General features: G+C 55.3%; 56 protein-coding genes (2 of these 56 cut by a window edge). 39 read left to right on the forward strand and 17 right to left on the reverse strand.

Going from position 1 to position 57,671, the window contains the following annotated elements:
- The 4 genes in view from pcnB to panB are tightly spaced (at most 48 nt apart) and all read left to right on the forward strand, a layout consistent with a single transcriptional unit that may run on beyond the window.
- Nucleotides 1-569 carry the 3' end of a polynucleotide adenylyltransferase PcnB gene (pcnB, locus tag SBL51_RS14880; RefSeq protein ID WP_317931837.1) on the forward strand. Its footprint begins 808 nt before the window's first position, so the window shows 569 of its 1,377 coding nt (coding positions 809-1,377); the start codon falls outside the window, past its left edge; the stop codon is at nt 567-569.
- A 9-nt stretch (nt 570-578) separates the two neighbouring features.
- Nucleotides 579-1,073, forward strand: a complete 495-nt coding sequence (gene folK, locus SBL51_RS14885; protein ID WP_317931838.1) for a 2-amino-4-hydroxy-6-hydroxymethyldihydropteridine diphosphokinase — start codon at nt 579-581, stop codon at nt 1,071-1,073.
- A 23-nt stretch (nt 1,074-1,096) separates the two neighbouring features.
- Nucleotides 1,097-1,777 carry a deoxynucleoside kinase gene (locus tag SBL51_RS14890; protein ID WP_317931839.1) on the forward strand — a complete coding sequence of 227 codons (681 nt, stop codon included), beginning with the start codon at nt 1,097-1,099 and terminating at the stop codon, nt 1,775-1,777.
- Nucleotides 1,778-1,825: 48 nt separating this feature from the next.
- The gene (gene panB / locus SBL51_RS14895) at nt 1,826-2,653 is read left to right on the forward strand and encodes a 3-methyl-2-oxobutanoate hydroxymethyltransferase (protein WP_411860488.1); all 828 of its coding nucleotides are present in this window, start codon (nt 1,826-1,828) and stop codon (nt 2,651-2,653) included.
- A gap of 10 nt (nt 2,654-2,663) precedes the next feature.
- Here the strand turns inward: panB and SBL51_RS14900 are convergent, their stop codons facing one another.
- The 3 genes from SBL51_RS14900 to SBL51_RS14910 form a co-directional block, all read right to left on the reverse strand.
- A complete protein-coding gene (locus SBL51_RS14900) occupies nt 2,664-3,683 on the reverse strand; it encodes a S1C family serine protease (protein ID WP_317931840.1) in 1,020 nt (339 codons plus the stop codon).
- A 47-nt stretch (nt 3,684-3,730) separates the two neighbouring features.
- Nucleotides 3,731-4,627 (reverse strand): protease HtpX, encoded by an 897-nt coding sequence (gene htpX / locus SBL51_RS14905; RefSeq protein WP_317931841.1) that lies wholly within the window; start codon nt 4,625-4,627, stop codon nt 3,731-3,733.
- 340 nt (nt 4,628-4,967) lie between these two features.
- On the reverse strand, nt 4,968-5,276 hold the full coding sequence (locus tag SBL51_RS14910; RefSeq protein WP_317931842.1) for a TfoX/Sxy family protein: 309 nt from the start codon (nt 5,274-5,276) through the stop codon (nt 4,968-4,970).
- Nucleotides 5,277-5,573: 297 nt separating this feature from the next.
- Here SBL51_RS14910 and SBL51_RS14915 point away from each other — a divergent pair, with 297 nt between their 5' ends.
- The 7 genes from SBL51_RS14915 (at nt 5,574) to tsaA (ending at nt 11,955) form a co-directional block, all read left to right on the forward strand.
- Nucleotides 5,574-6,185 (forward strand): M15 family metallopeptidase, encoded by a 612-nt coding sequence (locus SBL51_RS14915; protein WP_317931843.1) that lies wholly within the window; start codon nt 5,574-5,576, stop codon nt 6,183-6,185.
- Nucleotides 6,186-6,270: 85 nt separating this feature from the next.
- Nucleotides 6,271-7,083 (forward strand): serine O-acetyltransferase, encoded by an 813-nt coding sequence (cysE, locus tag SBL51_RS14920; RefSeq protein ID WP_317931845.1) that lies wholly within the window; start codon nt 6,271-6,273, stop codon nt 7,081-7,083.
- 134 nt (nt 7,084-7,217) lie between these two features.
- A complete protein-coding gene (locus SBL51_RS14925; RefSeq protein ID WP_411860489.1) occupies nt 7,218-7,874 on the forward strand; it encodes a protein-L-isoaspartate(D-aspartate) O-methyltransferase in 657 nt (218 codons plus the stop codon).
- 43 nt (nt 7,875-7,917) lie between these two features.
- Nucleotides 7,918-8,865 (forward strand): DUF368 domain-containing protein, encoded by a 948-nt coding sequence (locus SBL51_RS14930; RefSeq protein WP_317931847.1) that lies wholly within the window; start codon nt 7,918-7,920, stop codon nt 8,863-8,865.
- 239 nt (nt 8,866-9,104) lie between these two features.
- A complete protein-coding gene (locus SBL51_RS14935) occupies nt 9,105-9,896 on the forward strand; it encodes a peptidoglycan DD-metalloendopeptidase family protein (protein WP_317931849.1) in 792 nt (263 codons plus the stop codon).
- Between the two features lie 151 nt (nt 9,897-10,047).
- On the forward strand, nt 10,048-11,055 hold the full coding sequence (rpoS, locus tag SBL51_RS14940) for an RNA polymerase sigma factor RpoS (RefSeq protein WP_411860490.1): 1,008 nt from the start codon (nt 10,048-10,050) through the stop codon (nt 11,053-11,055).
- Between the two features lie 156 nt (nt 11,056-11,211).
- Complete coding sequence (gene tsaA, locus SBL51_RS14945; protein WP_317931850.1) at nt 11,212-11,955, forward strand: tRNA (N6-threonylcarbamoyladenosine(37)-N6)-methyltransferase TrmO; 744 nt, start codon at nt 11,212-11,214, stop codon at nt 11,953-11,955.
- Nucleotides 11,956-12,015: 60 nt separating this feature from the next.
- Here the strand turns inward: tsaA and fdxA are convergent, their stop codons facing one another.
- Both fdxA and mutS read right to left on the reverse strand, forming a co-directional pair.
- Nucleotides 12,016-12,339: a ferredoxin FdxA gene (gene fdxA / locus SBL51_RS14950; RefSeq protein ID WP_317931851.1), complete on the reverse strand. Its 324-nt coding sequence runs from the start codon at nt 12,337-12,339 to the stop codon at nt 12,016-12,018.
- A gap of 93 nt (nt 12,340-12,432) precedes the next feature.
- Complete coding sequence (gene mutS, locus SBL51_RS14955) at nt 12,433-15,018, reverse strand: DNA mismatch repair protein MutS (RefSeq protein ID WP_317931853.1); 2,586 nt, start codon at nt 15,016-15,018, stop codon at nt 12,433-12,435.
- 426 nt (nt 15,019-15,444) lie between these two features.
- Here mutS and SBL51_RS14960 point away from each other — a divergent pair, with 426 nt between their 5' ends.
- From SBL51_RS14960 to SBL51_RS15000, 9 genes are all read left to right on the forward strand, one after another.
- Nucleotides 15,445-15,933, forward strand: coding sequence for a nicotinamide-nucleotide amidohydrolase family protein (locus SBL51_RS14960; protein WP_317931854.1), 489 nt, complete (start codon nt 15,445-15,447; stop codon nt 15,931-15,933).
- A 115-nt stretch (nt 15,934-16,048) separates the two neighbouring features.
- Nucleotides 16,049-17,086, forward strand: coding sequence for a recombinase RecA (gene recA / locus SBL51_RS14965; protein WP_317931855.1), 1,038 nt, complete (start codon nt 16,049-16,051; stop codon nt 17,084-17,086).
- Between the two features lie 179 nt (nt 17,087-17,265).
- Entirely contained in the window at nt 17,266-17,787 is a 522-nt protein-coding gene (locus SBL51_RS14970; RefSeq protein ID WP_317931856.1) for a regulatory protein RecX, read from the forward strand.
- Between the two features lie 642 nt (nt 17,788-18,429).
- The gene (locus tag SBL51_RS14975) at nt 18,430-19,080 is read left to right on the forward strand and encodes a TetR/AcrR family transcriptional regulator (protein WP_317931857.1); all 651 of its coding nucleotides are present in this window, start codon (nt 18,430-18,432) and stop codon (nt 19,078-19,080) included.
- Nucleotides 19,081-19,333: 253 nt separating this feature from the next.
- The gene (locus SBL51_RS14980) at nt 19,334-20,092 is read left to right on the forward strand and encodes an SDR family NAD(P)-dependent oxidoreductase (RefSeq protein WP_317931858.1); all 759 of its coding nucleotides are present in this window, start codon (nt 19,334-19,336) and stop codon (nt 20,090-20,092) included.
- Between the two features lie 82 nt (nt 20,093-20,174).
- Nucleotides 20,175-20,498 (forward strand): 2Fe-2S iron-sulfur cluster-binding protein, encoded by a 324-nt coding sequence (locus SBL51_RS14985; protein WP_317931859.1) that lies wholly within the window; start codon nt 20,175-20,177, stop codon nt 20,496-20,498.
- 232 nt (nt 20,499-20,730) lie between these two features.
- On the forward strand, nt 20,731-20,991 hold the full coding sequence (locus SBL51_RS14990; RefSeq protein ID WP_317931860.1) for a hypothetical protein: 261 nt from the start codon (nt 20,731-20,733) through the stop codon (nt 20,989-20,991).
- A 135-nt stretch (nt 20,992-21,126) separates the two neighbouring features.
- Nucleotides 21,127-21,450, forward strand: a complete 324-nt coding sequence (locus SBL51_RS14995) for an SDR family oxidoreductase (RefSeq protein WP_317932075.1) — start codon at nt 21,127-21,129, stop codon at nt 21,448-21,450.
- A 145-nt stretch (nt 21,451-21,595) separates the two neighbouring features.
- On the forward strand, nt 21,596-22,072 hold the full coding sequence (locus SBL51_RS15000; protein WP_317931861.1) for a flavin reductase family protein: 477 nt from the start codon (nt 21,596-21,598) through the stop codon (nt 22,070-22,072).
- A gap of 64 nt (nt 22,073-22,136) precedes the next feature.
- Here SBL51_RS15000 and SBL51_RS15005 read toward each other — a convergent pair whose 3' ends face one another.
- The 11 genes from SBL51_RS15005 to map form a co-directional block, all read right to left on the reverse strand.
- Nucleotides 22,137-22,586: a CBS domain-containing protein gene (locus tag SBL51_RS15005; RefSeq protein WP_317931862.1), complete on the reverse strand. Its 450-nt coding sequence runs from the start codon at nt 22,584-22,586 to the stop codon at nt 22,137-22,139.
- 149 nt (nt 22,587-22,735) lie between these two features.
- Nucleotides 22,736-23,146, reverse strand: coding sequence for a group II truncated hemoglobin (locus tag SBL51_RS15010; RefSeq protein WP_317931864.1), 411 nt, complete (start codon nt 23,144-23,146; stop codon nt 22,736-22,738).
- Between the two features lie 15 nt (nt 23,147-23,161).
- Complete coding sequence (locus tag SBL51_RS15015; protein ID WP_317931865.1) at nt 23,162-23,533, reverse strand: hypothetical protein; 372 nt, start codon at nt 23,531-23,533, stop codon at nt 23,162-23,164.
- Nucleotides 23,521-23,988, reverse strand: a complete 468-nt coding sequence (locus SBL51_RS15020) for a PaaI family thioesterase (protein WP_317931866.1) — start codon at nt 23,986-23,988, stop codon at nt 23,521-23,523. Before SBL51_RS15020 ends, SBL51_RS15015 begins: the two co-directional genes overlap by 13 nt.
- Nucleotides 23,989-24,187: 199 nt before the next feature.
- Nucleotides 24,188-25,339, reverse strand: coding sequence for a succinyl-diaminopimelate desuccinylase (gene dapE / locus SBL51_RS15025; RefSeq protein WP_317931868.1), 1,152 nt, complete (start codon nt 25,337-25,339; stop codon nt 24,188-24,190).
- 17 nt (nt 25,340-25,356) lie between these two features.
- Nucleotides 25,357-26,388, reverse strand: coding sequence for a 2,3,4,5-tetrahydropyridine-2,6-dicarboxylate N-succinyltransferase (gene dapD, locus SBL51_RS15030; RefSeq protein WP_317931869.1), 1,032 nt, complete (start codon nt 26,386-26,388; stop codon nt 25,357-25,359).
- 81 nt (nt 26,389-26,469) lie between these two features.
- Entirely contained in the window at nt 26,470-26,814 is a 345-nt protein-coding gene (locus SBL51_RS15035) for an ArsC family reductase (RefSeq protein WP_317931870.1), read from the reverse strand.
- Between the two features lie 116 nt (nt 26,815-26,930).
- Entirely contained in the window at nt 26,931-27,623 is a 693-nt protein-coding gene (gene nth / locus SBL51_RS15040; protein WP_317931871.1) for an endonuclease III, read from the reverse strand.
- Nucleotides 27,620-28,807 carry a succinyldiaminopimelate transaminase gene (dapC, locus tag SBL51_RS15045; RefSeq protein ID WP_317931872.1) on the reverse strand — a complete coding sequence of 396 codons (1,188 nt, stop codon included), beginning with the start codon at nt 28,805-28,807 and terminating at the stop codon, nt 27,620-27,622. Before dapC ends, nth begins: the two co-directional genes overlap by 4 nt.
- Before the next feature lie 16 nt (nt 28,808-28,823).
- Nucleotides 28,824-31,523 carry a [protein-PII] uridylyltransferase gene (locus tag SBL51_RS15050; protein WP_317931873.1) on the reverse strand — a complete coding sequence of 900 codons (2,700 nt, stop codon included), beginning with the start codon at nt 31,521-31,523 and terminating at the stop codon, nt 28,824-28,826.
- Entirely contained in the window at nt 31,523-32,296 is a 774-nt protein-coding gene (gene map / locus SBL51_RS15055) for a type I methionyl aminopeptidase (RefSeq protein ID WP_317931874.1), read from the reverse strand. Before map ends, SBL51_RS15050 begins: the two co-directional genes overlap by 1 nt.
- A gap of 474 nt (nt 32,297-32,770) precedes the next feature.
- Here map and rpsB point away from each other — a divergent pair, with 474 nt between their 5' ends.
- From rpsB to rnhB, 15 genes are all read left to right on the forward strand, one after another.
- A complete protein-coding gene (gene rpsB / locus SBL51_RS15060; protein ID WP_317931875.1) occupies nt 32,771-33,520 on the forward strand; it encodes a 30S ribosomal protein S2 in 750 nt (249 codons plus the stop codon).
- 140 nt (nt 33,521-33,660) lie between these two features.
- A complete protein-coding gene (tsf, locus tag SBL51_RS15065) occupies nt 33,661-34,536 on the forward strand; it encodes a translation elongation factor Ts (protein ID WP_317931876.1) in 876 nt (291 codons plus the stop codon).
- A gap of 239 nt (nt 34,537-34,775) precedes the next feature.
- On the forward strand, nt 34,776-35,516 hold the full coding sequence (gene pyrH, locus SBL51_RS15070; RefSeq protein ID WP_317931878.1) for a UMP kinase: 741 nt from the start codon (nt 34,776-34,778) through the stop codon (nt 35,514-35,516).
- Nucleotides 35,517-35,550: 34 nt separating this feature from the next.
- Nucleotides 35,551-36,108, forward strand: a complete 558-nt coding sequence (frr, locus tag SBL51_RS15075) for a ribosome recycling factor (protein WP_317931879.1) — start codon at nt 35,551-35,553, stop codon at nt 36,106-36,108.
- 35 nt (nt 36,109-36,143) lie between these two features.
- Complete coding sequence (uppS, locus tag SBL51_RS15080) at nt 36,144-36,881, forward strand: polyprenyl diphosphate synthase (RefSeq protein ID WP_317931880.1); 738 nt, start codon at nt 36,144-36,146, stop codon at nt 36,879-36,881.
- Between the two features lie 10 nt (nt 36,882-36,891).
- Nucleotides 36,892-37,713, forward strand: a complete 822-nt coding sequence (locus tag SBL51_RS15085) for a phosphatidate cytidylyltransferase (protein WP_317931882.1) — start codon at nt 36,892-36,894, stop codon at nt 37,711-37,713.
- Nucleotides 37,714-37,758: 45 nt separating this feature from the next.
- Nucleotides 37,759-38,976 (forward strand): 1-deoxy-D-xylulose-5-phosphate reductoisomerase, encoded by a 1,218-nt coding sequence (ispC, locus tag SBL51_RS15090; RefSeq protein ID WP_317931883.1) that lies wholly within the window; start codon nt 37,759-37,761, stop codon nt 38,974-38,976.
- A gap of 19 nt (nt 38,977-38,995) precedes the next feature.
- On the forward strand, nt 38,996-40,369 hold the full coding sequence (rseP, locus tag SBL51_RS15095) for an RIP metalloprotease RseP (protein ID WP_317931884.1): 1,374 nt from the start codon (nt 38,996-38,998) through the stop codon (nt 40,367-40,369).
- A gap of 270 nt (nt 40,370-40,639) precedes the next feature.
- On the forward strand, nt 40,640-43,345 hold the full coding sequence (gene bamA / locus SBL51_RS15100) for an outer membrane protein assembly factor BamA (RefSeq protein ID WP_317931885.1): 2,706 nt from the start codon (nt 40,640-40,642) through the stop codon (nt 43,343-43,345).
- 171 nt (nt 43,346-43,516) lie between these two features.
- Complete coding sequence (locus SBL51_RS15105) at nt 43,517-44,029, forward strand: OmpH family outer membrane protein (RefSeq protein ID WP_317931886.1); 513 nt, start codon at nt 43,517-43,519, stop codon at nt 44,027-44,029.
- A 39-nt stretch (nt 44,030-44,068) separates the two neighbouring features.
- Complete coding sequence (lpxD, locus tag SBL51_RS15110; protein ID WP_317931887.1) at nt 44,069-45,091, forward strand: UDP-3-O-(3-hydroxymyristoyl)glucosamine N-acyltransferase; 1,023 nt, start codon at nt 44,069-44,071, stop codon at nt 45,089-45,091.
- A 171-nt stretch (nt 45,092-45,262) separates the two neighbouring features.
- Entirely contained in the window at nt 45,263-45,700 is a 438-nt protein-coding gene (fabZ, locus tag SBL51_RS15115) for a 3-hydroxyacyl-ACP dehydratase FabZ (protein ID WP_317931889.1), read from the forward strand.
- Nucleotides 45,701-45,727: 27 nt separating this feature from the next.
- Entirely contained in the window at nt 45,728-46,504 is a 777-nt protein-coding gene (gene lpxA / locus SBL51_RS15120; protein WP_317931890.1) for an acyl-ACP--UDP-N-acetylglucosamine O-acyltransferase, read from the forward strand.
- A gap of 2 nt (nt 46,505-46,506) precedes the next feature.
- On the forward strand, nt 46,507-47,649 hold the full coding sequence (gene lpxB / locus SBL51_RS15125) for a lipid-A-disaccharide synthase (RefSeq protein WP_317931891.1): 1,143 nt from the start codon (nt 46,507-46,509) through the stop codon (nt 47,647-47,649).
- 46 nt (nt 47,650-47,695) lie between these two features.
- Nucleotides 47,696-48,310: a ribonuclease HII gene (rnhB, locus tag SBL51_RS15130; protein ID WP_317931893.1), complete on the forward strand. Its 615-nt coding sequence runs from the start codon at nt 47,696-47,698 to the stop codon at nt 48,308-48,310.
- 4 nt (nt 48,311-48,314) lie between these two features.
- On the opposite strand, the gene pabC is transcribed toward rnhB, so the two are convergent.
- Nucleotides 48,315-49,163: an aminodeoxychorismate lyase gene (pabC, locus tag SBL51_RS15135; protein WP_317931895.1), complete on the reverse strand. Its 849-nt coding sequence runs from the start codon at nt 49,161-49,163 to the stop codon at nt 48,315-48,317.
- A gap of 138 nt (nt 49,164-49,301) precedes the next feature.
- Between pabC and SBL51_RS15140 the strand changes: the two genes are divergently transcribed.
- The 4 genes from SBL51_RS15140 to SBL51_RS15155 all read left to right on the forward strand — a co-directional run.
- Nucleotides 49,302-50,699: a DUF4397 domain-containing protein gene (locus SBL51_RS15140; protein ID WP_317931896.1), complete on the forward strand. Its 1,398-nt coding sequence runs from the start codon at nt 49,302-49,304 to the stop codon at nt 50,697-50,699.
- A gap of 292 nt (nt 50,700-50,991) precedes the next feature.
- A complete protein-coding gene (locus tag SBL51_RS15145; RefSeq protein ID WP_317931897.1) occupies nt 50,992-51,816 on the forward strand; it encodes an alpha/beta hydrolase in 825 nt (274 codons plus the stop codon).
- A gap of 604 nt (nt 51,817-52,420) precedes the next feature.
- Complete coding sequence (locus SBL51_RS15150; RefSeq protein ID WP_317931898.1) at nt 52,421-56,836, forward strand: S8 family serine peptidase; 4,416 nt, start codon at nt 52,421-52,423, stop codon at nt 56,834-56,836.
- 628 nt (nt 56,837-57,464) lie between these two features.
- A protein-coding gene (locus SBL51_RS15155; protein WP_317931900.1) for an SDR family NAD(P)-dependent oxidoreductase crosses the window boundary here: on the forward strand, nt 57,465-57,671 show its beginning. It continues 564 nt past the right edge of the window; the window shows 207 of its 771 coding nt (coding positions 1-207); its start codon is at nt 57,465-57,467; its stop codon lies beyond the right edge, outside the window.

Here is a 57,671-nt window from a genome sequence, read left to right on the forward strand (position 1 = left end):
AACAGATCGCTAAAAACGACCAGGTGGTGGTGCTTATTGAGAATGCCATGGCCAACACCGACAAGCGGATTCGGGCGGATAAGCGGGTGACGCCTGCCTTTATCTTTGCCGTGATGCTGTGGCCAGAGATTGTTGAGCGTCAGCAGAAATTGGTCGATAGTGGCGTAAATTTCAGCCAGGCCGCTATCCAGGCCCAGCAGCAGGTACTGCAGAAGCAGCTCAATCGTGTTGCCATTCCCAAGCGATTCACCAGCACCATGCGCGAGATTTGGGATCTGCAGTCACAGCTGCCCCGGCGCTCGGGTATGCGTGCCTACCGCACCTTGGAACACCCCCGTTTTCGGGCTGCCTACGACTTCCTGTTGCTGCGTGAACAGTCTGGTGAGAATCATCAGGGGCTGGGTCTCTGGTGGACTGAGTTCCAATTCGCCGACGCCGACACCCGCGAAGCCATGATCAAAGCCTTGCCTGCAGCCGGCAAGGGGCGCTCCGGGCGCTCCCGCCCAAGACGGCGCAAACCCGCCAACAGTAATCGCTCTACCACAGCGACTCCCGACCAATCTGAATAAGAGTTAGCAATGTCTGCTTCCCCCGTTTTAGCCTACGTCGCACTGGGCTCGAACTTAGATGACCCTTTGCACCAGGTGGAGATGGGCTGCCGCGCGCTAGCGGGCCTTGAGTCGACCCAGATTGTTGAGCAATCACCTTGGTATGTGACCAAAGCGATCGGCCCAGGTGAACAGCCCGATTTCATCAATGGCGTGGTGGCTCTGCAGACCGAGCTGGAGGCCGAAGCTTTATTGCGGGCAATGCAGGCCATCGAGCAGGCTCAGGGTCGGCAACGGCTGGTGCGTTGGGGGGCTCGAACTCTGGATCTGGACCTGTTACTTTACGGTACATTGACGATGCATAGCGAAACACTAACGTTACCGCATCCGCATTTGCACGAGAGAAACTTTGTGGTTTACCCTTTGGCGGACATAGCGCCAACGCTCACGCTACCCACCGGCCACCGGCTCGAGGAGCTGCGAGCGACGCTCGGCAGCGCGGGTGTTCGGCGGCTTGAGCCATAGTAATTGCAATTGAGGGGTAACCTTTGGATTACGGCTTTGGATTAAATTGGGATTTCAGAGGGGTGGAGCGGCCGAGATACATCGCCGTGGAAGGACCTATTGGTGTGGGCAAAACGACTTTGGCCCGTCACCTTGCTGAAACCTTCGGTTACCAGGTGCTTCTCGAGGAGACCGATAAAAATCCGTTTTTAGAAGGCTTCTATACCCAGCCGGGGCAATCCGCGCTCCCGACACAACTCTTTTTCCTCTTCCAGCGTATTCAGCAGCTGCAGGATGTCCATCAGGACGACCTGTTTGAGTCTGCCTATGTGGCCGATTTTCTGCTGGCCAAAGATCGTCTCTTTGCGGAAGCGACTTTAGATAAAGACGAGTTTCTGCTCTATTCCCAGATCGCCGACAAATTAAACAGTGATCCAGTGGCACCGGACCTGGTGCTCTATCTGCAGGCGCCGACCTCCATACTTATGGATCGTATTCATAAGCGTGGCGTTGGCTTTGAGCGGGCGATCAACCCCGATTATCTCGATCGTCTCAACGATGCCTACACACGCTTCTTTCTGCACTATGACCAATCCCCGCTGTTAATCGTGAACGCCAAGGATTTGGATCTGGCCAACAATGTTAAGGACTATAAGGCTTTGGTGGAGTACCTGCTGACCATTAAAAACGGCAGGCACTTCTATAATCCTGCGCCGTTGCTCTGAGTGTCTATGCGCTCCTTGCGGGCGGCCAATATAAAGAGAGTAAGCAACATGCCCTATGCGACCCCAACCACTGAGTCTGCGTTGAGTAAGCCCATCACTGTAAACAGCTTGCGCAAGTTTAAGCGAGAAGGGCAGAAGTTTGTTTGCGTCGCCCTCTACGATGCCCCCATGTCCGCCATGGCGCAAAAGATGGGGATTGAAGTTCTGCTGGTGGGCGACAGCCTGGGTATGACCGTGCTGGGCTACGACAGCACTATCCCTGTCACCATGGAACAGATGATCTACCACGTGGAGGCGGTTAAGCGTGGCAACTCCAAATCGTTGATCATGGGTGATATGCCCTTTATGACTTACGCCACGCCGGAGCAGGCGATGCAAAACGCGACCCGTATCATGCGCGCGGGTGCTCATATGGTGAAGTTGGAAGGCGGCGCCTGGGTGGCGGAGACGGTGCGTATGCTGTCGGACCGCGGTATTCCCGTCTGTGCCCACCTGGGGTTAACACCGCAGTCGGTCAATAAGTTTGGTGGTTTCCGGGTACAGGGGCGCAATGAGGATCAGGCGGCGACCATACTCAATGATGCCAAACTGCTGGATGAGGCGGGGGCCGATCTGCTGGTATTGGAGTGCGTTCCAACCGGCTTAGCCGAAGCCATTACCGGTGCCGTAGCCATGCCCACCATTGGTATTGGTGCGGGCCAGGGTACGGATGCTCAGGTGTTGGTGATTAACGATATTTTGGGGTTGACCGAGAAGCCGCCCAAATTCTCGAAGAACTTCCTGGTGGAGACGGCTTCCATTCCCGGCGCTCTGAAAAAGTACGCCGACGACACCCGTTCGGGCGTTTTCCCTGGTACTGAGCACACTTTCGGTTAGTAAGTAGCTGCTAATCTGACGGCGCAGTCAAAGTAAGGCTGCGCTTTATCTCCTCGCCCCTGCGAAAGAGTGTGACGGTAACGCTGTCGCCCGGCTTGTGGTTCTCCAGTAGCGCGAGCAGGTCATCGTGACTTTGTACCGGCTGGTCATCAATAGCCAATATCACATCGCCCAATATGGTTGCCCCCCAGCGACTGGTGGTGATGCCCTCAATGCCGGCGGCATCGGCTGGTCCATCGGGGAAGACCCTTAAAATGGGGATGCCAGGGATTTTGTTGTCTCGGGCCCAAGCGATAGGGGCGGCCTCGACACCCATCACGGGCCGGATGGAGTGCCCGTACTGGATGAGCTCCGGCACAATCTTGCTGACGGTGTTGACGGGAATGGCGAAGCCGATACCGATACTGGCGCCGTTGGGGCTGTAGATGGCGGCGTTCACACCAATCAGCTCTCCGGCGGAGTTGAGCAGTGGCCCGCCTGAGTTGCCTGGGTTAATGGCCGCATCGGTTTGAATTACGTTGCGGATGGTTCTCTGATTTGGCGCTTGAATTTCCCTGCCCAGGGCACTCACCACGCCCACCGTTAAAGTGGTATCCAGGCCAAACGGGTTGCCAATTGCCAGCACTTTGCGTCCCACCTCCAGGTCGTCGGAATCGCCCCGCATAAGCGGCTGCAGCTGATCCGCTGGCGCTTCAATTTTTAAGACCGCAATATCCTTTTCCGGCGCTAGGCCAACAATCGTGGCATCCCAGGAGCTTTGATCGGCGAGGGTGATCGTGATCTGGCGAGCGCCGTCAATCACATGGTAGTTGGTAACGATATGGCCGCGGCTATCCCAGACGAAGCCAGTGCCCGAGCCCTGCGGGCGACTCATAATATTGAAGGAGTAGGGGTCGCGCACCAGGGTGTTGTTGGTGACGAATACCACCGAGGCGCTGGCGTTTTTATAAACCGCAATATTGTTGCTTTCGTCAGTATCGAGGGCTTGCGCGGGGGCGGCTGCCAGCCCAATCCAAGCTGGTAGCAGCATTGCGGCAAGCCATGCGATGGGAGCAAACTTCATAGTATAAGCGGGAGTTAGTAGTCGGAGCGTTGCAAGGCGGCAATACGGTCGGCCAGCGGTGGATGGCTGGAGAGTAGCGAGGTGAAGCGCTCCTTAAACCCGCCACTGATGCCAAAGGCGTACATCGTATCGGGTAGGTCACTGGGAACCTTGGCTTGGGTTTCAGCCTGCAGACGGGCTAGGGCGTTAATCATTGACTGTTTGCCGGCTAATTTGGCGCCTGCGTTGTCTGCCCGATATTCGCGAAAGCGGGAGAAGGCCATCACGACCATTGAGGCAAGAATGCCCAGTACGATTTCGGCGACAATGGTGACCGCGTAGAAGCCGAGGCCATGTCCGCGCTCGGTTTTAAAGACTGCGCGATCTACCGCGTAGCCAATGATACGGGCAAAGAACATAACAAACGTGTTAACCACGCCCTGTATCAGAGCCAAGGTAACCATATCGCCGTTGGCCACATGGCCAATTTCGTGGGCGAGAACGGCTCGAATCTCATCTTTCTGAAAACGGTGCAGTAAGCCTTCACTTACCGCCACCAGCGCGCCGTTTTTGTTCCATCCGGTGGCGAAGGCATTGGAGGCTGGGGAGGGGAAGATCCCAACCTCCGGCATTTTAATGTCGGCGCGATTGGCTAAATCCTGCACGGTTTCAATCAACCAGCGCTCGTCGGCGCTGCGGGGTGATTCGATTAGCCGTGTGCGGGTGCTGAATTTGGCGATGGTTTTGGAGAGAAAAAGCGAGATCAAGGCGCCGCTGAAGCCGAACACGGCGCAAAAAATAAGTAGGCTGGTAAGGTTTAAGCCCGTGCCATTGGCTTCCAGATAATGGCCAACTCCAAGCAGGTTGAGAGTGATACTGGCTACGACCAAAACGGCAATGTTGGTCAGCAAAAATAAGCCAATTCTCATCATTTGTGTGTGCACTCCAATAGCAGTCTGGTTAACGCCCCGGTTGATGCCGGCGGCAGGAGAATCAAAACTGATAATAAGATGGGTGCGCGTTGAAAAAATTCAATAAAAAAAGCCACCTCGGGAAGAGGTGGCCTAAAACCGTGATTAGCCTGATTAAGGAGAAGAGACCACAGAAATGGCTCCTCACATCAGCTGTTGTGGGCAGCTGATTTTCAAATAATAACAAATCTCATTCGCATGTAAACTGTTTTTTGACAACAGTACTCAATTGCGAGTCGAGCCGCAGCAGGGTAACTGGATGATTGGCAATGTTATACGGACGGGCCGCTCTGCCAACGGGTTACATTGCCTGTCGCACACCCACTGAAACAGGTGGCTGCACCACATTTTGTGTTTTGGCGGCTTCAATCAGTTCTGCTTTTTCCTGAGGAGACAGGTCGTTCCAGTGCGTATCTTCCAGTGCGCCTTGTAAGGCGTACAGCATCACCTTAGAGACGTTGATACCCCGGTGTTTAATACGCAGGTAGGTTTCAACCGCGCCCACTTTTTTCAAGTCATTAACACTGTGGATACCGACGGCGTGGAGGATATTGACGGAGGCTGCACCAATATTTTTAAGGTGGATAAGATCGGATTCGTAGACGTTCATTAGTCTTTGCCTTTAATCGTTATTATTATTGGACTGTTTTTTCTGCTTTTAAATAAAGTACAAGCGATGCTAGTTTGATATAGCAAAGCCTCATAATACACTTGTTGACAATTAGCGGTAAAGCCACTCTGTAAAGGGATTGAGCAATGCTGCAGTTGCGTTACCTTAGGTATCAATGTGTCCGGGTTCTCCACGAAATCGATACAAGCTCTCTCCTTCGAAAACCTAAGTGGCCAAACTAATGGCCACATTACCGCTTTTCAATATGGTGCAGCCAAGGCCGGTATTCTCCCGCAGGTGGCGCCGGCACTAAAAATTCTGGCAGATGCGGCAAAAGAAAGCGGATTTGAACTGGCCGTGGTAAGTGCCTTTCGCAGTTTTGATCAGCAGTTAGCAATCTGGAATGCCAAGGCTTGCGGTAAACGAGCGGTGTTGGATGTCAGTGAGTACCCGATTCCGCCGGGAACTCTGAACGGCTGGCCGTTGGTTGAGGCTATCCTGCGCTGGAGTGCTTTGCCAGGAGCCTCAAGGCACCATTGGGGGACGGATATGGATGTCTATGATCGTGCTGCGATGCCTGCCGGCTATCAGGTACAGTTAACCCAGGCCGAAGCCGAGCCAAACGGGGTTTTTGGTGCTTTCCATCAGTGGCTAAGTCGTTGGTTGGATAACAACCCCGATGTTGGTTTTTATCGCCCGTATGTAAAGCGCCTTGATGGGGATTGCCGGCCGTTTGGTATTGCCCCGGAACCGTGGCACCTGAGTTTTCGGCCGTTATCACAGCAATTAGAGGCCGAGTATGATCTGACGCAGCTGGCCCGCTTGCTAGAGACCAGTGACATCCAGCTGAAAGCACCGATTCTCGAGCACCTGGAAGAAATCTATCAGCGTTTCATAAAAGTCTGTTAATCTGCGCTGCAGTACCCATTCGACTGCCCTCTCCCTCTGGTTGAGAGGGGGAAAACCAAAGTGCCGGCGATAAATAGAGTAAAAGATGAACTCCTTCTCTCCTACCATCCAGGCTCCAAACCACCTGCTGGCAATCTGGCCGGGTATCCGTGCCGAGGCTCGGCAGGCAAGTATTGCCGAGCCTGGATTGGCGAGTTTTTACTACTGCACTATCCTCAATCACGCCAGCTTCCAAGATGCCATTACCTATACACTGGCCAGCCTGCTGGCGGGCCCCGACCTCTCTGCCATGCTGGTACGTGAAGTTTGCCAGGAGGCATTAGCGGAGCAACCTGGCCTCGAAGTACAGATGTTGCGCGATATTTATGCCTGGTATGACCGTGATGCGGCGTGTGACCAGTATATGGTGCCGCTGCTGCACTTTAAGGGGTTCCATGCTCTGCAGTCGCATCGCATAAGTCATTGGCTTTGGCAGCAGGGTCGTGAAGCCTTGGCGCTGTTCTTCCAAAACCGCATATCAGAGCGGTTTGGTGTTGATATTCATCCAGCCGCTCAGATGGGTTCCGGCATCATGATTGACCATGCTACGGGTGTGGTTATCGGAGAGACGGCTATCGTTCACGACGATGTCTCCATGCTGCATTCGATTACATTGGGGGGCTCTGGTTGCCAATCGGTCAAACGCCACCCAACCATCCACAAAGGTGTGTTGATGGGGGCCGGGTGTAAAATCCTGGGCAATGTTGACGTGGGTGAAAATGCCAAAGTGGCTGCCGGCAGCGTGGTGATTGAAGCGGTCCCTTCCGGGGTCACGGTAGCCGGTGTACCCGCGAAAATTGTAGGCAGGGGGCGCACCACTAAACCTGCCGAATCCATGGATCAATGCTTGCCAGACTGATAGCCCTATCGCGTAGTTGGAACTGGTTTTACTCAACAGGCCTGGATGTTTAGGTGTAAAATTCGCGCTTCTAACCAATTTAATCGGCTGACTCAGCACAATATTTTTTAGTTTTAGGCAGAAATCCTATCCAAATGCAATTCGACGGTATCGGAATGACCTCTCAGCGCACCCGTTTGCGCCTGATTGAGCGGTTGCGGCAGCAAGGTATTAAAAACACGCGGGTGCTATCTATCATGGAGTCCACCCCGCGCCATATATTCCTGGATGAAGCGCTCAGTCATCGAGCCTATGAAGACACTGCACTGCCGATAGGTCATGGACAAACACTGTCGCAGCCCTACATTGTGGCCAGGATGACGGAGCTGCTGTTGGAGGCTGTGCCCACTGCCCAGTCGGTGTTGGAGATAGGTGCCGGCTCGGGTTATCAAACCGCCATTCTGGCGCAGCTGTTCCCCCAGGTGTACAGCGTTGAACGGATCAAACCGCTGTTGGATAAGGCACGGGGGCGCCTCTCGCAGTTGCGGTTACGCAATGTCATCCTGCGGCACTCAGATGGAATTCTGGGCTGGCCTCAGGAGCGGCAATTTGATGCCATTCTTAGTGCCGCAGCACCCGCGGCTATTCCTGAAAGCCTGCTGGCGCAACTTGCGCCGGGAGGCGCTTTAATTATTCCTGTTGGTGATCGAGATCAGCAATTAACGCTGGTACGCCGGATTGAAGACACTTTTGAATCTGTCGTGCTCGAGCCCGTCAAATTTGTTCCCCTTTTATCCGGAATCACTCGCTAGGTTGCAGGCGACCTGCTGTTCTCTATTGGTCAAGGACGAAACTATGTCTCGAAATCTTAAAGATTACCTGCTTCTATTCGCGCGCGGCGTGGCCATGGGCGCGGCTGATGTTGTGCCGGGTGTCTCGGGTGGTACTGTTGCCTTTATTACGGGTATCTATGAAGAGTTGATCGATTCTCTGCGTAGTATCGGCTTGGTGACGGTGGTTACCCTCGTCAAGCGAGGGCCATTGGCTGCCTGGCAGGAGATCAATGGTAATTTTCTATTGGCTGTGTTTGGTGGTGTGTTACTCAGCCTGTTCTCCCTGGCCAACGTAATTGAATATGCATTGGCCACCTTCCCAATACTGGTCTGGTCCTTTTTTTGGGGTTTGGTGCTTGCTTCAGTTTGGCACCTGTCTCGGCAGTTGCGGCCGTTTACCGCTGGTGCGCTGCTCTGGTTCGGTGTGGGGGTTGCCTGTGCCCTGGCTATCTCACTGTTACGGCCAGTGGCGTTGCCAGGTTATTGGTATGTGATGACTCTGGGCGGTGCCATTGCTATCTGTGCCATGATTCTACCGGGTATTTCTGGGAGCTTCCTGCTGTTGCTGCTCGGCTTGTACCCCATCTTTATTGCGGCGTTGAGCGATCTGCAGTGGCTGCTGTTGTGCAGTTTTGCTATTGGTGCCGCCTGTGGGCTGTTGCTCTTTTCCCGAGTGCTATCCTGGTTGTTGCACCATTACCATCGGGCGACATTGTCTGTGCTGACTGGATTCCTTCTGGGATCTTTGAACGTGATCTGGCCTTGGAAACAGGTGGTTGAGACGCGAATTGATCGCCACGGAGAGGCTGTTCCTGTCCTTCAAGAGAATCTATGGCCTTGGCACTACAGTGAATTGGTTGGAGAGCCTTCCTATATAGCAGGAGCAATGCTAGCTGCTCTGTTCGGTTTAGTGCTGGTCATTGGTATAGAACTACTCGCCGTCACTTTATCTGACAAAACGGCTCGCTAAACAGAAATTTTGTCCTATTTTTAAGGGGTCCATTCTGGCTTATCGTCATCCCTGGCCGGTTTTGGGGAGTAAACTCGTACTAAAGTTTGAAGATTTCGTACTTTTTTACAGTTATTTTTAGAATCAATGCGCATACAACCTTGTCCAAATTGGAAAATTAGAAATAAAAAATATAACCAACTACTGAAGCAAGGCTGTCCGGTAGACTGTTATATGCTTTTCCAAAGGGGAGTGGTTTGGTGATAAGGCTGTTCAAGATCTTGATCGCCTCGGTTTTTTTGACCTCTTGCAGCTCAATTAAAAAGCCCGCTCCGATTGTAGATTTGCGACAACCACCCACCCGAGATATCACCACCCACACGGTTGCCAAGGGTGAAACCTTATACTCAATTGCTTGGCGCTATGGCCTGGACTACAGAATTTTAGCGAGAGCTAATAATATTGGCGCGGATTTCCGTATAGTTCCCGGGCAAATTCTATTTTTGCGAAGTGATCACCGTGCTGTATCGGTGACCCCGACAGTCGCAACCAAGCCTCAGCCGAAGGTTACCTCTCCTCCTCCAACGCCCGTCTCAAGTGTCAAAAAGACGTCAGTTTCTCGTTCAAAACCGTTGACGACAACAAAAACAACCAGTGAGAACGATTCTCATACCAGCGACAGCATCCGCTGGTCCTGGCCGTCTCCAGGCCCCTTGGTTAGCGGTTATGTGCCTGGAAACCCCGCCGCGGAGGGTATTGATATTGGGGTTAAAAAAGGGGAATCTGTCACTGCCGCAGCAGATGGAGTTGTTGTTTACGCCGGTGAAGGATTACGGGGATACGGCAAACTTCTTATCATCAAACATAACAGGCAGTTCTTGAGTGCTTACGCCCACGCCGATGAAATATTGGTTGAAGAGGGCCACCGAGTTCAAGCGGGTCAGAAGGTTGCCGAAATAGGTTCCAGCGGGACTGAAAAAACGAAGCTCTATTTTGAAATTCGCAAAGATGGCAAACCAGTTGATCCGATGCGATACCTACCCAAAAGGTAGCCTACTCAAAATAGTAGCTGGGTAATCGCTCGAAAAGACTTGTAGTAACAACAAAGAGCATTTAGTCCACGATGGTGAGAGTGTGCGGGCAAGTTGAAGTTGGGTTCATCATCACACTTTTTTTAGATCCGATACTGGAAGGGCTAGGACAATGGCAGTGACAGCGCAAAATTCTAAATACCAGGCTAAAGAAGAGAATTTGTCGGTTGTTCAAGGGTTGAACGACGACAACGACGAGTTTTTCGCCGAAGACGATATCAGCGAAGAATCGGAATCCGAAGAAGTGTTATCCTCGGCCTACAGTGAAGCCGAAGATGTTGGCAAGAATCTGGATGCCACTCAGCTCTACCTAAATGAAATTGGTTTCTCCCCCCTGCTCTCGGCTGAAGAAGAGGTCTATTTCGCCCGTAAAGCCTTAAAGGGTTGCCAGCCATCCCGCCAGCGCATGATCGAAAGCAACCTGCGCCTGGTGGTAAAGATCTCCCGCCGTTACGTCAATCGGGGCCTGGCTCTGCTGGATCTGATCGAAGAGGGTAACCTGGGCTTGATCCGCGCGGTTGAGAAGTTTGATCCAGAGCGCGGTTTCCGCTTCTCTACCTACGCGACCTGGTGGATTCGTCAGACGATTGAACGGGCCATCATGAACCAGACCCGTACCATTCGCCTGCCCATCCATGTGGTTAAAGAGCTGAATGTCTACCTGCGCGCGGCGCGAGAACTCTCACAAAAGCTTGATCACGAGCCGACGGCAGACGAGATTGCGCAACTGTTGGGTAAACCCGTTGAAGATGTTGAGCGTATGCTCAAGCTCAACGAGCGTGTTACTTCAATGGATGTGCCAATTGGCAACAGTTCCGAGAAAACTCTGGCCGATACAGTGCCGGATCAAAATCACACTGATCCATCCTCCCTGCTGCAAGACAGCGATCTCTGCCACAGCATTGATAACTGGTTGGGTGAATTGACCGAGAAGCAGCGCGAAGTGATTTCACGTCGCTTTGGCCTGCGCGGCTTCGAAATGAGCACTCTGGAAGAGGTTGGTCGTGAGATTGGCCTTACCCGTGAGCGAGTTCGTCAAATTCAGGTGGAGGCGCTTAAGCGTCTGCGTGACATTATGGAATCCCAAGGTTTGGACGGTGAGTGCCTGTTCAGTGCCTAATCGCTAGATTCTCCAGCAGCACCTTAAAACCGCGCCCAGGCGCGGTTTTTTTATGTTGTCTGCCCGCACCAGGCGACTTTGGCCGCCGCTAAGGTGATAATCCCTGCAACCGTTAGCACGGCTCTATTTGCCTCTATTCAGTGTCAGTTAAAGCGCATGTCCAGTTCCGATCAGCCCCAGTATTGTTTTACCCCCGTGGCCGTGCTGCGCTCGGTATTTAAAGAGAAGTTCGCGGTACCTAGGCAGAGCGGTCTGGCTCCCCACGCCACAGCTACCGTTGAGTTGCTGCCGCCCTTTGATCAACCGGACTACATCGTCGGAATTGATGGCTGCAGCCATTTATGGCTGCAGTTCGTGTTTCACCTGCACAGCGACACCACCCCGCGTGCCAAGGTGCGGCCGCCGCGTTTGGGGGGTAATAAACGAGTGGGGGTATTTGCCACCCGGGCACCGGTTCGGCCCAACCCCATCGGGTTGTCAGTGGTGCAGCTGTTGTCGGTGGAGCGAAGCTCCGGTGGTTGTAAGTTGCATGTAGCGGGGGTCGACCTGGTTGATGGTACGCCCATTTTGGACATTAAGCCCTACGTTCCTTACGCCGATAGCATCAGCACCGCCTGTAACGAGCTCGCCGGACAGCCACCAGCCACGCTTGAGGTGGTGTTCAATTCGGCTGTTAACGAGCTCTTGGGCCAAGTAGAGGCCGGCTACCGCAGCCTGTTGCTGGAGGCCTTGGCGCAGGATCCGCGACCGCAGTACACAGTGCCGGACCCGGATCGGATATTTGGAGCCCTGATTGGGGAGTACAACGTGCGTTGGCGCTACCAGAGGGTGGCTGAGGGGCTGGAGGAGCGGTGGCAAATAGAAGTGATTGAGCTGGAGCCTGCTGCGGGCCAACACTAGAGTTGGGCTTTGGGCAGGAAATTTGGGCAACAAAAATGCGGCTGAAGCCGCATTTTTTAATTAACGCTCGAGGTACTGAAGCTTGCCTTCAACACCATCCCACTCGGCGTGGTCGGCTGGGGGATCTTTCTTCTCGGTAATATTGGGCCAAACTTCGGCGAGCTCGGCGTTGAGTTCCAGAAATACCTGTTGGTCTGACGGGAGTTCGTCTTCCGAGAAGATGGCTTCCACGGGGCACTCAGGCTCACACAGGGCGCAGTCGATGCACTCGTCGGGGTGGATTACCAAAAAGTTAGGGCCTTCGTAAAAACAATCGACCGGACACACTTCCACACAATCTGTGTGTTTGCATTTAATACAGTTATCGCCAACGACGAAGGTCATGCTTTGCTCCCATGAACTGGCGGGTGGATTTGCGAGCGCCGCATTTTAGCAAGAGTTGGCAAAAAAATGCACACTCTTTTTCACCCCTGCCGTTTAGGCTGAATCGGCCTGCTGCCGAAGTTTGTAGAGCCACTCCAACGCCTGTCGTGGGGTGAGATCGTCCATTTCCAACGCCTGCAGCGTCTCCACCACCGGGTTGGGCTCGGCGGCGGCGAAGAAGTCGGCCTGAAGTGGATTCTCCTTGCCGGCACCGACGCTGAGTGAGTGGCTGCCCGGGCTGCCGCTCTCCAATCGCTTCAGCTGGATTTTGGCCTCTACCAACACCTCGGCCGGAATGCCCGCCAGTTTGGCCACCTGCAGGCCGAAGCTCTTGCTGGCCGCACCCATTTGAATGTGGTGCAGAAACACAATGTTGTCGCGGTGCTCAGTGGCATCCAGGTGGACGTTGATTACCCCGGTAATCAGCTCCGGCAGCTGGGTTAGCTCAAAGTAGTGAGTGGCAAACAGGGTGAAAGCCTTCACCTTGCTGGCCAGGTGCTGGGCGGTGGCCCAGGCCAGGGAGAGGCCATCAAAGGTACTGGTACCACGCCCCACCTCATCCATCAGCACCAGGCTGCGGTCGGTGGCGTTGTGCAGAATATTAGCGGTTTCGGTCATCTCCACCATAAAGGTGGAGCGGCCGCCGGCCAGATCGTCGGAGGAGCCGATGCGAGTGAAGATGCGGTCGATCAAGCCGATACGGGCGCTGCTGGCGGGAATGTAGCTGCCGACGTGGGCCAACAGTGTGATCAGGGCGCATTGGCGCATGTAGGTGCTCTTACCGCCCATGTTGGGGCCGGTGATAATCAGCATACGCTGGTTGTCGTCGAGGCTGATGTCGTTGGCGACAAAGGGGGTGTCGATCACCTGTTCAACCACAGGATGGCGGCCGCCAACCACGTCGAGACCCGGTTCGGTGGTCAGTTCCGGGCGGCACAGGTTCAGGTTTTGCGCCCGCTCTGCCAGGCAGACGATGACGTCGAGTTCCGCCACGGCCGCTGCCGATGTCATCAGCGCGGTTAAATCCTCATTGAGCCGTTCAACGAGCTCCTCGTAGAGCGCCTTCTCCCGAGTCAGAGCCCGGCTTTTGGCGGATAATGCCTTGTCTTCAAAGGTTTTCAGCTCGGGAGTGATGTAGCGTTCGGCGTTTTTCAGAGTCTGCCGGCGTTGGTAATCCATGGGCGCGGCTTGTGACTGTCCACGGCTGATCTCAATGTAGTAGCCGTGAATACGGTTATAGCCCACCTTGAGGGTGGATATGCCCGTCCGTTCCCGCTCGCGGCTCTCCAGGTCTACCAGAAACTGGCCGGCGTTGCTGCTTAAGCCTCTCAGTTCATCCAGCTCGGCATCGTAGCCGGCAGCAATAACGCCGCCATCGCGAATAACCACTGGTGGATTCTCTTCAATAGCCTGGCTGAGCAGCGCTACCCAGGTGGGGAATTCACTGATGTTCGCCGCCAGTTGGGTGAGGTGCGGTGTGCTATGGCTGGCCAGCAGCTGCTGGATCTCCGGATAGAGCGCCAGCGAGTGACCCAGCCTCCACAGATCCCGGGGACGGGCAGAGCGCAGGGCGACGCGGCCCAAAATGCGCTCCAGGTCGCCAATATCTTTTAACAGCTCATGTAAGGGTTCGTAGGCGTAGTTATCGAGCAGGCTGGCGATCGCCTCCTGCCGCTCCACCAGTGTGGCCAGCTGGCGGATGGGGCGGTTTAACCAGCGCCGCAGCAGCCGGCCACCCATGGCGGTGGAGCAGTGGTTCAGTACTGCCAACAATGTGTGTTCTTCGGAGCCGCTTAAATTGCTGTCGATCTCCAAATTGCGGCGGGTGGCGGCATCCATGGCGACCGCCTGATCCCGGTCTTCCCGGATAAGGGCTGTGATGTGAGGTAGGGCGGTGCGTTGCGTCTCCTGGGCATAGGCGAGCAGGCAGCCGGCCGCACCAATCGCCAGGGGCAGCTCCTGGCAGCCAAAGCCGGCCAGGTCCTGGGTGCCAAACTGCTGGCAGAGCAGGCGGGTGGCGGTTTCGGTATCGAACTCCCAGGGCGCGCGCAGGCGTACGCCGCGCTGGCCCTCGGCCAGCGGGTTACCGGCAGTACTGTCGGGTAATAGCATTTCGGCTGGCTTTAACCGTTGCAACTCACCGAGTGCGGCTTCCAACCCGTTAACCTCGAGCACCTGAAAGCGTCCGCTGCCGATATCCAGGCTGGCGATGCCGAATTGGTCATTATGCTGATTGACCGCCACCAGCAGGTTGTCGCGGGACTCATCCAGTAGCGCTTCGTCGCTGATGGTACCTGGGGTTACCACCCGCACCACCTTGCGCTCTACTGGCCCTTTGGACTCGGCTGGATCGCCAATCTGTTCGGCAATGGCGACGGAGACCCCAAGCCGAACCAGTTTCGCCAGGTAGCCTTCGGCGGCGTGGTAGGGTACTCCCGCCATGGGGATGGGTTGGCCGGCAGATTTGCCGCGGGCGGTAAGGGTGACATCCAGCAGTTGCGATGCCTTTTTGGCATCGTCGAAAAAGAGTTCGTAGAAATCCCCCATGCGGTAGAACACCAGTTCGTTCGGGTGTTCGGCCTTGATGCGCAGGTACTGTTGCATCATGGGCGTATGCTGGGAGTGATCGGCATTCGACATGGTTTGTAATTCTAAAATTGGCTAAGGACAAAGGGCTGGAGTCTAACGCAAACTGGTGAGGCTGGCATCTGGGGGGGCGGTATTGCGCTGGGTAAACTCGGCTGCGAGTGACGGGCATTGCCCGTGATCGTGTGCAATAGCCGTCATTACCGCCGATTAACACGCCATGCATAGGTGGCGGCTGGGACAATCTTGCTGATATTTGTGTTGGCATCACCGCTGTTTGCGATTGTTGTGGCCGGGCTGCGCCGCAGACATTATTATCGATCAATGCTGGCGGCAGGCTGGGTGCAGTAACCCATCCTCCTGCTTTTTGATCAGGATTTGCCGCCAAGGGTGAGCTGTGCGGATTGGCCAGGTAGCATCGTATCTGGTATCAATGCAACCGTGCCTGCCTTAGTTGTAGACTTTTTTATTTTATTGAAGATGAAAACAACCTCTGAAACACTGGCTCTGCAGCTGGGTAAGCTGCTGTTGGCCAAGCAATTGAAAGTGACCACCGTTGAGTCCTGTACCGGCGGTGGTGTTGCCACTGCCATTACCGGTATTTCCGGTTCCTCTGACTGGTTTGAAATGGGCCTGGTGACCTACTCCAATTCTGCCAAGCAGAAGTTGGTGGGGGTGAGCCCGGCGAGTTTGATGGCCCACGGCGCGGTTAGTGAAGCGGTGGTGAGAGAGATGGCGGAAGGCGCACTGGCGGTATCCGGCGCTAACCTAGCCGTAGCCATTAGCGGTATCGCCGGTCCAAATGGTGGCACCGATGAAAAACCGGTGGGTACGGTCTGGTTTGCCTGGGCGACCGACTTCTCCCCTGAGGTGGTGGTAGAGCATCATCTGTTTCATGGTGGCAGAGCGGAGGTGCGCTCGCAGGCGGTGATGGCCGGGCTGCGCGGGCTGATTGAGCTGCTCAATTAAACGACTGGATAACACAAATAAACTACTGGATAAAAACACACGTACTGTTTTCATATACAGTATTGTGTGTTAGCCTACGCGGCATCATCCAAGATCCCAACACTCGAGGTGTGTAATGGACCCCAATAAAGAGAAGGCATTGTCGGCGGCGCTGTCGCAAATTGAGCGTCAATTCGGTAAGGGCACAGTAATGCGCATGGGCGACCGAGAACAGATTAAGGTCCCTACCGTTTCCACCGGCTCCATTGGTCTAGATGCCGCTTTGGGGGTGGGAGGCTTGCCGCGTGGGCGTATCGTTGAGATCTACGGTCCTGAGTCCTCCGGTAAAACCACACTAACCTTACAGGTTATCGCTGAGGCGCAGAAGCAAGGTGGTACCTGTGCCTTTATCGATGCGGAACACGCTCTGGATCCAATCTACGCCGAGAAGTTGGGTGTTAACGTTGACGATTTGATTGTTTCGCAGCCCGATACCGGCGAACAGGCCCTGGAGGTCGCTGATATGTTGGTGCGTTCTGGCGCCATTGATGTGCTGGTGGTCGACTCAGTTGCCGCACTCACGCCCAAAGCGGAAATTGAGGGCGAGATGGGTGATCACCACGTGGGTTTACAGGCCCGCTTAATGTCCCAGGCGCTTCGTAAAATCACCGGCAATATCAAGAATGCCGGCTGCTTGGCGATTTTCATCAACCAGATTCGGATGAAAATTGGTGTGATGTTTGGCTCCCCGGAAACCACCACCGGCGGTAATGCGCTCAAGTTTTACGCTTCTGTCCGTTTGGATATTCGCCGTATCGGTTCCATCAAAGAGGGTGAAGAGGTTATCGGTAACGAGACCCGGGTGAAGGTTGTTAAAAACAAGGTTGCCCCCCCCTTCAAGCAGGCGGAATTCCAAATTCTCTATGGCGAAGGTATTAATCTCCTGGGTGAAATTATCGACTATGGTGTCAAGCTGGGGCTGATCGAGAAATCCGGTGCTTGGTATAGTTATCAGGGCGACAAGATTGGTCAGGGCAAGAACAACGCCATGCGCTTCCTGAGAGAGAACCCAGAGATCACCAAGGTTATCGAAAGCCAAATTCGGGAACAGCTGCTTCCGGAGAGCTCCAATAACTCTGAAACCGAAGAGGATGTCGAGCCAATTGAAGCCTGATCAATCAGGTAATTCCAGCCACTGGAGTTTGCCGGTGGCTGTGACTGAGTCTCCTCGAGTGAGGCCCGGGTAGTAAGCGTAGCCCCGGGTTTTGTCATTTAGCCTAAACGCACTTTTTAAAACCCCGCCAGTGGGGGAAGCCGATGCAAGGGTTTCGATGATGCAGGGGTTTCAATAAAGTGAGCAATAAATTCTCTACCTCCCTCTCTGAGTCATCCGATTTAAGAAGTCGGCTGCGCAATTACGCGCTAACGCTGCTCGCCCGTCGCGATTACCCCTCAACAGAATTGGCCGGCAAACTGACAGTAAAGTTTGGCCAACAATTATCCGCTTCCGAAAATGTATTGATAACCGAAACCTGTGCTTGGTTGGAGGAGCTGGGTTACGTCAATAACGTGAATTACTGTCGAATGTTTATTGAGGCGAGCCAGGCCAAGGGGCGGGGGCGGCTGCGTATTGTGCAGGACTTAAAAGCTAAAAAATTGCCAAACAGCTTAATTGAGTCGGTTATGCAGGAGGCAGAAGCCGATTGGCAGGCGTCGGCACTCGCAGTTGCCCGTCGAAAGTTTCGACAGCCGCCAGAGAGCCCTGCTGAGCGGGCGAAGGTCTTCCGCTTCCTGCAGTATCGTGGTTTTAACTCCAGTGAAATTACAGAGGCTCTAAATCGATGGCGGGCTGACGATGATTTGGATTGGCAATAACTGAATTGGCGATAGATAGTGCGCCGGGCTGGCTGTTGTGCAGGTGCAGGGATTAACGCTGGTAGCAACCACCCATAGCGGCTGGTTGCGGTGAATGGAAAAGCAGGTGGTGATTGGGCCGCGTGGGTGGTAACCAGCTTCGAGACTCCTTCCACTGCTGCCATATCCCTGTGAGCCCTGTGTGGCTAATTACTCCTCTTATTTCGCCCGTGTAGCGGCCTCCAAGGGCAGAAACTTTTTGTCTGCGGGAGTACGACAATGGTCGATATTTGGCTTTTTAACCGGGCTAACTATGGAAAAAATCGACTATTGGGATAATAATCAGCAGCGTTGATCACATCTGGCTACAATTCTGACTGGATTGATACTCTTTAATTTTGAAAAGTATCAGCACGTAACTGTGTGTTCGTTCCACTGGATCGAGATTTACTCGTCGAGCTCTACTAGTCGAGATCTACTAATAGACCCGGCTCATAGTTCGATGTGGTCCACACCTGGTTGGCACCGTATCGTTTAGTTGACCGGTTATCGTTGTGCTCAAGAGTCTATCTACAGAAAGTTCCTGTGGCTATAGAAGACTCAACTAGCCACAGAGCGCAACAGACCGTAAATCGCTCCACTGAAAAGAACAAGGGAATCGCTTTGCGCAAAAGCACCAAACAAGCAACCCGCGAAGCCATTTTGGCTGCAGCTCGTACCGTATTGGCTTCGGACGGACCAGAGGCTTTGAGTCTCTCGAAAGTGGCTAACCTTGCCGGTATCAACCGCGGCACGGCCTACCAACATTTTGAAACTCGGGAAGATCTGATTAAGGCGACTGTTGCCTGGGTCAGTGAGCATCTCTCCACCAAGGTGTTTGGCAGTTACGTGGATCAGGATGGTAATTTGGAGGCCATCAAGCAGCGGCCGGTGTATGAGGTGATCGCTGGTTTGGTGGATTTCGCAGTGGAAAACCCCACTTTGGGCCGAATCTGGCTGTACGACGTGCTGTCGTCGGATAACCCCAGTGAAGACCTCTTCTTTCGCCAGTTCAAACAAACCACCGCCCAGTTGGCCCAGAGCAAATACAGCCAGGACAATATCGATGTTGAGGTGTTGTCGGTGATCATGTTGGCCGGCTATTTCCTTTGGCCCGAGTGGGTTACTGCCCATGCCAAAACCGATGACGAGCGCCAGAATATGACGGCTCGTATGCGCCGTGAGGTACTGCGGCTGTTCCTTCATGGTGTGCTGCGTGCCGACGAGTTCCCGCAGTTGGAGTCCCTTCTGGCGAGCGAATTCGAAAAGGGCTAGACGCCTATCCCCATCTACTTTTGCTAAGAGTGGCCAACCCTGGCCACTAATTGGCGGGATGCTCCTGTTGGCTCGCCCCGGTGCTGTCACCTATCCATTATCCTCCCAGCCCTGCCTCTGGCCGTTTTTGTAACGGCTAATGGCTGGGCATGGCTCCTCGGCTGTTATATAGTGATCAACAGTGGTGTACATAAACTGGTGCGCCTCAATAAATAGAACGCCAGTTGGCAGTGGTTTGAGAGGAGTTGGTGGTATGACTGATATTGTTAAAGTGGCGGTAGTGACTGGCGGCGCGTCGGGTATTGGTGCGGAGATTTGCCGCTATCTGGCCAAAAGTGGTAGTGATATCGCGATTTGGGATCTAAACGAAGCGGCTATGGCCTCAATGGCGGCCGAAATCACCGCCATGGGTCGCCGGGCAACTACCTGTGTTGTCGATATCTCCAATCAGGAGTCGATTGCTGCGGGAATCGCCAAGACTCACGAGGATCTGGGCTTGGTAACCATTATGGTCAATAGCGCCGGTATTCACGCGACCGGACCAATCATGGAGATCGACGAGGCAACCTGGGACAAGGTAATGGCGGTCAATTTGAAGGGGGCTTTCCTGGTTACCAAGGCAGTAGTACCCGATATGGAAGCCGCGGGCTGGGGTCGTATTATCTACATCTCCTCCTCCAGCGCGCAGACGGGATCACCTGACATGTGCCATTATGTGGCCTCCAAAGGGGGGGTGATTGCGCTCACCAAAGCGTTGGCGGTGGAGCTTGGGCCAAAAGGGATTACCGTTAACAATGTGCCGCCCGGCATGGTTGTAACGCCAATGCTGCGTAACCTGGAAGGCAATGGTGGTATTCCCGGTGGAGTAGAGGCTATGGCCTCCAGGTTGCCGGTGCGCAAGGCTGGTCAGCCGGAAAATATGGCAGCGGCCGTCGCCTTTTTGGCCTCGGAAGAGGCGGGATACATCACAGGCCACACGTTGAGCGTCAACGGCGGTCGTTATTTCAACTAATCCGGCGTCGTCACTGTGCAGCCATCAGCGGTAACGCTGGCGGCTGTGAGTTCGGACCCATCAGCGCAGATCTGTACAGTCAATGAGTGAAGAGAGTAGTTTACAACAACCTGAAGCCAACCCTGGGCAGCCAATAGTGATCACCGTGGTAAGAGGTGATGATCGCTATGAATTTGATCGGGAGGAGGGGGAAAGCCTGATGGCCGCCGCCGACCGGGCGCAAATTCATCTGCCTTCATCTTGTCGCAGTGGCTATTGTGGCACCTGCATGGCCCGAATTACCGAGGGCGAGGTAACCTTTGACGAAAACCACGCCCTGGCCGGTAAGGTAATGTCCGAGGGTTATATTCTGGTGTGCCAGGCAATCCCATTGACTGAGCGGGTAACCATCGAATACGAATTTTGATGCAGCTCAATCAGATTTCTTACCAGCCCGGTTTGAATCCGGGTATACAACGGGCTGATAAAGAGCCGAAACGAGATGCCACTCATTTGCTAAAACGATAAGAGATAAAATCAGACAAGTGGCAGTGTTATTACACCGGTGCCGGTAGCAGCCTAGGTTTTGCAACCGCAGTAGAGTTGGTGGCTGCTGTTTACAAGGTGCGGGCGTTGGCCGTGATACCGGTAAGCTGGAGGTGTTGGCGATAGAGGTTGGCGGCCCGAGCAAGGTTGTCACCCTGCCGGTCGATATCGCCAATGACGATGCCTCTGAATGGATTGTCGGTAGCGGTATGGTGCTTTTGGGGTGGAGCGGTTTGGAAAAGGCACCCTTCAGTCATGCCGCTATCAGCCCGCCCAAGGCCCTGTGCGACACCGACCACGATTTCCTCGATTTTCAATGCCGGCTTGATGCTGTGCGCCGTATCGTTTGGCGCGTGATGCAATCACCCTTATGAAACCAGGTTCGGTCACCATTAAGTCAACTCAGTCTTCTTGTTGATGGGTGGCCGTTACCGCGGCTCCTGGTCCAGGTGCAAGGCTGGTATGAACGGCTTAACTTAGCAATCGCCTGCCGCTAGGCTCCGCAGGGTATTCGCGGTAACGCGGTGGCACCTGGAGTAACCGTCACGCCTATGACCAAAGGCCGTTATGGCAACCCCATCTCTCAGTCGATGAACCAGCAGATGATCCCCAGTCCGCGCCTGGGTGCCGTGGTGGATATTGCCGCTACCATTGCCTGTTGGTATTCACCGGGCGGTGAATTCATCAATGGCCAGGTGATTGTGGTCGATGATGGTTGGTCAGCCACCAAGTATCTCTCTGGCTTCGGTTTGAACTCCGCTAGGGTGATGCCCAAAGGTCACTTGCCAGCCGAGGTTTGCAATTGCGCCACTGGCACTGTAAAAGCCGGGTAAAGCTTGGTAGGCTACCCGGCTTTTTTACGTCTATGGATTAGTGGTGGGTTCTGCCGACAACGGAACCTGCGCAGGGCTTTAGCCCAAAAATAGCGTAGTCGCGCCGTGTGCAGCACGGCCTGTATGACTAGGAATGGAGTTTTTAATGTTGAACACAAAAGAATTTCGCGATGCGCTCGGCTGTTTCGCCACTGGTGTCTGTGTCGTGACGACTACTCTGGAAGATGGTACTGCCATTGGCATGACCATCAACTCCTTCTCGTCGGTTTCGCTGGAGCCTGCACTGGTTTTGTGGAGTATTCAGCTCTCTTCGGAGTGTTACGAGACGTTTAACCAGTGTGACAAGTTCGCCATCAATATCTTGTCTGCGCCGCAGCAATCACTCTCCAACCTTTACGCCAAAAAGGGCGGCCATCTGCTGGAGACAGGGCAGTTCACCCTGGGCAGCTCTGGTAGTCCACTACTGGAGGACGTAATGGCCACCTTCGAATGCCGCACCTGGGCAAAATACCCCGGTGGCGACCACACCATTATTATTGGTGAAGTGGATAACTTTGTTGTGGGCGATACTAGTTCGCCACTGCTGTTCTACAAAGGAAAATACGGCCAGTTGTCCGAATAAAACGGAGTCACCGGTGATTTGTAGCTACTAGTCCGGCTACAAATCGCCAGCGATCTTAATAAACCTAGCCTAAGTGGGCTTCGTGAGGCTGCTTGATCGGGCTTTCAGCGCTGATCGCCAGCAGTTGTTTGTCGATGGCGCGTAGGATTAACCGCCGGCTGATAATCCCTATCACCCGCCCGTCATCATCCAATACTGGATAGGCTTTGGGTTTCTGTTTGAGCATCTGCTGAGCAAGGCTGAGCAGGTCGTCGTCTTCAAGGACAGTCAGCACCTCGGTTTTCATTACGTCGGCCACCTGCGCTACCCTCTGGTTGTAGTAAAGCACCTGCAGGGCAGAGCTCATACAATCCTGCTCGGAGATCCAGCCAACCAACTCCCCACTGGCAGAGATCACCGGCCCGCCAATCGCCTCGTGTTTCAGCAGGTCTCTAACAGCTTCCACCACCAGCGCGTTAGGGTTGAACTTTACAAATTCGGTGGTCATGTAATCTGCAACTTTCATGGATTCCATAAGCGTGTCCCTTTTAATTTCTTTCGTTGTTCAGGTCTGATTGCTTGTGTGGCCAATTACTAGTGGTCGATATTGCGTCGGTAACAGAAGGATCATGAATTAAAGTTTGGGCGAGCTCAAGCCTGATACCGCTTCCATCCTACCTAGACTCAGCATTGGTGGCGCGTGAGAATTCTATCTGCCGGCACAGTCAATTGTTTAAGCAAATAATCAGCCAGATCCTGGGGGTAGTGCTGCTGGCCAATCGCTTTTGTCATCGCCCACAGCCAAGCGTCACGGCCGGCATCAGTAATGGGTAGATGGGCGTGGCTGTTAATAATATCGATGGGCCCATAACGTTCGCGATAGAGCTTGGGACCGCCCATCCAGCCACTCAGAAAACGGAACAGCTTGTCCCGGCTTTCGGTTAAATCGTTGTTGTGCATCTGATGCAGGGCTTCGGTCTCTGGGCTGCTGGCGATAATGTCGTAAAACGCATTCACCAGGCGGTAAACACCGGCCTCTCCGCCCACTGCTCTGAAGGTGGCGTCACCCACACCGTAGGTTTGCACTTCGCTCACTATACTCCCTCGGGTTTATTGGTAGTACCAACAGACCAACAATTGGTCACCGTCGGCTGACTGCGCTTTGCGGATGGTTTTAACTATTTGGCTGCCAGCCGGTAGGCCTGTTATCGCATAGACAGAACGCCAACTGTTTGATTTATCGCAGTCTCCCGGCACTCTCGCCTGGCAGGCGTGCTCCACCAGTCTGGGCTGGCAATCAGACGTACCGCAGGCCAGTGGCCGCTGTTGAAAATAGACCGGTTGTGGGAATTGGTGGCAGGCGACCTTGGTGGCTTCTGGCGTGGTCGAACTGGGGGCAAGCGGGGAGCCGCCGGTGGCCACAGCCAGCAGAGACAGTGCCGATGCCAGGGCCGGTCGCCGCCAGAACGTTATTTTATCCACTGGCTGTCGACCTCAACGGCGAGCAACTCGGCGCTGACGCAGGGCCGGCCCTCGCTCCACAGTTGGCACTCCAGCCGGGTTTTGCGTGGTTTTACGGTGATCACCTTGGCGCGCAGTTCTACGGTATTGTTGAGGCTCACCGGCCGCAGATACTTCAGGTTGAGTTCACCGGTGGCAAACCAGATGGTCGGTTCGCTGCCAATAGCCCGATTCTGCCGCCGGTAGCCGTCGGCGATGGCGGTACAGACGCAGTGGCAGCCGATAATGGTGGCGATGATGCCGCCATTGAGAAATTTGCGGCTGCCCGACATGTGCTGTGGGCTGGGGGTGAAGCGGCAAATCGCGGTCTCCGGGTCCTCATTGGACCAGAAGCTCTCAATGCCGAGCCCATCGGGGTTCTCCTGGCCGCAGCCAAAACAGGGGTTGTGTTGAATCTGTTTTTGAAAGCTGAGCATTCTGGCTGCCCTCGTCAGTGGCCTTCCGCCTGGGGAGGTGGGTTTTCAGCACTGCTGAAAATCAATACACAGTTCGACAACTTTATTGGACGCTTGGTTTAGCCCGCAACCGAACGACCGGCGTTTGGCAAGCAGTCGGACGCCCGGTGTTCAGCCAGGGACCGGGTACCCGTCTTATAGGCTGGGGCCGGATTCCCGGCTAGGGCGCTAACAGGCGCGCTAATATCCCTTCGTAAACCGCCGAGATGTGGTCCAGGTCGGCGATGCTGACATGCTCATCCAGCTGGTGAATGGTGGCGTTGATGGGCCCAAGCTCAATCACCTGGGTGCCGGTGGGCGCGATAAAGCGGCCATCGGAGGTGCCGCCGGCGGTCGACAACTGGGTTTCGATACCGGTAACCGCCTTAATGGCCGATACGGTAGCGTTGACCAGTTCGCCGGGTTCGGTGAGGAAGGCCTCGCCGCTTAAGTGCCAGTCCAGCTGGTAGTCCAGGCCGTGTTTGTTGAGGATTGACTCAACCCGCTCGATGATCTGCTGGTAAGTGAGCTCGGTGGAGAAGCGGAAGTTAAAAATGACTTTAAGGGTGCCGGGCACCACATTGGTGGCACCGGTGCCACCGTTGATGTTCGAGATCTGAAAACTGGTGGCGGGGAAGTAGTCGTTGCCGTTATCCCATTGTTGGGCGGCCAGCTCCGCCAGCGCCGGCGCCGCCAGATGGATAGGGTTTTTGACCTTGTGCGGATAGGCGACATGGCCCTGCACCCCTTTGACTGTCAGCCAGCCACCCAGGCTGCCCCGGCGGCCATTTTTGATCACATCGCCGGCCAGGTCGGTACTGGAGGGCTCGCCCACCAGGCACCAGGTGATCTTCTCGCCACGGTTCTCCAACCACTCCACCACTTTCACCGTGCCATAGTCGGCAGGACCCTCTTCGTCGGCGGTAATCAGAAAGGCGATACGGCCGTTGTGGTTGGCGTGTGCTGTCACAAACCGTTCGCAGGCGGTGACCATGGCGGCCAGGGCGCCTTTCATGTCGGCGGCGCCGCGGCCGTAGAGCATGCCCTCGTGCAGGGTGGGCTCAAACGGGGGGAAGAGCCAGTTCTCTTCCGGCCCGGTGGGTACCACGTCGGTGTGGCCGGCGAAGGCGAAGATGGGGCCGCTGTCGCCGCGCACCGCCCATAAATTTTGCACCCGCTCGCTGCCCTCGCCCCAGCTCAGAAACTCACAGTGGAAGCCGATGGCACGCAGCCGTTCGGCCATCAGCTCCTGGCAGCCGGCGTCCTCCGGGGTGATCGAAGGACGGCTGATCAGGGCTTGAGTAAGTTCTACCGTGGCAGAGAGGTTGGTCATTTGCGCGGGCACCTAACTTAGTTGTGAACGTGTAAGGCTTCGTTGAGTTGAATGGCGGTCTGATTGGTTTTGCACTCCACCGCACCGGTTACGGAGTTGCGGCGAAAGAGCAGGTCGTTCTGGCCGGCCAGGTCACGCGCTTTGACAGTATCCACCACCGAGCCGGTGTTATCGAGCAGGGCAACACGGGTGCCGGCGGTGATGTAGAGGCCAGCCTCAACAGTACAGCGGTCACCGAGCGGGATGCCGATACCGGCGTTGGCGCCCAGCAGGGAGCCTTCACCCACGGAGATAACAATGTTGCCGCCGCCGGAGAGGGTGCCCATGGTGGAGCAGCCGCCACCCAGGTCGGAGCCCTTGCCGACAAACACGCCGGCGGAGATGCGGCCTTCAATCATCCCTGGGCCTTCGGTGCCGGCGTTAAAGTTGACGAAGCCTTCGTGCATGATGGTGGTGCCTTCGCCCAGGTAGGCGCCCAGGCGCACGCGGGCGGTGTGGGCGATGCGCACACCGGTGGGGACCACGTAGTTGGCCATTTTCGGGAATTTATCAACACAAGAGACTTCCAGCTCTTCGCCGGCCAGGCGGGCGGCCAGCATTTTTTCGGGCAGTTCGCTCAGGTCGATGGCGCCTTGGTTGGTCCAGGCGACGTTGGGCAGTACCGCAAAGATGCCGCTCAGGTCCACGCCGTGGGGTTTCACCAGGCGATGGGAGAGCAGGTGCAGCTTGAGGTAGGCTTCAGGGGTGGATTGTGGACCGCTATCCTCGGCCAGCAGGGTGGCTACCAGTGGCCGTTTGCTGGTGGTGAAGCTCTGGGCGATTTTGGCCAGTTGCTCGTCAATGCCCTCCAGTGCGCCGGCCAGTTGCGCGGCTTCGTCTGTGCCGAAGGCGATCGCCTGATTGCCGCCCTGGTAACCCAATACCTCGGCCACGGCGGTGGCGACGGCTTCGCTGGGGTTATGCAGTGGTTGCGGGTAGAAAACTTCCAACCAGCTGCCCTGGCTGTTTTGTGTGCCTACGCCCAGGCCTAAGCTGAAGAGAGTGGTCATGGTGCTGTCCTATTCTGTTCGTTTGGTTAATGCCACTGCTGCCGATGGCGCAAGCGGTGGTGAGAGTGAGTGGCCGGCTGACTAGCCCAATAGCTGTTGGTAGTTGGCGGCGGAGAAACCCACCTGCCGGCTGCTGCCGGTATCCAGCAGGGGCCGTTTGATCAGGGTTGGGTGCTGGCAGATCAGGGCCGCAGCATCGGCGCCCAGGGCCTGCTCGCGTTCGGCTTCAGTGAGCTGTTTCCAGGTGGTGCTGCGCTTGTTTACCAGGGTCTCGGCGCCGAGTTCATCCAGCCAGGCTTGAACCATTGCCGGTGTCAGTCCGTCGGCCCGAAAATCGTGAAATTGGTACTCTAGCGCGGCTTGTTCCAGCCATTTGCGCGCCTTTTTGACGGTGTCGCAATTGCTGATGCCATATAAAGTCAGCATGAATTCCCCCTTTATGCTGCTTAAATTTGCCACTGGGGGCAAAAAAGGTCGGGAATAATAGCAAAGTTTCCGCCTGCGATCACAGGCTAAGGGGCGATTGCCGGGATTATTGGCGGTTAGGCCTTGAGTGTCTTTTTCGGGTGCTTGCGGGTGGGGTAGCAGGTTGTGCAAATTTCACACACCCGGCCATCGCAGCCACGGGCGCTGCAGTATTCGCGGCCGTAGTAGATGATCTGCAGGTGCAGGTCATTCCAGCGCTCTTTCGGGAAGAGCCGTTTCAGATCTTTTTCGGTCTGCGCCACGCTCTTGCCGTTGGTCAGCCCCCAGCGTTGGGCCAGGCGGTGAATGTGGGTGTCGACGGGAAACGCTGGTACGCCGAAGGCCTGCGACATCACCACACTGGCGGTTTTGTGGCCCACCCCCGGCAGCTGTTCCAGGGCTTCGAGGTCGGCCGGCACCTGGCCGTCGTACTCCTCAACCAATATCTGCGACAGGCGGGCGATGGCTTTGGACTTCTGCGGCGAGAGGCCACAGGGGCGGATAATGGCCCGAATGGTCTCGGCTGACTGCTGGCTCATGGTCCAGGGATTATCGGCCAGCTGCCACAGCGCCGGAGTCACCTGGTTGACCCGCTCGTCGGTGCATTGAGCCGAGAGCAGTACCGCTACCAGCAGGGTGTAGGGGTCGGTGTGGTCGAGGGGAATCGGCGGCTTCGGGTAGAGTTCGGCCAGCTTAGCCAGAATAAAGGCCACCCGCTCGGCTTTGCTCAGGTTGCGGACGGCGCCGGTGGCCGGTGGCAGCTGGCTCACTGCGCCAGCCCTTGCACGAAGCGTTGAATCCGGTGGGCGGCTTCCAGGCACTCCTCGACCTCCGCCACCAACGCCATGCGCACATGGTTCACGCCCGGGTTGGTGCCCTGGGCGGTGCGCGCCAGGTAGCTGCCCGGCAGCACGGTTACGTTTTCGGCGGCAAACAGTTCGCGGGCGAAGGCCTGGTCGTCGATGGGGGTTTTGGCCCAGAGGAAGAAGGCGGCATCGGGCTTTTGCACTGCCAGTACCGTCTGTAACACCGGCAGTACCTGCGCAAATTTCTGCGCGTAGAGCGCCCGGTTGGCGGCCACGTGGGTTTCATCCTGCCAAACCAGACTGCTGGCCGCCTGAATGGTGAGCGGCATGGCGCAGCCGTGGTAGGTGCGGTAGTGCAGAAAGGGGGTGATGATGGCTTGATCGCCGGCGACAAAGCCCGAACGCAGACCTGGCAAATTGGAGCGTTTCGACAGGCTCTGAAAGACCACGCAGCGACGGTAGTCGTGGCGACCCAGCTCTTCGCACACGGTGAGCAGGCCGGTGGGCGGCTGCTCGAAGTGGATTTCGGAGTAGCACTCATCGGAGGCGATCACAAAGTCGTAGCGGTCGGCCAGCTCGATCAGCTCACGCAGCTGTTCGGCGGGCATTACCGCGCCGGTGGGGTTACCCGGGTTGCAGAGATAGAGCAGCTGGCAGCGCTGCCAGACGGCCTCGGGCACCTGCTGGTAGTCGGGCAGGTAGCCCTGTTCAGCGGTGCAGTTGAGGTAGTAGGGCTCGGCACCGGCCAGCAGGGCGGCCCCTTCGTAGATCTGATAGAAGGGGTTGGGCATCATCACGATGGGCTGCTGGCTGCGGTCGACCACCGCCTGGGCGATGGCAAACAGCGCTTCGCGGGTGCCATTGACCGGAATTACCTGGCTGGCATTGAGGTGGCTCAACTGGTAGCGGTTGCTCGCCCAACTGGCCGCGGCCTCACGCATGGCCGGTGTGCCACCGGTGACCGGGTAGTTGCTGAGCAGGTCGAGATTGTCGCGAATGGCCGCCAGGGCAAATTCCGGCGCCGGGTGTTTGGGCTCACCGATGGAGAGCGAAATGTGGGGGCGGTCTGCCGGTGGTGTGATACCACTCTTCAGTTCAGCCAGTTTCTCAAAGGGGTAGCTGTGCAGCCGTGTTAAATCAGGGTTCATGGTGGGTGTGGGTGCTCTAGGCCAATGCTTGCGCGTCTTGCGCTTGGTTCTGTTCGTCGAGCTGACGGCGGATTTCGGCCTGTAGCTGCTCGCAGTGGTTCGGATCGCTCAGGGGCTCGCCGTTGAGGTCGGAAATCATAAAGACGTCCTCCACCCGTTCGCCGAGAGTGCTGATGCGGGCGCTGGTGAGGTGGATACCCTGATCGATAAAAATCTGGCCAATACGGGCCAACAGGCCGGGGCGGTCGGGGGAGATCACCTCCAGCAGGGTTTGGCCGCTGATCAGGTCGTTATAGATGCCGGTTTGCGTGGGAATACGGAAATGTTTCAGCTCTCTTGGCGTGCGCCGGTGGATGCTGGCCGAGTCGTCGGTCTGCATGGCCAATTCCCGGTTGAGCACGGTTTTGATCTTGTTCAGGCGGATAAGGTCGTTGCCGATGGCGCGACCATGCTGGTCGAGCACATAGTAGTGGTCCACCGACACTCCCGAATCAGACTCGTAAATACGTGCCTCCTGAATGTTGAGGTTCAGGTGGTCCAGGGTGGAGGCCGTGGTGGCGAACACGTTTTTCCGATTCTGGGTGCGGATGAATATCTGGGTGGCACCCTCGGTGTGAAAGCTGGTGGAGGTGTTAAAGGCAATGACGATATCGGCCTCTTCCGCCTCCAGTACCGCCGCCGTCTGCCAGGCGATATCCAGGTGGTGCTCGCGAATAAAGTAGTCGTCGTTGATGTCGCCCCATACCGCCCGCACCTGGGCTTCGGAGATGGATCGGTCGGCCAGCTTGAACAGTGCCAGCTGCTGAGTCTCGTCGACGATATCCTGGCGGTCAACGGGGTTCTCCAGGCCGCGGCGCAGCACGCGCTTGGTCTCCATGTAGAGCTGGCGCAGAAGCGATGCCCGCCAGTTGTTCCAGATATTGGGGTTGGTGGCGTTCATGTCGGCCACCGTCAGGGTGTAGAGGTAGTCCAGGTGTTCCTGGTCACCCACCTCCAGGGCAAAGTTGCGTACCACCTCCGGGTCGGCGATATCCTCTTTTTGCGATACCGACGACATCTTCAGATGCTGCTCCACCAGCCAGACAACTAAATTGGTGTCTCTGCGCGTTAACTTGTGGCGTTTGCAGAAGGCTTTGAGGTCTTTGGCGCCCAGCAGTGAGTGGTCGCCGCCCCGGCCTTTGCCGATATCGTGATAGAGCCCGGCCAATACCAGCAGCTCCTGTTTGCGCAGGTTGCGGTAGATGTGATGGGCAATGGGAAATCGGTTTTTGGCCTCGCTGTCGCCAAAGGTGTGAATGTGCTTAATAACGTGCAGGGTGTGGGCATCCACGGTGTAGATGTGGAACAGGTCGTGTTGCATCTGCCCGGTGATGCGGCCAAATTCGGGCAAATAGCGGCCCAGTACGCCGTAGCGGGTCATGCGCTTGAGCACGGTGAACAGATCGAAGGGCGACTTGAGCAGGCGGTAGAAGAGCTCAATGTGCAGTGGCTTGTTGCGGTAGTTTTCGTCGATCAGATCGCGGTTTTCGCGGATCAGGCGAATGGTGGCGGCGCGCACCCCCTGAATATGGGGCATCGAGCCCATCAAGACGAAGATCTCGAGCAGCGCCGAGGGTGACTCTTCAAACACCTTGGGATGGGTCACTTCAATGTAGTTGTTGGCCAGCCGGAAGCGTTCGTTGATGGGGGTGATTTTCTGATACTCATCCTTGTGCAGGATGGCCTCGCTCAAGTACTGTAAAATCACATCGTTCAGTTCGCGCAGTGACAGCACCACCCGGTAGTACCAGTGCATAAACTGCTCGACCGCCAGCCGTTTCTCGGAGTTGCTGTAGCCGAACATCACCGCCAATTCGGTTTGGTAGTTGAACAGCAATCGCTCTTCGGAGCGCCCGGCCAGCAGGTGCAGGCCATAGCGCACCCGCCAGAGGAACTCCTGGCCTCCGTGTAACACGGCCAATTCGCGGGCGGTAATGAAGTTTTGCCCTTCCAGGTCGGCCAGGGTTTCGATACCGAAAAAGCGTTTGGTTACCCAGCAGATGGTTTGTATGTCGCGTAAGCCGCCGGGGGCATTTTTGATATTAGGCTCAAGGTTGTATTCGGTGAAGTTGTACTTCTTGTGGCGCTTCTCCTGCTCCGCCAGTTTGGCGGTGAAGAAGGCCTCTGCCGGCCAGATTTTATCGGGGCCAACGGCGGCTTTGAGACCGGCCGCCAGCCCCTTGGGGCCGACAATGGTGCGGCACTCCATCATGTTGGTGACGATGGTGATGTCGTCCTTGGCCAGGCGGGTACACTGCTCCAGAGTGCGTACACTGTGGCCGATATCGAGGCCGATATCCCACAGCAGCATGACAAAGGCTTCAATATTATGTGCCTGGGATTCAATACACTCCTCCTCAAAGAGGATGAGGATGTCGATATCCGAGTGGGGGTGCAGCTCTTTGCGGCCATAGCCACCCACCGCCAACAGGCCGCACTGTTCGGTCCATAGGAACTGGTGCCAGGCGTAGTGCAGCATGCAGTCGACAAACATGGCGCGCTCGCTAACCAGTGAGCGGATGCTGGCACCGTCCCAAAAACGCTTGTTGAAGTGGGCGTCGGCCGCCGCCAGGGCATCTTTGAATATAGTGACCCGCTCCTGGCTGTTGGCCAGGTTTTGCCGAAACTTCTCCTGGTCAAAAAATACCAGGGGTGACTCAAAATAGGGGGGCTGCACTAAAAGCTTTCCTCGCGACGGGCGGTCAATACCTCTACGCCATCTGCGGTGACCGCCAGAGTATGCTCCCATTGGGCGCTCAAGCGGCCGTCACGAGTCTCCACCGTCCAGCCATCTTTCTTCAATTTGGTTTGTGCTTTGCCGGCATTGATCATGGGCTCAATGGTGAAGGTCATCCCTTCCACCAGCTCCATGCCGGTGCCGGGCCGGCCGTAGTGCAGCACCTGGGGCTCTTCATGAAACTCCAGGCCGATGCCGTGGCCACAATATTCGCGCACCACCGAGTAGTAGTTCTTCTCGGCGTGGGTTTGTATGACGTGGCCGATGTCGCCCAGACGGGTGCCGGGGCGTACCAGCTCAATACCTTTATAGAGGCACTCCTGAGTGATCTGCACCAGCCGCTCAGCGTGGGGGGCGATTTTACCGACGGCGAACATCTTACTGGTGTCGCCGTGGAAGCCATTGTGAATGACGGTGATATCCAGGTTGACGATGTCGCCCTCTTTTAGCACTTTCTTCTCGGAGGGAATGCCGTGACAAACCACCTGGTTGATGGAAGTGCAGATCGACTTGGGGAAGCCTTTGTAGTTGAGGGGCGCAGGAATGGCTTTCAGCTCCTGCACGATAAAGTCGTGGCAGAGTCGGTCGAGCTCGCCGGTGGTAACCCCCGGTTTAACGTAGGGGGCGATCATTTCCAGTACTTCCGCTGCCATGCGGCCGGCCACTCGCATCTGGGCTAACTGCTCGGGCGTCTTAAGCGAGATATTGCTCATAGGGTTTCTAAATAGTCGTTTTATGTTTCATGGGGCGATCGATGGCGCCGTCAGAGGGGCGGGGAATCGATGGCTGCTTTGCGTTTAAATCAATGCTTTACGTGCAAACAAAATAGGTGGGCGGCACCCAAATAGACCAGAGATTGTAAACCATGGGTGGCGCTATCGATAGTAACTGGCCCGAAGCCGGGCATAAAAGAAAACTATCAGTAGTCACTACGGATGTATCTCCATTTGCGCTGTGTGGCTTTAGACGGCTTATCTTAGAGTGGTATTGGTGGGCGCGTTGTGGTATAAAGCGCGCCTCGTTTTGGGTGGTGCGGGGTTTTCGTGCTGCTCAGGCGACATTAAAGGTAACTAATCGTCACACATATACCGGCACAATCGCCTGGGTGCTCCCGGTCAGCTATCCGCTCTGGGAGTTGGCGCTTTGGGGTATATGGAGGCCTAACCCAAGACAATCAGGAATTCAAAATGCCACAAGTAAGCATGCGCGATATGCTGCAGGCCGGTGTCCACTTTGGCCACCAGACCCGCTACTGGAACCCCAAAATGAACCGTTTCATCTTCGGGGCCCGCAACAAGATTCACATCATCAACCTTGAGTACACTGCTCCAGCTTTCAACGAAGCCCTGGAAATTGTGCGTAAAATGGCCACCACCAAGAAGAAGATTCTGTTTGTGGGTACCAAACGCGCCGCCCAGAAGAGCATTCGTGAGCAGGCTGAACGCGCTGGCCAGCCTTACGTTAGCCACCGTTGGTTGGGTGGTATGCTGACCAACTACAAGACCATCCGTGCTTCTATCCGTCGCTACCGTGAGCTTGAGGCTCAAAGCCAGGACGGTACTTTCGAAAAGTTGACCAAAAAAGAGGCCCTGATGCGCACCCGAACCATGGAGAAGCTTGAGCGCTCCATCGGTGGTATTAAAGATATGGGTGGTCTGCCCGATGCGCTGTTCGTTATCGATGTTGAGCACGAGCGTATCGCCATTCAGGAAGCCAACAAGCTGGGCATTCCGGTTATTGGTGTGGTTGATACCAACAGCAGCCCGGAAGGTGTTGATTACGTTATCCCTGGTAACGACGATGCTATTCGCGCAATCAAACTCTACACCAGTGCTATTGCCGACGCCTGTTTAGAAGGTGCAGCCAACAGCCAAGCGCCAGCCAAAGACGAGTACGTTGAAGCTGACGATGGTGAGCCCGCCGCCGCAGGCGAGTAAGCCTCTGCCGCAGCGTCCGCTGTCATATGGGTGGCATGTGGGCGCGCTATAAACCGGCACAGCCAAAATAGAGTCAGCAAGAGGGGCGCATAGCCCCTTTTGTTTAACAAACAACCAATTCTTTACATGAGGATAGGACAATGGCAGCTTTTTCTGCAGCCTTGGTAAAAGATCTCCGTGAGCGTACCGGCCTGGGTATGATGGAGTGTAAAAAAGCATTGACTGAAGCCGATGGCGATATCGAACTGGCCATTGAGAACCTGCGTAAGGCCAGTGGCCTGAAAGCCGCCAAGAAAGCCGACCGTACCGCCGCAGATGGCGTTGTGGCTGCCCGCGTTGCCGAAGATGGCAGCTACGCGATTGTTCTGGAAGTGAACAGTGAAACCGACTTCGTCGCCCGTGACGAAGGCTTCCTGGGATTCGTGGGCACCGTGCTGGATAAATCCTTTGCTGATAAGCAAACCGATATCGCCGCCCTGATGGCTGGTGAGTTGGAAGATGCCCGCGAGAAGCTGGTACAGAAAATTGGTGAGAATATCACCGTACGTCGTATCTCTTTGGTGGAAGCCAATGGCGGTGCCGTAGGTATCTATGTTCACTCCAACAACCGTATCGCTTCCGCAGTACAGGTCTCCAACCAGGACTCAGATCTGGCCAAAGAGATCGCCATGCACGTGGCCGCGGTTAACCCACGGGTGAACAAGCCGGAAGATATGCCGCAAGAACTGCTGGAAAAAGAGAAAGAGATCATCAAGGCTCAGCCTGACATGGCTGGTAAGCCAGACAACATCGTTGAGAAGATGATGGTTGGCCGTATCAACAAGTTCTTGAAAGAGAGCAGCCTGGTACAGCAACCTTTCGTTAAGAATCCCGATGTGACCGTTGGTCAGCTGGCGAAAGATGCCGGCGCCGATGTGGTTGGCTTTATTCGCCTGGAAGTGGGCGAGGGTATCGAAAAAGAGGTGGTGGATTTCGCCGCTGAGGTAGCTGCTCAGGTAGAAGCCTCCAAGTCTTAAGTGACGCCCATTAAGGTTGCGGGTGCCGCTATCGCTACGGTGCCTGGCCCGTACCTAAAAAAGGAAAGCTCTGCTTTCCTTTTTTTTTGCCCGGTGCTCAGCGATGAGTGGCTGTGGTTGGCGTGTCTTAAGCTTTACGAAATGTTTGGAATCATACAAGTTAAAGACAATTGGCTTGTGAAATTGAGCTGGCTTCCTGGTACACTGCGCTCAATTTTTATTTGGTGGAGCAGAAAAGGATGCCGTCGGCCCGGGATAAAAAATACAAACGTATATTGTTAAAGCTCAGTGGTGAGCAACTGATGGGCGAAGAGGGGTTCGGCATTGACCCCAAAGTACTCGATAAAATGGCGCTGGAGATTGGCCAGCTGGTCGGTATCGGTGTTCAGGTCGGGCTGGTGATTGGTGGTGGTAACCTGTTTCGCGGCGCGGCCTTGAGTGCAGCTGGTCTCGACCGGGTCACTGGTGATCATATGGGTATGTTGGCCACTGTGATGAATGCTCTGGCCATGCGCGACGCATTGGAGCGCTCTAATATTAGCTGCAGTGTGATGTCGGCGATTCCCATGAGCGGTATTGTCGAGCACTACGACCGCCGCCGGGCAATTCGCTTTTTGGAGGCCGGTGAAGTGGTGATTTTTGCCGCGGGTACCGGTAATCCATTTTTTACCACCGATTCAGCCGCCTGTTTACGGGGTATCGAGGTTGAGGCCGATCTGGTGTTGAAGGCCACCAAGGTGGATGGCGTCTACACCGCCGACCCAATGTTGGATCCCACCGCCGTGAAATACGATCGCCTCAGCTTTGATGAGGTGCTGGCTAAGAAACTGGGCGTGATGGACCTGACCGCAATCTGCCTGTGTCGCGAGCACGACCTGCCGGTCCGGGTTTTCCAAATGGACAAGGTCGGCGCACTGTTGAACATCATTACTGGAGGTTCTGAGGGCACGCTTATTGAAGAGAGCAGAGCCTCCGCGTGAGCCTGCGTGCCAATAGAGTTGGAGAATTACACCCATGATCAATGAGATAAAAAAGGACGCTGAAGACCGGATGGGAAAGTCGGTCGAAGCGCTTGGACACAACTTCAATAAAATCCGCACCGGCCGGGCACACCCGAGCCTGTTGGACGGTATCACCATCAACTACTACGGTAGCGATACCCCATTGAGCCAGGCCGCCAACGTCAGCGTTCTTGATGCCCGCACCCTCTCCATCAGCGCCTGGGACAGATCCCTGGTGCCTGAAATTGAAAAAGCGATTATGAAATCGGACCTGGGTTTGAATCCTTCCACCACCGGTGAGCTGATTCGCATCCCGATGCCGGCGCTGACGGAAGAGACCCGTAAAGGATTTATCAAAACCGCTCGTGCCGAGGCGGAGCAAGCTCGGGTTTCCATCCGCAATATTCGCCGCGATGCCATCAGTGAGTTGAAAAACCTGCAGAAAGAGAAGGAGATCAGTGAGGACGACGAGCGTCGCGCCGCCGACGAGGTCCAGAAAATCACTGATAAATATATCGCCAAGGTCGATAGCGCCCTGGCTGATAAAGAAAAGGACTTAATGGAAATATAAACGTTGCGCAGTGCCGTAACGTGGAAGAGGTAGGCGTGACGATAGAACCATTGAAGCACGTTGCCATAATAATGGATGGCAACAACCGCTGGGCAAAACAGCGTGGCATGCTTGGTAGTAGTGGCCACAAGGCGGGTGTGGAGCGTATCCGTGATGTGCTGACCGCCTGCACCGACCATAAAATCGAAGTGATTACCCTGTTCGCTTTCAGTAGCGAGAACTGGCGCCGCCCGCCAAAAGAGGTAGAGGCATTGATGGGGCTCTTCCTCAGCTATCTGCGCCGAGAGGCGAAAAAGCTCAATAAAGAAGGTGTGAGAATTCGTATCATCGGTGATCGCACTCGCTTTAGTGGCCGTATACAGCAAGCCATCGCCGATGCCGAGTCGATTGCCAATAGCGGCGACCGAACCTTGGTGATTGCAGCCGATTACGGTGGCAAGTGGGATATCGCCAACGCCTGTAAGCAGCTGGCCGAACAGGTAGCCAAGGGCGAATTGGCGCCTGAGGCCATCGACGAAGAGCTGCTTAATCAATACACCAGCCTGGCCGATATGCCGCCTGTGGATCTGTTGATTCGCACCGGTGGTGAGCTGCGCATCAGTAATTTTCTGTTGTGGCAGTGTGCCTACGCTGAGTTCTATTTCACCGACGTCTTTTGGCCCGATTTTGATGCCGCTGAGCTGAAAAAGGCCGTCGATAGCTTCTATACTCGCCAGCGCCGTTTTGGTGGCCGTGTGGAAGATCAAAAGAGTTCGGGGATCGCGAGTGCTTAAGCAAAGAGTCATGAGTGCCGTGGTTATGGCACTGGTGTTTCTGGGTGTCCTGTTCTATCTACCGCCGGGTGGTTTTCTTATCTTCATCTCCCTGGGCACCGCTGTCGGTGCCTGGGAGTGGGCCAACCTGGCAGGTATCTCCATTCGTTACAAGAAAGCAGGCTATCTGCTCCTCGTGGCGGCCCTGGTACTCCTCTGCAGCTGGTTTCTGGCGGTGGACACCCACTTCACCTTGCACAATGAAGCCGGTCTTAAATCCCTCTTTTTGATAGCGCTGTTTTGGTGGTGTGTTGCTCTGCTGTGGGTGCAGGGCTATCCCTCCAGTTCCATTTTATGGGGCTCCACCCCGGTCCGCCTGGTGATGGGAGTGTTTGTCCTGGTGCCTACCTGGATCGGTTTGCTCTATATTCGGACCCTGGATCAAGGCAGTTGGCTGGTGCTGCTATTGGTGGCGGCGGTCTCCTTTGCCGATATTGGCGCCTATTTCACTGGAAAGCTGATTGGTAAGCGCCGACTGGCAGCTTCGGTTAGCCCTGGTAAATCCTGGGAGGGCTTTTTGGGCGGCTTTGCGGCCAGCCTGTTGCTGGCGGGGGTTGTTGGCCATTTTTGGGCTCCGTCGGATCGCCTTTGGATGCTGCTGTTGGTGGCTCCCGCCGCGCTTATTTCCGTGCTGGGTGATCTACTCGAAAGCATGGTTAAGCGCCACCGCGGTGTCAAAGACAGCGGTCTGATTCTGCCTGGACACGGTGGGGTTTTGGATCGAGTTGATGGTATGACCGCCGCAGTACCGGTGTTCGCGTTCATTCTGTTGATCTCTGGGATGCGTTTTTAAAGACGGTTGCAGTGTCAGCTGTATGACCGGTCATAGGACAAATTAATGCAAAAAATTACCTTATTGGGCTCTACCGGATCGATTGGTCGCAGTGCGCTGGACGTTATCAGTCGCCATCCCGATGCCTACCAGGTATTTGCGTTAACGGCAAACAGCAATGTCGAACTGCTGGTGGCCCAGTGCCAGCAGTTTCGACCGGCGGTCGCGGTTATCAAGGATGACACGCTTGTCGATCAGCTTGCGGAGCGGCTGCAGGCGCTCTCGTTAGCGACTGTGGTGTTGTCTGGTGAAGCCGGTCTTTGCCAGGTGAGTAATGCCAATGAGGTCGATACCGTACTGGCGGCCATTGTGGGGGCGGCTGGCCTGGAGCCAACCCTGGCGGCGGTTAAGTCCGGCAAACGGGTACTGCTGGCCAACAAAGAGTCGCTGGTAATGGCCGGTGGTCTGTTTATGGATGCCGTTGCCACCAATGGTTGCACTTTGTTGCCCATTGATAGTGAACATAATGCTATCTTCCAATGTCTACCCAGGAACTTCGGGCCTCTGGCCGAGGTGGGTGTCGAACGTATTCTGCTGACTGCATCGGGTGGGCCATTTCGCACCACCCCCTTGGAGCAGCTGCTATCGGTTACTCCCGATCAGGCCTGTGCCCACCCTAATTGGTCCATGGGACGGAAGATTTCGGTCGATTCCGCCACCATGATGAATAAAGGCCTGGAGCTGATTGAAGCCTGCTGGCTGTTTGATGCCAAGCCCGAACAGGTGCAGGTGGTGATCCACCCGCAGAGTGTGATCCACTCGATGGTGCAGTACACCGATGGCTCAGTATTGGCGCAGATGGGCAACCCGGATATGCGCACCCCCATCGCTCATGCTTTGGCCTGGCCAAGTCGAATTGACTCCGGGGTTGAGCCGCTCGATCTGTTCGCGGTGGCCAGGCTCGATTTCGAGCCGCCGGATCTGCGCCGTTTTCCCTGTCTGCGGCTGGCGATGCAGGCGGCAGAGGCGGGCAACACCATGGCGGCGGTGGTGAATGCCGCCAATGAGGTGGCTGTGGAGGCCTTTTTGCAGGAGCGTATCGGCTATATGGCGATTGCTGAGGTGATCGAGGCGACGGTCGAGCGGGTGGCTATGCCGGTGGCGAAGGATCTGGAGACGGTAAAAGCGGTGGATTTGCAGGCGCGAGCCAAAGCGGCAGAGGTAATTGTCCGGGGTCGTCAAACGATAGGGGTTCCTCTGGCAGGACTGGAACCCGCTCCCTAACTCAATTGTAGAACTTGCTATGTTGACGCTATTTTGGTTTTTGGTGGCCTTAGGCATTTTGGTTACCTTCCACGAATTTGGGCACTTTTACGTTGCCCGCCGTATGGGCGTGAAGGTATTGCGCTTCTCCATTGGCTTTGGCAAGCCGTTTGTTACCTGGCGCGATAAGCTCGGCACAGAGTTCGCCATCGCGGCCATACCTCTGGGCGGCTATGTCAAGATGCTGGATGAGCGTGAAGGCCCAGTGGCAGATGAAGAGCTGCAGAACTCTTTTACCCGCAAGAGCGTCTGGGCGCGCATTGCCATCGTCGCCGCGGGCCCCCTGGCCAATTTCGTACTGGCGGTGCTGCTCTTTTGGGTAACCTTTATGCCGGCCCGCTACGAGGTGGCGCCGGTGGTGGGCAGTGTGATGGAAGGCTCCGTTGCCGATCAGGCCGGGCTTGAAGCCGGCCAGGAGATCATCGCTGTCGATGGCAAACCGACCCCGAATTGGCAGACCCTGAGCCAGGCGCTGTTGCACCGCCTGGGTGAGTCGGGTGAGATTGTCTTTACGGTGAAATACCCGGACTCCGACCTGGAATACCTCAACCAGGCCTACCTGGACAACTGGCTGAAAGGTGATCAGGCCCCCGACCCCTTCAAAGGTTTGGGGTTGGAACTGTTCCAGCCGAAGAGTGAGCCACGCGCCTCCGGTGTGGTGGCCGACTCACCCGCGGCCGCGGCCGGAGTGGTTGCCGGGGACCTTTTCGTTGCCGCCAATGGCCAGCTGCTGGCCACCGGCCGGGATCTGAGCAATGCCATCGCCGGCCACGCCAATGTTCCCATTACCTTTACTGTGCTGCGCCAGGGGGTGGAGCAGGACCTTGTGATCACGCCTCGCAAACTGGAGGCCGATGGCGAATCTTTCGTCGGTATCGGCATTCGCTTTCCCGAGGCCAGCTGGCCGCCGGGTATGTTGCATGAGAAGCGCTTTTCAGTTCCTCAGGCGTTTGTTGCTGCAGTAGATAAAACCTGGTCAACCAGCACAATTGTGTTCGTTTCCATCAAGAAACTGATTGTTGGTGAAATCTCGACGAAAAGCTTGAGTGGGCCTTTTACCATTGCTAAAGTGGCGGGCGATTCCGCCAAGGCCGGCTGGATAGTGTTTGTCACCGTGTTGGCGTCATTGAGCGTTAACCTGGCCGTACTAAATTTACTGCCTATCCCGGTGTTGGATGGGGGCCATCTGCTTTTCTACTTAATTGAAGCGGTGAAGGGCAAACCTGTATCACAACGGGTGCAGACCATCGGCTACCAATTGGGCCTGTTTTTGGTAGCTGGCATCATGATACTGGCGTTTTACAACGACATCGTCAGTATTTTTCAGGGGCGATTATTTGGGCTTCCGACCTAACCTGACGGTGGCCGGCGGATGTTCGCCACTCTGTTGGGGAACCGCCGCTGCTGTTTGCTATCCAAAGGCAACGGCTTGAAGTCGGTTACCAGGGTAACCATCGTTTAGTTATTTTTTCGGGTTAACAATCGTCTACCAATTATCCATGCCAATAATAAAATCCAACATCTCTCCTCTAGGCTTGGGCTCATTTATCCGTCGGTTCAGATGCTCCGTTGTTGCGCTATCTGTCTCGTGTACATTTCTCTCTGATTGATCTTTCCATTACTTATGAGTCGTCTGTTTATCTGTTGCGTATTCTCGCTGTTGTTTTCTGTCGCTGCCTCGGCTGAATCGTTTCGTGTCGACGACATTCGTGTCCAGGGCTTGCAGCGAGTCTCTGCCGGTACGGTGTTTGCCGCGTTGCCAATACAGGTGGGCGACCAAATTGAAGAGGTGGATATTCAGCGCCTGACGCGCGCGCTGTTCCGTACCGGATTCTTCGAAGATATCGCCATCGGCCGTGATGGCAATGTGCTGGTGGTTGTGGTTGCTGAGCGGCCAGCCATCAGCTCCATCACCCTAGATGGTAACAAGGCGATTAAATCTGAGGATCTGCTGCAGGGCTTGACCGATAACGGTCTGTCGGAAGGGCAGATCTTCAAGCGGGCGACGCTGGAAGGGCTAACCCAGGAGCTGGAGCGTCAGTACGTTGCCCAGGGGCGCTACAGTGCCAGCGTCGACGCCGAAGTGGTGCAACTGCCGCGCAACCAGGTTGAGATTAAAATCAACGTGGATGAAGGTAAGGTTGCCAAGATTCGCCACGTTAATGTCGTGGGTAACCACCAGTTTGATGAGCAGGAGCTGCTCGATCTTTTTGAGTTGGGTACCGGCGGTTGGTTCTCCTGGTTCAGCAGCAAAAATAAGTACTCCAAGGAGAAGCTCTCCGGTGACCTGGAGCGGCTGGAGTCCTTCTATCTGGACCGCGGTTACCTCAAGTTCAGTATCGACTCCACTCAGGTCTCGTTGAGCCCTGATAAAGAGGGCGTTTATATCACTGTAAACATCACCGAGGGCGATGTTTACAAAGTGAGCGAGGTGGAGCTGGCGGGTGATCTGGTGGTGGATGAGTCGATTATCCGGCGCCTGATTCTGGTGAGCGAAGGACAGAACTTCTCCCAGGTATTGATGACCACTACCTCCGAATACATTACCAAACGCTTGGGTAATGAGGGCTACACCTTTGCCGACGTGCGCGGCATTCCCGAGCGCAACGACGATGATAAAACCGTAAAAATCACCTTCTTTGTCGACCCAGGTAAACGTGCCTACGTTCGCCGGATTGATTTCCGTGGTAATACCAAGACTTCCGATGAAGTATTGCGCCGGGAGATGCGGCAAATGGAGGGTGGTTCCGCCTCTACGGCCGCCATCGAACAGTCCAAAGTGCGTTTGGAGCGGTTGGGCTTTTTCAAAGAGGTTAACGTTGATACCCGCGAAGTGCCCGGCAGCTCTGATCAGGTCGATGTTGAGTACACCGTTGAGGAGCAACCCTCTGGCAGCATCGGTGCCAGTATCGGTTACGCTCAGGGCACCGGTCTTACCTTGGGTGCCAATGTTCAGCAGGACAACTGGTTCGGTACCGGTAAGTCGGTGGGCTTTGCCTTGAGCCGCAGTAAGTACCAAACCGTTTACAGCTTCAACTTTAACGACCCCTATTTCACGCCCGACGGCGTCAGCCGCGGCTTTAGCGTCTATCTCCGCAAGCGCGATTTCGGCCAGTTTGGTGTGGCCACCTACAACACCGATACCTATGGTGCCAGCGTTAGTTTTGGTTACCCCACATCGGAAATCTCCCGGTTGAGCATGTCGTTTGGCTACAACAACATCGCCATCGATACCGGTGCCGCAGCGGTACAGGAGATTCGCTCAAGCCCGCGACTGCTGGAAGGGGACCTGGTTAGTCAGAGCTACGTTACCCAGGAGATCGCCGATCAGATCGATCTGCTTAACAACGATCTGGTGGATGACGTCAATGGTGACGGTATTATCGACCAGTCCGAAATAGATCTCTTCCTGGACTCGGACGGCAATCGCACCGATGAAGCGACAGATGGCACTATCGATCCCTACGACTACACCGACCTCGACACCCGCTTCCCAAGCAGCGACCCGGTAGTGGTATTGCGTAACCCATCCGGCTTCATCGACAAAAACGGTGACAGTTTCAATATGTTCACCGTTACCTTGGGCTGGCGGGAGTCGACCCTGAACCGCGGTCGTCTGGCGACCCGGGGTGCTTCGCAATCGATTTCGCTGGAGGCGAGTGTGCCTGGCAGCGATCTGGAGTACTACAAGTTCATCTACGATGCCCAGTACTTCCAGCCATTGACCCGGGATTTGACTCTGCGTCTGCGCACCCAGCTCGGTTACGCGGACGCCTACGGCAACACCACCGAGTTGCCCTTCTTTGAGCACTTCTATGGTGGTGGCTTTGGTTCGGTACGGGGCTTTGAGCGCAACACGCTGGGACCACGGGCCTCGCCGGCTTATGCCTACAACACGGTCTATCTGCAGGCGCTCGACAACAATGGCGATGGGATAGTGGATCAGTACGATAACCTGGCTTACATCATCGACGACGAGACCGGACAACTGTCCACTCGTCAGATTACCCGCAGCGATAGTCCCTTTGGCGGCAATGTCTCGATAGAATTTGGTGCCGAGGTGCTTTTCCCGCTGCCCTTTATCAAGGATCAGCGCTCGTTACAGTCGGCCTTCTTTATCGATGCGGGTAACGTGTTTGATACCAGCTGTGCTGAAACCCAGCTCAACTGCTACGACGTTGACCTCAATAAACTGAGCTCTTCCTTTGGCTTGGGCTTAACCTGGATTACCGGTTTTGGGCCGTTGACCTTCAGTATCGCCAAGCCGATTAAGAGCCAGGAAGAGGACAAACGGGAGTTTTTCCAATTCTCTCTGGGTACCGCTTTCTAGCGCAGCAGGGCTGATTGGGGCAAAAACGGATAAAAATTTGGGTAAGGGAGTAGAACCGCTTGCCTGACAAGGCCATAATGCCGGCCGTTTAGTGCGCGGCTGTTGCTATGGCCTTCACGGTTCGACCCTGGGTCGGCCTTTAATACGCACCCTTATCAAGGAGCTAAATCAGTGATTAACCTTAAAACCATTTTTGCGCTGGCATTGTTGAGCTTGGGCTCTGTGCCCGCCTTTGCTGCCGGCAAAGTCGTTATCTTTAACTTTGAAAAAGCCATTTTGAGCACCGAAGCGGCGAAAAAAGTGAGCGCGGATCTGCAAGCCAATGCCGAGTTTGCCGCTATGCAAGCCAAATACGAAGGCATTGTTGCCGACCTGGAAAAGCTGCGTGATGAGCAGATGAGCAAGGGTATGACCTGGAACGCGGATCAACAGGCTGAGCACCGCAAAAAGGTAGAGTACCTGCGCGCCGATCTGGAGTTGGCCCAGAAGAAGATTCAAGCCGAGCAGAACGCCGCTGTACGCAGCCTGCTGGGTGAGTTCGAAGGGAAAACCAAGCAGGTATTGAACGAAGTGATTCAGGCTGAGGGCATCGCCATCGTGCTGAACGCACAATCGGTCTACTACGCGGAGCCGAGTGCAGATATTACCGCGATGGTTACTGAAAAACTGAACAAAATGAAGTAACAGAGCTGCGGCAAGAGCTCAGGCAAAGGGTGTGAGCGATTGATTTCACTGAGTGAGTTAGCCAATCAGATTGGCGCTGAATTGAGAGGGGATGAGCTCTATGCTGTCTCCGGCTTGAACACACCGGATCAGGCAACGGCTGCCCAGGTGGCGTTTGTTGCTCGCGCCGAGTTTCTTCCGCAATTAGCCGGCACTAAAGCTGGTGCTGTTATTCTTACCCAGGCGGGAGCCGAGGCGTCTGGCTTCCAGGGCAACTGCCTGCTGGTCGATGATCCCTATCTTGCTTACGCCAAAGCTAGTCGATTGTTTGATCATCACTTTCATCGCCGCGGCGCTGGCGTTCACGCCTCGGCGGTGGTGGCCGATGGTGTTGTGCTGGGTTCCGACGTTCAGATTGGAGCCAACGCGGTGGTCGAGAGCGGTGCGGTTATTGAGTCTGGTGTGGTGATTGGCCCCGGCTGCTTTATTGGTGCCGATACCAAAATTGGTGCGGATACCCTGCTGCACGCCAACGTCACTATTTATCATCAAGTGGAGTTGGGTAAAGCCTGTGTTATTCACAGTGGTACTGTACTTGGCAGCGATGGCTTCGGGTTCGCACCATCGCCCGCTGGTTGGGTGAAAATCCATCAACTCGGTCGAGTCATCGTTGGTGACCGTGTCGAAATCGGGGCGAACACGGCGATCGATCGCGGTGCTCTGGGCGATACGGTAATCGCCGATGGTGTGATTATCGATAACTTGGTGCACATCGCACACAATGTCGCGGTGGGCAATAACACCGCTATTGCCGGTTGCTGCGGTTTTGCCGGCAGCACCAAAATCGGTGCGAACTGCACCTTTGCCGGCCAGGTAGGTGTCACCGGTCATATCGAGATCACCGACAACGCTCACTTTATGGGTAAGGCGATGGTAACCAATTCTGTCACCGAACCGGGTGTCTACGCCTCTGGCATTCCGCTGGCCCCAGTGAAAAAATGGCGTAAAAATGCTGTCCGCTTCGGGCAGTTGGATGAGTTGGCCCGGCTGCTCAGCCGCCTGGCAAAGAAGCTGGGCGAGTAACTTCCTCCCGCCCGGCCACACAATTTCCCTGCAACACTCCCGCTATTGGTTAAAGGCAATGGGCTAATTCTATTTGCTATGAGATAATTGCCCGCTTACCGGCTTCATAAGCCAAGCATCGATTGGCCCCTCACAGGCCATTCATTAGGGGAACGATTAAAGGCCGTTTGTATGATGGATGTGAATGAAATTAAAGACTACCTGCCGCACCGGTTTCCATTTTTGCTGGTGGATCGGATTGTAGAGCTGGTGCCCAACGAGTCTATCGTTGGCTATAAAAATATTACAATTAACGAAGATGTATTTAATGGTCACTTCCCATCCGTTCCCATTTTTCCTGGGGTAATGATTATCGAGGCGCTGGCCCAGGTGTCTGGTGTGCTTGGTTTCAAATCGATGGATAAAACGCCGGAGGATGGCTCTATCTACCTGTTTGCCGGGGTCGACAATGTCCGTTTTCGTCGCCAGGTAATACCGGGCGACCGCCTGCAGCTGGCTTCCAAAGTTGTTTCTGTAAAGCGCGGTATCTGGAAATTTGATTGCGTCGCCTCCGTTGATGGCGAAACGGCCTGTTCCTGCGTGATCATGTGTGCAGATCGAAAAGTTTAGATTAATTGATGGATTGGAAAAGAACTGGTGAGCTTGATAGATCCACGTGCCATCATTGATCCAACCGCGGAGCTGGCCGAAGGTGTTACTGTTGGCCCCTGGTCCATTATTGGCCCGGGCGTAAAAATTGGAGCCAATACCATTGTCGAATCCCATGTGGTTATCAAGGGGCCGACCACCATTGGTGAACACAACCGAATTTTCCAATTCTCGACGGTAGGTGAAGATACCCCCGATTTAAAATATCGCGGCGAGCCAACCACGTTGGTTATCGGTGACGAAAACGTTATTCGAGAGGGTGTCACTATCCATCGCGGTACTGTTCAGGGCCGCAATGAAACCAAAATCGGTGATCGTAATTTGATCATGGCCTATGCCCATATTGGTCATGACAGCGTTATTGGTAGCAATTGCATCCTCGTCAATAATGCTGCTTTGGCAGGCCACGTTCATATCGATAATTGGGCTATTTTGGGCGGCTATTCTCTGGTACATCAATTTTGTTATATTGGCGCACACGCTTTTACCGGCATGGGTAGTGTCATTGGCAAAGATGTACCGGCCTATGTCATGGTTAATGGCAATCCCGCAGCGGCAAAAAGCATCAACAAAGAGGGGCTGCGTCGCCGCAACTTCAGTAAAGAGCAGATTGCCGCCATCAGTACCGGCTTTAAAATTATTTATCGTCGCGGGCTGACTGTCGATGAAGCGGTTGCCGCGCTGACCGAACTCGCCGCAGAAGAGGATTGCATCAACGCGATGATCACCTCTTTGGATGTCTCCAATCGGGGCATAGTCCGCTAGCTATGCCGGCACCACTGCGAATCGGCGTGGTGGTGGGTGAGCGCTCGGGAGATATCCTGGGTGCTGGCCTGATGCAGGCAATTCAAGCCCGTTTTCCTGATGCAGAGTTCACCGGCATTGGTGGTGAACAGATGCTGGCCATCGGTTTTAAATCTCTGTTCGATCAAGAACGATTAGCGGTGATGGGCTTAATTGAACCACTGAAACGCCTGCCAGAACTGTTATCCATCCGTCGTCAGTTATTCAACCATTTCGCCAATAATCCTCCCGACCTGTTCATCGGTATCGATTCGCCCGATTTTAATCTCGATTTAGAGCTGAAACTCAAGCAGCAGGGCGTTACCACGGTACATTATGTCAGCCCCTCGGTTTGGGCATGGCGGCAGGGGCGCGTCCATAAAATCGCCAAGGCGGTCGACCTAATACTCACGCTATTTCCCTTCGAGGCCGATTTTTACCAGCAGCATGGGGTGCCGGTGCAATTTGTTGGTCACCCGTTGGCGGATGAACTTGCGCCGGTGGCCGACAGTGGTTCGCTGCGCGAGGCGCTGGCTATGGAGCCTGACTCAACCTACTTGGCGCTACTGCCGGGTAGCCGGGAGGCGGAGGTGCGTCTGGTCGGCCCGCTGTTATGGCAGGCGGCCGCTTTGTGTTTGCACAAACTACCCAATTTAAAATTTATTGTACCGGCGGCAAACAGCGCTCGGCTTGAGCAGATTCATGAGCAGTTGAAGGGTTTCAGTGAGCTGCCCATCACCGTGGTTGCCGGGCAATCGCAACAGGTAATGGCCGCGGCCAATGCCGTGGTGATGGCTTCGGGTACCACTACGCTGGAGGCGCTCCTGCTGGGTAAACCCATGGTGGTGGCTTACCGGATGGCCTGGCTCTCCTACAAAATATTGTCGAAGCTGGTTAAATCGAAATACATCAGCTTGCCTAATCTTTTGGCGGATCAACCTCTGGTGCCGGAGCTGATCCAACATGATGCCACGCCCGAGGCAATAAGCGCGGCGATATTGCCACTGTTGATCGACGGCGACGAGCGCCAGGTGACATTGGCTGAGTTTGACCGTATTCGAAAAAGCCTGGCGTTAAATGCCAGCACACAGGCGGCCAGCGCAGTTCTGCAATTGATTGGCCGGTAACGTCTCACTCAAAAATAATTTAGAAACTGTAACAGGCAGATATGTTATGACGCTGAAACAGAGCTCACTCATTGCGGGTTGCGACGAGGTCGGTCGAGGTGCCGGTGCCGCTGATATCTATATTGGCTGTGTAATCTTGGATCCGGCAAAGCCGATTGCCGGCTTGCGCGATTCCAAAAAGCTGTCTGCCACCCGGCGCGAGCAACTGAGCGAAGAGATCAAAGAGAAGGCCCTGGCCTGGTCTATCGCCACCGCCAATTTGGATGAAATTATCGAACACAATGTGTTGGGAGCAACGCTGCTGGCGATGAGTAAAGCGGTGGCTCAGCTTTCAGTGACCCCAGAGCTGGTTTACGTGGATGGTAATAAGGCTCCCCAATTGACCGTGCCGGTGGAGACCATTATCAAAGGCGATGACAAGGTGCCGGCAATCAGTGCCGCCTCTATAATTGCCAAGGTGGCCCGGGATCAAAAAATGGTGGAGTGGCACGATCACTATCCCGAATATGGCTTTGATAAACACAAAGGCTATTTAACACAACTACACCTGCAGGCGCTGGAGAGCCATGGCCCTTGCCCTATACACCGGGTTACCTACGAACCAATCCGCCGGGTATTACTGGAACGCAAGGCTAAGAGCGACCAGTTGGGCATGTTCTAGCCGGCTAGTTTGCCTGCTGATTAATTAAATATTGTTGTAGCCTCTGCCCAAGCTCCACGCTGGGCAGTTCAAAGCAGCCCACCCGCGCAATCGGGAGCACCCCTATCAATGAATTACAGAGCAACAGTTCGTCGGCGGAGTAGAGTGTGTCGAGTGGTATGGGTTGTACACGGGTGTTGATCCCCAACGCGGGCGCTACAGTCTCTATAATATGGCGACGCATCACCCCGGCAACACCGGCGTTGGTTAGGTTGGGTGTTAGCAGGTCACCGTTTCTGGCCAAAAAGAGATTGGTCGCTATCCCTTCAATGAGCAAACCCTGCTGATCGGTGAGCAGCCCTTCATCGGCAACAGTGCCGCCGAGCTCCCTTCGCGCCAACACCTGTTCCAGGCGGCTAAGATGTTTAATGCCGGCGAGCTGAGGTTGCCGGGCCAGCCGTAACTTGCAGAGTTGTACCTGCCCAGGCGATTGCTCAACAAATTGTGGGTTGCTACCCGGATACCAACAGTAGTAGCAATCGGGTGGCAGATTGCCCGGGGTAGCGTAGCCTCTGGCCAGCCCTTTGCGCACCACCACAATTTTAAATACCCCATCACTTGGCTTACCCGGTTGTGCAGTGAATTGCTCAATTTGGGTTAAGACACTACTCAACTCGCGGCTAAAGGCGGGCTCCGCCAACACAATTCCCAGCTTGCTGCAGTCGGCCAGCAGTCGCTCCTTATGCAACGCCAGCAGCCTAGGCTTGCCGCCGGTAACCGCAATGGTTTCAAACAGACCATCGCCATAATTAAAGGCGCGGTTGTTAAAATTTTCAGCGGCAATGGCCTGGCCATTCAACCAAATATGGGACATGTGCGTTATACCCGGGTAGGTGGCTGATGGTGAGAATAGATTTGCCATCACTGCCAATAAGTTTCTTCAGGTTCGGTTAAGTTTACCACTGTTTTAATGCCGGGCTTGAATTTGGTTGTATTGTCGTTAGGAGTTTTTATGCCGGGTAAGTTGTTGTTAAAGGGAGCATTAACTGTAGTTTTTGCATTGGGTATGGTTGCCTGTGGCGGGGATGATGGTGGCGGTAGCTCCGACCCTGGGTATTTTCGCTTTGTCAATTTATCGGCTAACTCGCCCACCATTGAGTTGGAGATGGATGAAAACAGTTATTCTAAACGCGACTTTGGTGAATCCAGCAGTTTGGCCTCTATGGATGCCGACACTTACGAATTAAGCTTCAACCAGTTGTTGCCCAACACCGAGGATGATCAGTTTGTATCGGACTCCGATATTACCGTTTCGCAAAATGAGATCCTGACCTATATCGTCTACGGTGATGTTAACAGTATTGAAAAGCTCACCATTACCACCTACGTCGAAGATATTTTTGATGATGACTATGACCTGGACTTGGGGCGATTACAGTTTGTCCATCTGGCCCCTGAATTAGGTGATGTTGATATTTACCTGGTGGATGCCGGTGATGATCTGCTCAACCAGTCTTCGGAGCTCTTCTTAAGTTATGGCGATGTTTCGGATGCTGCCGATTTTGATATTGGTGATTATAAAATTATTGTGACGGCCGCTAATTCGCAAACCATTCTACTGGAGTCCGACAACATCGATATCGACTACGGTGAATCGTATATCTACTGTTTGGTCGAGGTTGAATCGGTTACCAGCGATCAACCCCATTATTCGTTGGTGGAACTGGACGAGGGTGCTTCCCGCGTTTATGCCAACGATGCCGAGCCGGCTCATATTCGCTTTAACAACGCGATTGCCGACATAGATGCAGTGGATATCTATCTTGATGCGGTTACCGGTGAAGAGGCTAACCTTGTTTTTGCCGGGGTTGAGTTTGGCGATATTTCGGGTGAAGCGCGCATCGATATTAAAGACGTCGACCGGGGCGATAGTCATGAGCTCTACATCACTGCGGCCGGATCTACAGAAACTCTTGAAAGTTTTGATATTGATGTTGATACTGACAGCCAGATGCTGATTACCGCCGCCGGGCTGATCTACGGTACCAGCAGTGAACGTGTGCGCTTGAATACCGTGAGTGAAGATCTGCGTGCGATTGATACCCATGCGAAGTTGATCTTTACCCATGCCATTGGCCAGGAGCGGGACGACTCCCTTGAATTTCTGGTGGTGGAGCACGGCGATGATCCCGATTCATTTTCACCGCAAATTACTATTGGTTACCTCTCTTCCAAAGAGTATGAAATTGAGCGCGGTGATTATGATGTTTATGTTTACAATGCCGATACAGGCAGCCTGCTACTTGAGCGCGAACTGAATGGTTTGGATAAAGGCGATGTTATTAATTTAACGGCAACAGAGGCGGAAGGTGGCAGTACCCCCTATCAACTCAAGGAAGTCGAAAACTGATGTTGGTGTAACAGGCAATAATGGCGTAGCAAAAAGCCACCGGCCGTTGCGACTGTTACTGATGAGTAATCGGCAGGTGCTCGCTGTTACGCCCCAATTGCAACTGGGTAATGAATTGTCGGATGAGTGGGTGTTGATTGATTGCCAGTCAGCACCCCCGGCCGTATCATCCGACACAAGCCTCGCTACAGATTTGGCTGCCACGCCCGCGCAGGAGGCTTTCCGTTGGTCTAAGTTTGTGAGCCGGCGTCGAAATAAAAAAGGTAGTAAGTCGCAGGGTTCGAACTGGCAGATGCATTTGATCGCAACCGATCAACAGCAGCCGTTTATGGCCGAGGTTGCCGCTAACCACAATGGCTCTCCCTGGCTCCTTTTTATTCACGGCAATAATCAAACGCTAGCCAGCAGTTTGCGCGCCTGCCGAAAATTGCAGAAAAATTTTGGCGTCAATGTAGTTCTCTTCTCCTGGCCTTCGCGCAGTTATTATCCCCGCTCACTGCACTTCCTGGCGGCATCGCTACTTTTTACCCTGCACCCGTCCACGCGCTCAATAGCCCGTATTGCCGCAGCGAAATCCATTCACGAGCAACAAAAGCAGTACCAACAAGCGCGTAAAATTGCCGAACAATCGGTGCCGGCCCTCGGCCACTCTCTGCACATTCTTCACCGCCACCTTTTACAGCCGTTGAGTGCTGAAGGGGTCAATTGTCATCTGCTGGTTCATAGCCTGGGCCACTATCTATTGCAGCGCTTGGCGAAGGAGGGGGCTATGGTGGGCGATTGGCAATGCCGTTCCGCGATTTTTCATCAAGCGGACTTGGCCGCTGCGGATAGTTTAGAGTGGCTGGATGATCTCCCGTTTATAAATAGAGAACGGTTGTTTGTTACCCACAATCGGCGCGACTATGCGCTCTTTTTTTCTGGTCTTTGGCACAACAATTTTCACCCCGGGAAGGTCTTCTCGCGCTTGGGTAATGGTATGCAGGTTGATATCAGCTACCCCTTCAATTTAGTGGATTTCACTCACGAAAAAGGTGTTGGCTTAAGACACGCTATTTTTTGGCGACGGGATTTGTCTCCAGAGCTTAAACAACGTCTGCTGTCGTTATTGTCTTAATCGGGCGACCAAGCCACCGTAGAGTTAATGCCTGTTGGTTGTTACAGGGTTAGTTTTTTATACATATGCCTCGCCTAAGAAATTACCTAAGAAATTAATAGACCCTTTCCCCCACTCGGGCTGTCCGGGCCCTCGCCTAGGTGATTGCCTGGGGATTAACCCCTGGATTAACCACGGGTTCACCAAGTTGCCCTGCAAGTTTTTAGTCTCGATTGTATAGAAGTGTAAACCGCGCCCTTTGCTGAAAAGACGCGCAAATAATTTGAGGGGGCTGAAGCAGTACTCGTCAAACATTTTTGTGGTAACCGGGATGCCAGAGTTCGGTTGCCTCTTACGGCCTCTTTTTTCTGTTCTTTTTTCCGGTGTGGCCGGTAACAAGGCCGGTAAGTTGTGGGTATCGCCGCAGGGACGTTGAGCTGACCGCTTGCTGGGCGAGCCATTAATAATAAGTAAGTTCGTTGTACAAGGAGTACGGAAGCAGTTCGCAGGGTGTGTCAAAAAGTTAGCGCTCAAATTTTTGACGGGCGCGCTGCCACTGATCTGATTCCGTTGTCATCAATACACTTCCAATTTTGGTAAGCATTGGGGGACATGGGGAACAACTATGAAAACAAGATTATTTACCGCAGCCACGTTGACGGTAGCTCTCTTGGGAGGGGTGTCAGCGCAACCACTGATTGCCGCGCAATCAGACGCGGATGCTCTGGTGGCGGCCGCTACGGCCAAGGCTAACCCATCGGTCAAGCGCATTAACGAACGGGTCTTTACGCCCGAAAAGGGCGTGGTGGGCGAACAAAAATATATTGTCCGTTTTGCCGAAGAGCCACTGGCCACCTACGACGGTAGCATTCCCGGCTTGGCGGCTACCCGGGTGGAGAAGGCGCGTAAACCCGGCCAACGTTCGGCCGCGCGATTGGATGCCCACTCAGCGGCAGCTCAATCCTATCTCAGTTACCTTAAGCAGCGTCAGGCGGATATGGAAACCCGTATGGACACCCGCCTGGGGCGCAAGCTGGAGGTTAAACGCCGCTACCAGGCGGTGCTCAATGGCATGGCCGTGCGTATGACCCAGGCCGAGGCCGAACGCCTCTCCACGATGCCGGGCATTGCCAAGATCCAGCGCGATGTTGAAGGTTTCCTGGAAACGGATCGCGGCCCTACCTACATTGGCGCCGCGCAACTTTGGGCGGGCGCCGTCGATGGCATTGAAGCCAAGGGGGAGGGCGTTGTCATCGGTGTAATGGACAGCGGTATTAATGGCGATCACCCCTCCTTTGCCGCCGTCGGTGGCGACGGCTATGAGCCTGTCAATCCGCTGGGCGATGGTGTCTTCCTGGGCGAATGTGATCCCGGCAGCCCGCAGTACAACCCGGCCATCGAATGTAACAACAAGTTGATTGGCCGCTATCTCTTTATTGATGCCACACCCACCGAGACCGATTCCGAAGATACTGATGGTCATGGCAGCCACACCGCGAGTACCGCCGGTGGTAACTTCACCGAGGCGCCGGTGTTTGATGCCGAAGGCACGCCGCTGGGGTTGACTCTGGAGATCTCCGGTGTTGCCCCTCATGCCAACATTGTTGCTCTGCAGGTGTGTGCGCCGAGCTGTTTTACCAGTGACCGGATTGCCGCTCTGGACCAAATTCTGCTGGACGGTGTGGTCGATGTAATCAACCACTCCATCGGCTCCAACGTGCCGGTCAACATCTCCCCCTGGGAAGACGCCATGGCTCTGGCCTGGTTGTCGGCCCGGGCGGCGGGTATCACCGTTGCCAATTCGGCCGGTAACAACGGCCCGGCGCCCGCCACCTTGGGTAGCCCGAGTGCGCCCTGGGTAACCAACTCCGGAGCTTTCACCCACGACCGCGCCATCGAAACCAAATTCCTGACTGGTTTCAGCGGTGGTGATACCACTCCGGTCGATATCGAAGGCCGTGCGGTAACCGGCGCTTATGGCCCGGCAGCGGTGGTTTTCGCCGGCGACTACAGCAATGGCGATGCCGACCCCCAACAGTGTCTGACGCCTTTCCCGGCCGGTACCTGGACCAACGGTGAAATTGTTATGTGTGAGCGCGGCGCCATTGCCCGCGTCGACAAATGTATCAACGTGCGCGACGGTGGCGCGGCGGGTTGTATTCTGGCCAACGTGCCGGGTGGTGCCAGCTCGCTGAATAACGATGCCCACGTCATTCCCGCGATTCATGTTGACGCCGATTCCGGCATCATCATTAAAGATTGGCTCGCCTCAGGTGCCGATCACATGGCCGCCATTACGGGTAATCTGGTGCCCTTTGGCGCCGACCCGGCCAATGGCGCTATCGCCGCCGATTTCACCTCCCGCGGGCCCAATCTGAGCCAGGACTATCTGCCCATCTCGGTGGGTGCGCCCGGGGTCGATATTTACGCCGCCATGGCCAATGGAGTGGAGTTTGGCTTCCTGAGCGGTACCTCCATGGCCAGCCCCCATTCGGCCGGAGCCTCGGCGCTGCTGAAACAGGTACATCCTGACTGGACCGATGCTGAAATTCTCTCCGCTCTGGCCACCACGGCCAACTACAGCGGCGCCCGCAAAGAGGATGGCACCACTCCGGCTGACCCATTCGATGTCGGCGGCGGTGTGATTCAGGTGGCGGAAGCCGCCAGTGCCGGCCTGCTGTTGGATGAAACCGTCGCCAATTTCGAGGCGGCCGACCCCAACCTGGGCGGTGATCCAAAAACTCTGAATGTGGCCGGTATGGTGACTCGTGCCTGTCTGCTCACCTGCTCCTGGACGCGAACCCTTGAGGCGACCACAGCCGGTGATTGGACGGTATCCACCAGCGACGCCAACATCACTGCCAACCCGGCCAGCTTCAGCCTGGCGGCCGGTGAGAGCCAGGCGGTCACCATCAGTGTTGATAGCACTGGCCTGGACGACAGCTGGCACCATGGTGTGGTGGTCTTTACGCCGGCCGGTGATCTGCCAGAGCAGCATCTGACGGTCTCCTACGTGCCCTCCTCCGGTGAGATTCCCGATGAAATTACCGCTACTGCGGTGCGTGATGCCGACTCGGTGCTGGTCGCCGGCCTGACTGCCATTGAGATCAGTGACCTGCAGTTGACCGTCAGTGGCCTGGTGGCGCCCACCGAAACCGCGCTCTCTCTGGCGGGTGATTCCGACAACAGCACCCCGTTTGACGACCTGGGTGATGGTGTCTATTACACCCTGCTGACGCTGGATGAGTTCGCCGCGCGGCTGGTGGCCTTTACTGACGACGCCACTTCGGAGTCCCCCGATGTGGATCTCTACGTGGGCTACGATGTCGATGGCGATGGCCTGCCCGGTGCCGGCGAGATTGTCTGCATCAGTGCCACCGCCACCGCCAGTGAACGCTGTGACCTGACCGGTGTGATTCCCGGCAACTGGTGGGTGCTGGTGCAAAACTGGGGTCCATCGGCCACCGCGCCGGATGCGTTGGTGTTGAGTACCGCCGTGGCCGGCGAGGATCTGAGCAACCTGCTGGTTGATGGACCGGTGGCCGTACCCGAACTGACACCGTTCGACCTGCGCCTAATTTGGGACCTGCCCAACTCCGCACCGGGTGACGTCTTCTACGGTGCCATTGCACTGGGGTCGGATGCTGCCAACCCCGGCAATATTGGCACGATTCCGGTCACCATTACCCGTGGCGAAGATGACGTCAGCTTCGCGGCCAGTACCAATGCGGCGATGGTCGGCGACAGCATCAGCTTTGTGGCTGAGGTGGCGCCCAACTTAACTCCGGAAGATCGCACCTACGAGATAATCGCGGCCATTCCCGAGGGCATGACCCTGGTGCCGGAGTCCATCACCGGTGGCGGTACTGTAGTGGGTGACACTATTGTCTGGAGCTTGGCCATGCCTTCCCTGGCTGATGCCGAGCCCAGCTATGTGGCGGTAACCAGTGAAGAGGATCCGGCCTGTGCCATGCCGTTCGCCACCAATGGCGGTTACACGGATCTGGAAGCCTACGGTCTCTTGCCGGATACCACTGTCACCGGTGATACCGTCTCCTACTCGGCGTTCTCCGGCCAGAACTTCAATTTCTACGGCCGCAGTTTTGCCGGCGGCTTTAACTTCACCGACGACGGCTTCGTCTATTTCGACTCCAGTGCCGGCCCCAACCCCTGGGTTAACACCTCCATTCCGGACAGTGCCGAACCCAACGACCTGATTGCCGCTCTCTGGCGCGACATGATTATTCCCACACCCAACGCCACGCCCGGCTCGGTCGTGGGGGTAACCCTGGCCACCGCCGGTACGGAGATGACGCTTATCGAGTACGACAACATGGAGCTATGGCCAGGTGGCGGTGGTGACAGTGTCGACTTTGGTATCGCCATCGCCGGTGTAGTCGACGATACCCCGGGGGCCTACGAGATCATGACGGCATTCGACAACGTCAACATTGCCGCCAGCTTCGGGACTATCGGCGTTGAGAACCATGACGGTAGCGCCGGTACCCTGGTGGCCTACGACGATGTTGCCATCACTAATGGCCTGGCCATCTGTTACGACCTGGTGGCGCCCAGCTACGAGCCGGTGGTGCTCAGCTTTGAAGCGACCGTGGCAGCCGGCGCGGCGGGTACCGATCAAGTTGTGGCGCTGACCAGTAGCCTTGACAGTGTCGGCAGTGAAGCGGTTACCGAAACCGAGGTGATCTCTGTTGAGGCGGTGGCTGGGCCGGTTTATAGCGGTGCGTTTGTCGGTCAACTCAGCTATACCGATGAGATCTCCATTACCTCCCGTGTACAGTTGCTGTTCCAGCTGTTTGCCGATGGTGAGCCGGTGATTGAGCCGCCGCTGGTCTTCCACCTGGTGGATCAGGATGGCAACACCTACGACTTCAATGCCTATGTGCTTATGCGTCGGGAACTCTACTTCTACAATGTCAAAGCGCGCGCCTTGGGTATCGGTGACTACACGGTACAGGCGGTGGTTAATGGCGAAGTGGTGGCAGAGGATAGTTTCTCGATCGTGGGTAAAAGAAAGCGATAGCTTGGTGGCCTATGGGGCTTCGCAACGGAGCCCCTGCAATACCCTAGAAAGCCACTCCTAAAAACAGCAATAGAAATCACGACAAGGCGCTCTCGAGCGCCTTTTTTTATGGCCGTTGCTTTGTAATTCGGCGCCCTGCAGCGGCGATGGGACCGGCTTTTGCAGCGGTTGGCTGGGTAAACGCTAACCACCGCCTGGCTGGGGCGGACGATGGCGAGTTGTCTCTGGCAGATATGGCTTGCACCCGGTGCGGCACAGCGGCTGGCGCCGGGCTGAACCGGCTTATAATCTGGCCCAATGCAGCTCTGGGTTGGTTATGAAGTTGGCCAAATGGGCGGCAAACAGGGGTGTTAGCGATAGAAGGGGGCCATTTCCGCCCTGGCGCGGTTATAATGCCGCCCTTGCGCTCTTTGAGGCTGCACTGCTTTGGTGGTCGCAGGCAATAGAGAGTCCCCCAGAGAGGGGGTGAGGCCTTAACGATTTCCGCCTGCCGGATAACTAAGGGGGAGGTCGTTAAGCACTGATCGTTTGGCCAGTGTTACCGATGGGTGAGGCCTACACGCACAGGTTTTCACAACAACGGATTGCGATTTTTTGCAGTTCTAAAAACGCTAAAAGAGGAACAATTATGGAGATCAAAGGTAAAACGGCTATTGTCACCGGTGGTGCATCGGGTCTGGGTAGAGCAACCGTTGAACGCTACGTGGCGGATGGCGCCAATGTGGCTATTTTCGATCTGAACGAAGAGGTGGGTACTGCCATGGCGGCTGAGCTGGGTGCTCAGGTGGCCTATTTCAATGTGAACGTGGCTGACGAAGCCTCTGTTCAGGCGGCG

The sequence above is a fragment of the Halioxenophilus sp. WMMB6 genome, from assembly GCF_033283405.1.
Classification (GTDB): Bacteria; Pseudomonadota; Gammaproteobacteria; order Pseudomonadales; family Cellvibrionaceae; genus Halioxenophilus.

Bases quoted from the DNA above. Each gene is read 5' to 3' on its own strand.
- mutS (WP_317931853.1), bottom strand. From the start codon at position 15,018: ATGTCGAATGCCGATCACTCCCAGCATACGCCCATGATGCAACAGTAC.
- SBL51_RS14960 (WP_317931854.1), top strand. From the start codon at position 15,445: ATGAAAACAACCTCTGAAACACTGGCTCTGCAGCTGGGTAAGCTGCTG.
- panB (WP_411860488.1), top strand. From the start codon at position 1,826: ATGCCCTATGCGACCCCAACCACTGAGTCTGCGTTGAGTAAGCCCATC.
- frr (WP_317931879.1), top strand. From the start codon at position 35,551: ATGATCAATGAGATAAAAAAGGACGCTGAAGACCGGATGGGAAAGTCG.
- tsf (WP_317931876.1), top strand. From the start codon at position 33,661: ATGGCAGCTTTTTCTGCAGCCTTGGTAAAAGATCTCCGTGAGCGTACC.
- dapC (WP_317931872.1), bottom strand. From the start codon at position 28,807: ATGAACCCTGATTTAACACGGCTGCACAGCTACCCCTTTGAGAAACTG.
- pyrH (WP_317931878.1), top strand. From the start codon at position 34,776: ATGCCGTCGGCCCGGGATAAAAAATACAAACGTATATTGTTAAAGCTC.
- fabZ (WP_317931889.1), top strand. From the start codon at position 45,263: ATGATGGATGTGAATGAAATTAAAGACTACCTGCCGCACCGGTTTCCA.
- dapE (WP_317931868.1), bottom strand. From the start codon at position 25,339: ATGACCAACCTCTCTGCCACGGTAGAACTTACTCAAGCCCTGATCAGC.
- SBL51_RS15085 (WP_317931882.1), top strand. From the start codon at position 36,892: ATGAGTGCCGTGGTTATGGCACTGGTGTTTCTGGGTGTCCTGTTCTAT.
- bamA (WP_317931885.1), top strand. From the start codon at position 40,640: ATGAGTCGTCTGTTTATCTGTTGCGTATTCTCGCTGTTGTTTTCTGTC.
- SBL51_RS15000 (WP_317931861.1), top strand. From the start codon at position 21,596: ATGTTGAACACAAAAGAATTTCGCGATGCGCTCGGCTGTTTCGCCACT.
- pabC (WP_317931895.1), bottom strand. From the start codon at position 49,163: ATGTCCCATATTTGGTTGAATGGCCAGGCCATTGCCGCTGAAAATTTT.
- SBL51_RS14900 (WP_317931840.1), bottom strand. From the start codon at position 3,683: ATGCTGCTACCAGCTTGGATTGGGCTGGCAGCCGCCCCCGCGCAAGCC.
- SBL51_RS15140 (WP_317931896.1), top strand. From the start codon at position 49,302: ATGCCGGGTAAGTTGTTGTTAAAGGGAGCATTAACTGTAGTTTTTGCA.
- SBL51_RS14985 (WP_317931859.1), top strand. From the start codon at position 20,175: ATGAGTGAAGAGAGTAGTTTACAACAACCTGAAGCCAACCCTGGGCAG.
- SBL51_RS14910 (WP_317931842.1), bottom strand. From the start codon at position 5,276: ATGAACGTCTACGAATCCGATCTTATCCACCTTAAAAATATTGGTGCA.
- rnhB (WP_317931893.1), top strand. From the start codon at position 47,696: ATGACGCTGAAACAGAGCTCACTCATTGCGGGTTGCGACGAGGTCGGT.
- htpX (WP_317931841.1), bottom strand. From the start codon at position 4,627: ATGATGAGAATTGGCTTATTTTTGCTGACCAACATTGCCGTTTTGGTC.
- SBL51_RS14925 (WP_411860489.1), top strand. From the start codon at position 7,218: ATGCAATTCGACGGTATCGGAATGACCTCTCAGCGCACCCGTTTGCGC.
- fdxA (WP_317931851.1), bottom strand. From the start codon at position 12,339: ATGACCTTCGTCGTTGGCGATAACTGTATTAAATGCAAACACACAGAT.
- SBL51_RS15150 (WP_317931898.1), top strand. From the start codon at position 52,421: ATGAAAACAAGATTATTTACCGCAGCCACGTTGACGGTAGCTCTCTTG.
- dapD (WP_317931869.1), bottom strand. From the start codon at position 26,388: ATGACCACTCTCTTCAGCTTAGGCCTGGGCGTAGGCACACAAAACAGC.
- rpsB (WP_317931875.1), top strand. From the start codon at position 32,771: ATGCCACAAGTAAGCATGCGCGATATGCTGCAGGCCGGTGTCCACTTT.
- SBL51_RS15020 (WP_317931866.1), bottom strand. From the start codon at position 23,988: ATGCTCAGCTTTCAAAAACAGATTCAACACAACCCCTGTTTTGGCTGC.
- rseP (WP_317931884.1), top strand. From the start codon at position 38,996: ATGTTGACGCTATTTTGGTTTTTGGTGGCCTTAGGCATTTTGGTTACC.
- SBL51_RS14930 (WP_317931847.1), top strand. From the start codon at position 7,918: ATGTCTCGAAATCTTAAAGATTACCTGCTTCTATTCGCGCGCGGCGTG.
- SBL51_RS14980 (WP_317931858.1), top strand. From the start codon at position 19,334: ATGACTGATATTGTTAAAGTGGCGGTAGTGACTGGCGGCGCGTCGGGT.
- folK (WP_317931838.1), top strand. From the start codon at position 579: ATGTCTGCTTCCCCCGTTTTAGCCTACGTCGCACTGGGCTCGAACTTA.
- tsaA (WP_317931850.1), top strand. From the start codon at position 11,212: ATGTCCAGTTCCGATCAGCCCCAGTATTGTTTTACCCCCGTGGCCGTG.
- recA (WP_317931855.1), top strand. From the start codon at position 16,049: ATGGACCCCAATAAAGAGAAGGCATTGTCGGCGGCGCTGTCGCAAATT.
- ispC (WP_317931883.1), top strand. From the start codon at position 37,759: ATGCAAAAAATTACCTTATTGGGCTCTACCGGATCGATTGGTCGCAGT.
- lpxB (WP_317931891.1), top strand. From the start codon at position 46,507: ATGCCGGCACCACTGCGAATCGGCGTGGTGGTGGGTGAGCGCTCGGGA.
- SBL51_RS15005 (WP_317931862.1), bottom strand. From the start codon at position 22,586: ATGGAATCCATGAAAGTTGCAGATTACATGACCACCGAATTTGTAAAG.
- rpoS (WP_411860490.1), top strand. From the start codon at position 10,048: ATGGCAGTGACAGCGCAAAATTCTAAATACCAGGCTAAAGAAGAGAAT.
- SBL51_RS15145 (WP_317931897.1), top strand. From the start codon at position 50,992: ATGCATTTGATCGCAACCGATCAACAGCAGCCGTTTATGGCCGAGGTT.
- cysE (WP_317931845.1), top strand. From the start codon at position 6,271: ATGAACTCCTTCTCTCCTACCATCCAGGCTCCAAACCACCTGCTGGCA.
- map (WP_317931874.1), bottom strand. From the start codon at position 32,296: ATGAGCAATATCTCGCTTAAGACGCCCGAGCAGTTAGCCCAGATGCGA.
- SBL51_RS15035 (WP_317931870.1), bottom strand. From the start codon at position 26,814: ATGCTGACTTTATATGGCATCAGCAATTGCGACACCGTCAAAAAGGCG.